A 40,867-nucleotide genomic window follows, 5' to 3' on the forward strand; every position below is an offset into this window, starting at 1 on the left:
TAAGAGAAGAAAGTGCCTTTAAATTCACACGCCTATGTAATTGACATTTCACAATTCTCAGAGCATTGAGGAGATTGTCGCTCAAGCCGGATGTGAGATTTGGTATCTGCCGCCTTATTCTCCAGATTTGAACAAGATTGAACACTGGTGGAGCGTGCTAAAGAATTGGATGCGACAGCGATGGGATGAGTTTGATACCTTTCGAGATTGCGTTGATGCTGCCTTTAAAGAGTGTCCTAACGTATGTGCGTAGCGCTATACAGTGGCTGACATTGGCATTGCAGCGTTTTACAATGCCATTGCAACCGATCGCAATGGCAATGCAGGGAGTGAAGTATCTGCTGTATCTGTCGCTTAGAGACCAAGGTACTCTTGCAACGACTTCACCTCTAGCGGCTGTGATTGCAGCGATCGAATCGCGGCAGCCGTGGCATTGGCTCCGGCGATCGTCGTCACAATCGGGATTTTTTGCAAGAGCGCCGTTTGGCGAATCGAGCGATCGTCGATTTGAGCCGTTGCCCAGATCGGCGTGTTGATAATCAACTGGATCTGCTTGTTCTTGATGGAGTCGGGAATGTTGGGTCTGTCCTCGTGCAATTTCAGCGATCGCTCCTCCCGTCCATGAGCTACTTACTGAGGGCTGAGCAGTGGAATTGGGTGATTACGGTTTTTGCGATAAATCTGAAAATCACTATCCAGAGTGAAAACGAAACTATTGGAGTAAAGCTCAGCCATCCGCACTAATTCTGCATCTGCCAAAGAGACGGGCACTGATTGATAGCAAGTTAGCAGCGCTACTACTGTCGCCAACTCCGCATCCAGATCAAACTGAATCACCACTTGCCGCCGCTCCAGAAGCTGAAGCAGCGCTTCCCAACCATTCTTCACCCGTTGCAACAGAAACCAGGTTTCTGAAACCACAGCTTCACAGGTCAGCAAAGGGGGTGCAATTTGAGTCAACTGCTGTGTTACCCAAGCGTGATGGCGATCGCGTCGGTCAATCAAAGCGACTAAAACACCCGTGTCAGCAATCACTTGGTCGAGCATTACTGACCGTAACTCTGCATATAGTCTGAATTTGTTGAAAGATCTCCCGGACCTTCCCCGGCTCCAATTGCAGCTTGAGCAACCTCAAAGAATGATTGAGGAGTAGTTTCAGGTTCCGTAGTCCTTGGGATTTGGGTAAGAAGTTGCAATAGCTGTTGGCGCTCTGTGGACGAAAGCATTTGGACGGCAGCGATCGCGGCTTCAAATTGCGGAGTCATAGGGCAACCTCGTGGTTATCTGACTCTATGCTATTTGAATTCAGGCACGATCGCCCCTTTCTCTCAGCTATGCGATGGCATTGCCGAGGCTGCAATGCCATCGTAGCGAGTAACCTATGCTTCATCCGTTACATAGCCCGCTGCCTAAAGACCGAGATACTCTTGCAACGACTTCACCTCCAGCGGCTGTGATTGCAGCGATCGAATAGCTGCGGCTGTTGCGTTGGCTCCGGCGATCGTCGTCACAATCGGGATCTTTTGCAAGAGCGCCGTTTGGCGGATGGAGCGATCATCAATTTGGGCGGTGGCCCCGATCGGCGTGTTGATGATGAGCTGAATCTGCTTGTTCTTGATCGAGTCAAGAATGTTGGGTCTGCCTTCGTGCAGCTTTAGCACCAGATCCACCTCTAGCCCCTGCTCTTGCAGCGCCTTACGAGTTCCGGCAGTGGCAACCACGCTGAAACCTAGGCTAATCAGATCTTTGACGACTGGAATAGCAGAGGCTTTATCGCGATCGTTCATCGAGACAAACACGGTGCCCGACTGTGGCAATACCTGCGATGCTCCTAGCTCTGCTTTAGCAAACGCCTTGCCGAAGTCGTTGTCGATGCCCATGACCTCGCCCGTCGATCGCATTTCGGGACCGAGAATGATGTCCGTACCGGGGAATTTGGCGAAGGGCAGAACCGCCTCTTTCACTGAGATGTGGGTAGGAATCACTTCGTGGGTGTAGCTCAAAGACTCTAGCGACTTGCCCGACATGACGCGCACTGCCATTTTTGCCAGCGGCACGCCGATCGCCTTCGAGACAAAGGGAACGGTACGCGAGGCGCGGGGATTTGCCTCCAGAATGTAGACCTGCTCTCCCTGTACGGCAAACTGAATATTCATTAACCCAATCACGTTCAGGGCTTTCGCCAACTCGATCGTCCAGGTGCGGATAGTTTCCAGAACGTTCTCCGACAGGGTAACGGTGGGAATCGAGCAAGCCGAGTCGCCGGAGTGGATACCCGCCTGTTCGATATGCTCCATGATGCCGCCGATGACGACATTGCCGCTCTGGTCAGCGATCGCATCTACATCTACCTCGATCGCGTTTTCCAAAAACTGATCAATCAGAATCGGGTGATCGGGTTCCACCAGCACGGCGTAGGTCATGTAGCGCTCCAAGTCAGTGTCGGAGTAGACAATTTCCATGCCGCGTCCGCCCAAAACGTAGCTGGGTCGCACGACCACGGGGTAGTTGATCCGTTGTGCCACCTGTCGAGATTCCTCGAAGCTGCGGGCAAGACCGTTGGCGGGTTGGCGAATGTCGAGCTGGCGCAGGATTTTCTCAAACCGCTCCCGGTCTTCGGCAACGTCGATCGAGTCGGGCGAAGTGCCCCAGATTTTGGTGATAATTTCAGGGTGGGTGTCAAGATATCTTTGAAGAGGAATCGCCAGCTTCAGCGGAGTCTGACCGCCAAATTGGATGATCACGCCCTCTGGCTGCTCTGCCTCCAGGATATTCAGGACATCCTCTTTGGTCAGCGGCTCAAAGTAGAGGCGATCGCTCGTGTCGTAGTCCGTAGACACCGTTTCAGGATTGGAGTTAACCATGATCGTCTCAAAGCCGTCATCCTGTAAGGCAAAAGAGGCGTGACAGCAGCAGTAGTCAAACTCAATGCCCTGCCCAATTCGGTTAGGCCCCCCGCCCAAAATCATCACCTTACGGCGATCGGAGGGCAGCACTTCCGTTTCCACGGCGGCGCTTTCATCTCCTGCTTCGCTCAGAGACATGACCTCCGATTCGTAGGTGGAGTAATAGTAGGGGGTGAGCGCCTCAAATTCTGCCGCGCAGGTGTCCACGGTTTTGTAGACCGGAGTGATGCCTAGGCTCTTACGATAGGTGCGCACCTCGTCTTCGTGGGTTTTGGTGGCGTAGGCAATCTGGCGATCGCTAAATCCTTGCTGCTTCATGCCATACAGCACCTCCCGCGTCAGCTTATTCAGCGGCGTTTTCTTCAGATATTTCTCGGTTTCCAGCAAATCCCGCAGCTTGTCCAAAAACCACAGATCGATCGCCGTCAGCTCATAGATTTCTTCCACCGTCATGCCCAGCAGCATCGCCTGCCGCACAGTAAAGATCCGTTCCGGGTTGGGGATGCGCAGTCCTGAGCGAATTTGTTCCAGGCTGGGCAGCTTTTCGACGCGATCGCAGCCCCAACCCGCTCGACCTGTTTCTAGGGAGCGTAATGCCTTTTGAAAGGACTCCTGGAAGGTACGACCGATCGCCATCGCTTCGCCCACCGACTTCATTTGGGTGGTCAAGGTTGGCGTAGAGCCAGGGAATTTCTCAAAGGCAAACCGAGGAATCTTTGTCACCACATAATCGATCGTCGGCTCAAAGCTTGCCGGAGTCTTCTTAGTAATGTCGTTAGGAATCTCGTCCAGGGTGTAGCCGACCGCCAGCTTTGCCGCAATTTTGGCGATCGGGAAGCCAGTCGCTTTAGAGGCAAGCGCCGAGCTGCGAGACACCCGCGGATTCATCTCGATCACCACCACTTCGCCCGTTTCGGGATTGACGGCAAACTGAATGTTAGAGCCGCCTGTTTCTACGCCGATCTCGCGAATGATTTTGATCGAGGCATCCCGCAGCCGCTGATATTCTTTATCCGTCAGGGTTTGCGCCGGGGCGACGGTGATCGAGTCGCCCGTGTGAATGCCCATAGGGTCGAGGTTTTCGATCGAGCAAATAATCACGACGTTATCGGCGAGATCGCGCATCACCTCTAGCTCGTATTCCTTCCAGCCCAGCAGAGACTTCTCGATCAGGATTTGCGACACCGGACTGGCATCTAGACCCGACTGGGAAATTTCCTCAAATTCTTCCTGGTTGTAGGCAATGCCGCCGCCCGTGCCGCCCATGGTAAACGCTGGACGGATGATCAGCGGATAAGAGCCAATCTCAATCCCCACTGCCATGGCTTCATCCATAGTTTCGGCAAGACCCGATGGACAAACGCCCACACCGATTCGCGCCATGGCTTCTTTAAATAGCTTGCGGTCTTCCGCCATCTCGATCGCCGGAAGCTTTGCCCCAATCAGCTCCACCTCATATTTTTCTAAGGTGCCGTTTTTCGCCAGAGACACCGCCAAGTTCAGCGCCGTCTGTCCGCCCATGGTGGGCAGCAGAGCGTCGGGGCGCTCTCTCTCAATAATCTTGGCAACAATTTCTGGGGTTAGTGGCTCAATGTAGGTGCGATCGGCGGTTTCGGGATCGGTCATAATCGTCGCAGGGTTGGAGTTGACCAACACCACCTCATAGCCTTCATCTCGTAGGGCTTTGCAGGCTTGGGTGCCTGAATAGTCAAACTCACAGGCTTGCCCAATCACAATCGGGCCAGAGCCAATCAGCAAAATTTTGTGAAGATCATCGCGGCGCGGCATAGGTCAGACCCAACTCACTGATTTAAATCCCACTTATTGTAAAGGCATTGGGGCGATCGTTTTGAATCAACTGATTCAAGTTTGGGGTCAACCTTCTGCAACAATAAAGGGTTTTGAGTGTGAGAGGTTTTGAGTGTGAGAGGTTTTAAGTGTGTAAAGCCAGGAGCGATCGCGCTGGAGAATTCGCTGAGGAATTTGCACCAGAGCATTACAAATTCTGTAGCCCATCATTCACGCTGACGTGGCAAATCCGTAGGTCGGCTTAAGGAATAAATCCTACTCCGTCGAGAAATGTTACACTTCGCAGTGTAACTTTGAATCCTATTGAACATAACGCATTCAGAAGGTATGGCAAGGAGAATCTGATGCTTGACTATCTTCCCTCCCTCAACGATCACAATCTGCCTTACCCGGATACAATTCACCCGATCGTCGTTCACTTTGTGATTGCGATGGTGCTGTTTGCTTTTGTCTGTGATGCGATCGGCTACTTCACCAAAAATGCTCGCCTCCATGAGGTGGCTTGGTGGAATCTATTCTTTGCCACAATTTCTATTTTTATTGCCGTTCTGTTTGGTCAGGTTGAAGCGGGATTGTCAGAACCCTACGATGCCGTTGAGTCGGTGCTGAACTTACATACTTTACTCGGCTGGACGCTGTCGGCGGTGATTACCGCGATCACGGCATGGCGCTATATTCTCCGAGCCAAAGACCCGCTGAAGGTACCGCTGCCTTTCTTGGGTGCAGGACTACTGCTGACCCTTTTGGTTTGCTACCAGGTTTATCTAGGCGATGAACTGGTTTGGGTCTACGGACTGCATACTGTGCCCGTCGTTGAAGCCATTAGAGAGGGCGTTTTGCAATGAACTCTGAACTAATCGATCAGCTAGGATCGCAACTGGGCGCTAACGGTCTGCCCTACGCTATTCCGATTCACCCTAACTTGGTTCATCTGACGCTTGGCTTGTTCATTATCGGCATTGCCTTTGATATTGCTGGGGCGCTGTTTCCGCTAGAGAAGCAGATCCTGAAGTTTCTGTCGCTTACGGTCGTTCGTTCCAACTTTTTTGATGTGGGTTGGTACAACGTGCTGGCTTCGGCGGTCATTACGTTTTTTACGGTGGCGGCAGGCTTCTATGAAATCATGCTGGCATCCCCCCTTACAGATATCAAAAGTGCCTGGGGGTTACAGGCAATGGAAACCATGCTCTGGCATGGAGTCGGTGGCGTTCTGCTGCTGTTTCTGATTGTGGGTATGACCATTTGGCGAGGCTTTCAGCGGTTTGTCTGGCGCAACGACGTGGCGAGACAAGTGCAATGGAGCTATTTGGCAAGCGGCATGGCAATCCTGTTTCTGATGTTTGTGCATGGAACGCTGGGTGCGCACCTGGCTGGCGAATTTGGAGTCCACAATACGGCTGTGGGTTTGCTGCAATATGGCGAAAATCCTAATGCTTTTTTGAAGTAGCCATCAGGACAAAATGTTATGAAACTTCGGACTGTTTTAACGCTGGCTGCGATCGCCATTCCCATTACGCTCATTAGCCTGTGGATGGGTCAGCAAGCCTACTCTTGGATGCCACCCCAGGCTTCCGCCGAATCGAAGCTGATTGATGATCTATTTAGCTTTCTGGTGATATTGGGCACGTTCATCTTTTTGGGCGTGGGCGGCACCATTATCTACTCAATTATCTTCTACCGGGCAGGAAAGTATGACTTTAGCGATGGCCCGCCGATCGAAGGTAATGTGACGTTAGAGGTGGTTTGGACGATAATTCCGGTTTTCCTGGTGATTTGGATTGCTGGCTATAGCTATCACGTCTACAGTCAGATGGCGATTCGAGAACCCATGGAAATCGTGCATTTGCACAATCCGATGGAAATGGAGTCGGCATACGCTGCGCCTGAGAAAAATCTTGACACTCAAGAAAATGTCACTAAGGGCGCGCCCGAAAGCGCGGTTGTCTTGCCGCCTGAGGAAATTGAGGTGCATTCTCGCCAGTGGGTTTGGGAGTTTCGCTACCCTGAACAGAACGTCACGAGTACCGAGCTACATTTACCAGTCGATCGCCGAGTGCGTTTAGCACTCCAGACAGAAGACGTGCTGCATGGATTCTATATTCCCGCATTTCGGCTGAAGCAGGACATTATTCCTAACCGGACGATCGATTTTGAATTTACGCCGATTCGCATCGGTAAATACCGATTAGAAGACTCTCAGTTTAGTGGCACCTACTTTGCCGTCATGCAGGCCGACGTGCTGGTGGAATCGCCAGATGACTACAAGCAGTGGCTGGCTCAAGCCGCAAATCGTGAACCTTCAGCAGCTTACAATCAGGCGGCTTCTGAGTACAGTCGTTTTTCTGACAAAGCAATTAAGCCGGGATGGCCAACGATCGTACCTGCTCCTGCGCCCCTAGTGAATCAGCCGGGTGCCACATCTCTAAAAACCTATAGTCAGTAAGTTCAGTCAGTAAGGTAGCTATTGATGACTAATATCCCGATCGAAAGTATTCCCGTTCTGGGCAAGAACCCGCTCCCCCCTGCGTGGCGAAAATATTTTAGCTTTAGTACTGACCATAAGGTAATTGGCGTTCAATATCTTGTTACCTCCTTTGTTTTCTTTTTGATTGGCGGACTACTGTCTATGGTGATGCGGGCAGAGCTGATCACACCAGAATCTGATCTGGTCGATCGCTCTCTCTACAACAGCATGTTCACCATGCACGGCACGATTATGATCTTTCTGTGGATCTTTCCCTCCCTGCTGGGTTTGGCAAATTTCCTGGTGCCGCTGATGATTGGGGCGCGCGATATGGCGTTTCCTCGGCTGAATGCTGTCGCCTTTTGGATGGTGCCCGTGTTTGGCATTTTGCTAATGTCAAGCTTTTTCCTACCCAGCGGTGCCTCCCAGTCGGGCTGGTGGGCTTATCCTCCAGTGAGTTTACAGAATCCGTCGGGCGATTTGATCAACGGTCAGGTGATGTGGCTGCTGGCAGTAGCGATCTCTGGAGTAGCTTCCATCATGGGTGCCGTCAACTTTGTGACGACGATCTTTAAGATGCGTGCTCCCGGCATGACGTTTTTTCGGATGCCGATTTTTGTCTGGACAGTGCTGAGCGCCCAGTTAATTCAGCTCGTGGGTCTGCCTGCTCTGACGGCAGGAGCCGTGATGCTGTTGCTTGACCTAACTCTAGGAACCAGCTTCTTCAATCCTGAGAAAGGCGGTAATCCGCTGCTCTATCAGCACTTTTTCTGGTTCTATTCCCATCCTGCCGTCTATGTAATGGTGCTACCAATCTTCGGGGTCTTCTCCGAGATTCTGCCCGTATACGCCCGTAAACCACTTTTTGGTTATAGGGTAGTCGCCATTTCTTCCATTACCATTTCGGTGGTGAGTCTCCTGGTCTGGGTTCACCATATGTTCGCTAGCGGTACTCCCGGCTGGATGCGGATGTTCTTCATGGCGACGACGATGTGTGTAGCTGTGCCGACAGGCGTGAAGATCTTTGCCTGGACGGCGACAATCTGGCGAGGGAAACTGCGGATGGATACGCCAATGCTATTTGCATTGGGGGCAATCCTGATGTTCCTGTTTGCGGGGATTACCGGAGTCATGCTGGGTTCTGTTCCCTTTGATATTCACGTCAACAATACTTATTTTGTGGTGGGTCATTTCCACTACATTGTTTACGGCACCATCACAATGGGGATGTTTGCTGCTCTCTATCATTGGTTCCCCAAAATTACGGGACGCATGTATTACGAGGGTTTGGGCAAACTTCATTTCTGGTTAGCCTTCATTGGCACTAACCTCAATTTCTTCCCAATGCACCCCGCTGGATTGATGGGGATGCCGCGCCGCGTATCTTCCTACGACCCGGAATATGCCTTCTGGAATGTCTTGGCAAGTCTAGGCGGGTTTCTGCTGGGGATGTCTACACTGCCCTTTATTTTGAACATGGTGAGTTCCTGGGTGCAGGGTAAGAAAGCGCCCGCGAATCCTTGGAGAGCGATCGGTCTGGAATGGCTGGTGTCTTCACCGCCGCCTGTCGAAAACTTTGAAGAGATTCCAGTCGTGATTGCAGAGCCTTATGGCTACGGCAAATCTGAGCCTCTGGTATCCAATGCCGCTGCTATGACTCAAGAAGCATAGTTTTTGCAGCGCCAGCCGATACTCGTTCTACACAGGTCTTGACCCTCTAGAAAATCTTCAGAGAATTTGCCATGGAAAGTTCTATCTCATCTGAGCTACAGCACAGTGCCACCGAACATGTGCATGATGAAGAAGGCAATAGCATGTTTGGCTTCATCGTATTCCTGCTGTCAGAAAGCATTATCTTTCTCAGCTTTTTTGCAGGCTACATTGCGCTGAAGCTAACTGCCACAGACTGGCTTCCCCCAGGAGTTTCTGGGCTAGAGGTTAGAGAACCTGCGATTAACACAATTGTCCTAGTCTCCAGCAGTTTCGTAATTTACTTTGCTGAGAAAGCGCTCGATCGCCAAAATCTTTGGGGCTTTCGGATTCTGCTGCTGGCGACTGCGGCAATGGGCAGCTATTTCCTCTGGGGTCAGGCGACGGAATGGCGCGGTCTTTCCTTTGGCGTGACCACAGGCACCTACGGCGGTCTGTTCTATTTGCTGACGGGTTTTCATGGTCTGCATGTGCTGACGGGCGTTCTGTTGCAGGGAATTATGCTAGCTCGTTCCTTTATCCCCGGAAATTACGAGGGCGGTCACTTTGGTATCAATGCAACGTCTCTCTTCTGGCACTTTGTGGACGTGATCTGGATTGTTTTGTTTCTTCTAATCTATATCTGGCAGTAAGTTGGACTACAAGCTGGACTACAGCATTCACCTGTAACGAGGCGCGATCGCAAGGAGAACACCAATGATTATTGATGACCAGCAATATGATCTGATTATTGTCGGCACAGGAGCCGGAGGCGGTACCCTGGCGCATAAGCTAGCTCCTACCGGAAAGAGGATTTTGATTCTGGAGCGGGGCGGCTTTCTGCCGCAGGAGGATGAAAACTGGAATGCTACTGAAGTATTTAAGAAAGAGCGTTACCACACCCATGAGCAGTGGTACGACATTTCTGGAGAACCGTTTCGTCCCCAGACTAACTACTGGGTAGGGGGTAATACAAAAGTATACGGTGCGGCTCTGTTGAGAATGCGGGAGAGAGACTTTGAGGAAGTAAAACATCAGGAAGGAATCTCTCCAGAGTGGCCTCTAAAGTACAAAGATTTTGAACCTTACTATACCGAAGCTGAGAAGCTCTACGACGTTCACGGTAAACAGGGTGATGATCCGACTGATCCGCCTCGTAGTGAAGAATTTCCCTATCCTGCGGTCAGCCATGAGGCGCGGATGCAGGAAGTCTGTGATGCCATTTCTGGCAGAGGGTTACACCCGTCGCATTTGCCTCTGGGTCTGAAGCTCACTGAAGGAAAAGATAGCACCTGCATTCGGTGTAACACCTGCGACGGCTTTCCCTGCAAGCTCCACGCTAAAGCGGATGCTGAAGTGGATGCGATCGCCCCAGCGCTCAAGCATCCCAATGTCACTCTGAAGACAGAAGCCAAGGTTTTGTGTCTGCACACTAGCCCGTCAGGACGCGAGGTTAAGGCGGTTGAAGCAGAGATTGGCGGACAGTCCTACCTGTTTTTTGGTCATATCGTGGTGCTATCCTGTGGGGCGGTTAACTCGGCGGCATTATTGCTGCGATCGGTTAACGATCAGCATCCTGCCGGACTCGCTAATAGCTCTGACCAGGTGGGGCGCAACTTCATGAAGCATACCATTACGGCCATGGTGCAGCTTAGCCCCACGCCGAATTCTGCTGTGTTTCAAAAAACTATTGCTGTCAACGACTTTTATTGGGGAGAGCCAGAATTTCCCTATCCAATGGGGCACATTCAAAATACTGGAAACGTGCTTCAGGAGATGATTCCGGCTGAAGCACCGCCGCTGATCTCTCTCCTATCTCGCCTAATTCCCGGATTTGGTCTGCGGCAGTTGGCAACCCATTCGATCGGCTGGTGGCTTCAGTCTGAGGATTTGCCCCATGCTAACAACCGAGTGCGCGTGACTGGAGCCAAGCTGCATTTGGACTATGTATCCAACAATGAGGAGGCACATGATCGCCTCATTTACCGCTGGACTGAAGTGCTGAAGGCAGTCGATCAAGCCGCAGAACATTCTGTCCTGCGTCGCGGCATTTATCCCCGTAGCGATACTCCCATTCAGGTCGTGGCAAACCAGTGTGGCACCTGTCGTTTTGGCGAAGATCCGACAACTTCTGTGCTAGATCTAAATTGCCGTACCCATGATGTGGACAATCTCTATGTCGTAGATGGCAGCTTTTTCCCTGCTAATGCGGCAGTTAGTCCTGCTTTGACCATTATGGCGAATGCTTTACGGGTTGGCGATCATTTAGCTGAGCGACTTAAATAGATGACGGTTACGAACGAGGCAGCATGAAATTTAAGGTATTCAATTCTCGCGTCGATCGATATATTCACATTCTGGCGATCGGGTTGATGGCAATTGCGATCGCCCTCTCATCAGTTGCAGCAAATGCAGAAGCGGCAGAGAGTCTGGACATCACGGTATATCGTGACCCAGACTGTAGCTGCTGCGGGGGCTGGATTGACTATCTGACGACTCAAGGATTCAGTCCTACGATCGTCATGACTGCTGACATGGAAACCCTGAAACAGCAGCAGGGCGTACCTAACGACTTAACCTCATGCCACACGGCGGTCATTGATGACTATGTGATTGAAGGTCATGTCCCAGCTGAGGATATTAAACGTCTATTGGTAGAACATCCCCAGATTAAAGGTATTGCAGTACCCGGTATGCCGATCGGTACACCGGGAATGGAATCTGGCGAGATCCATGATGCCTTCAGCGTCATTTCATTCGACCAACAGGGAAATACCCAAGTTTTTAATCAGTATTGAGCGTATAGCAACCGCCACGGTGATTAGAATAGGGACATTTAGGGTGGGGCTTCGCGCCTCACCCTAAATGTCCTAAGCAAACTGGCGACAGCTACATAAAGATATTAATCTAGACGCTGTTTGCGAATGCTCAGCTTACGGCTGGGTTTACCAAAGAACATTTTCCCTGAAAGGCTCTGAAGATAGACTGAGCCGATCGTAATTAGAAAGAGAAGGTAGGCGATCGCCTGCACCTGATAAAGCTGATGGGTGTAGCCGAACAGCGCACTCAGCAGCAATCCTGGAAACTTATCTTCTGGTAGAACTTTGGATAAATCCCAGACGATAGGCCCTAGGACGCAAGAGTGAACTCTGGTGAAATGCTCGTAATAGAAACACAGCGATTCCGAGGCACGGTTTTGACCTGCCAAAGTTTGCATCACGTTATCAAAGTGCCCTAATGCTGTCACCACTAATCCAGCAACAATCAGCAGTAGCAGGATACCCATGACTTTAAAAAACTGTCGCAGATTAAGCTTTATACCCCACTTAAACAGCAGTACCCCCACCGATGCTGAAACCAGCAAGCCAGCTAGCGCCCCCATTGCGGGAAAAAGCCCTTGCTGAAACTTGGCCGCTACAAAGACAACTGTTTCAAAGCCTTCTCGCAGGACTGCGAAAAAGATTAGGCTAAACACGCCCCAGCCTGCCCCGGTATCGCGCTTCAAGGCTGCTGATAGTTCTCCTTCAACCAAGCCCTTCATCGATCGCGACTGTTGCGTCATCCAAATCAGCATCCAGCTGAGGAGAGCGATCGCCACAACGCTAAAAATGCCTTCCATCAAAAATTCAGCCGCCGGACTCAAAGCGCCCAACGACTGAAGAATCCAGCTAAACAGCACTCCGACTAAAACACTTGCTGCAATTCCGCCGAGCACGCCTAGATAAACCCAGCCATTGAGTTGCGATCGATTGGCTTTTCGCAGACAGGCAAGCACAATGCCGACCACCAGAGCCGCCTCGACTCCTTCGCGTAATGTGATCACAAAGGTGGGTAAAACAGAGCTAAAGTCCATTAATTTTTTGCTTTGGGTAAATGGAAGGCGTGTTTCAGAAAAGTTCAGTCGATCAACAATCAAAGCTTTGACTGAAAATACTTGGGTCGATCCCCCTAAATCCCCGCGCTATCGCGCCGCTGCGCTAGAAAAAAGGGGGACTTTGAATTCTGAAGCCCCCTTTTCAAGCGGGTTGGGGGATCAAGCTGCCGTCTTCTTCAACGAAGCAACTGCTTGTTCAATGGCTTTGACCTGATTGGCAACCTCGTCAGCAGAGACAACTGGTGCTGTGGGTGGCACTGGCTGAGTCCAAGCTTTGGCTAAGTTATCGAGCTTCGATCGCAGGTCTTTGGCAAGCGGGGCATCTTGCTGAGTTAGCTTGGCTTCAATGCTCTTGAACATCGTGTCCTTCACATAGTTCACAAAGCCCATAGAATCTTGGTACTCGATCGCGGCAGTGATTTTGCCCCCGCTAATGGATGCTATGTACTCTGCCGCAGCGGTATCCAGCATCTCGGTCATGGCTTGCAGCACAAACTCAGGCGATTGCATCTGGGTGGCAGGGAGAACGGCGATCGCTTTATCGATTCCGCTCATTGCCGAACTGAATTCCGTTGCAACTTTTGGATCGTTAGGCTTGGACTTGACCAAATCCTGGACGGCTGTCAAAGAAGCGCTAAACTCTGGGACTTTACGTTCTGGGAGCTGCTCCTGAATGTCCACATAGATTTCTTCTACAGGGTGTCCCAAGTGCGGCTCTGCCTGATCGGGTAAGTTCAGCTTCAAGAGCTGATCTGCAATCAGCATATGTCCTTTCATTAATCCCAGCTTAGTCAAATAATCAACATCTTTGGCTTCCCCAGTCAGCACGATGTCTTCTACCGTGACTTGATCTTTAATCTGATCAAACTGATCTTGTTTAAGTACGCCTTTGCTAACCAAGTCGTCAATGCTGCCGTAGGGACGACTCGCCTGAATCTGATTCGATAACGCCGGAATGCCCAGCTGTGCTTCCAGCTTATCTAGTTCTGACAGGATAGAAGTATTGATATTGATTTTGCGATCGCCTGTAGCGCTTGTCATAGCGCTAGTTGCCGCAGGGCTGGCAGAGGGTGCATTAGAAGATGAAGGCGCTTGGGTGCAGTTGTTTAGACCAATCACCAGGCAAGTCATGGCGACTGCCATCAGCAAAGGTCTAAGGATTGAGCGAAGGGTAAACATATTTAAAATCCTGGCTAATGGCTCCTCACAAAAGCTCACAAGGTATAGACCCTTGCGGAGGAGTGTGACGAGCCGTCATAGTTGCTTAAGGCTTAATCTTCACTCCACATAGGAATTACTGTCAACTACTTAATCAAAATATTTTCATCAGTCTGGTAAGGAAACTCAACCGAAAGAAAATCTACATCCAATATTCAGCTAAGCATTAGAACGTGGAATGACGTCGAAAACTCCCATACAGCCTGCTTCAGCGATCGCATCTTGATGCGGGTGAAACATATACTTTCCAGGAAACGGGTAGGCAAATTCCAGAATGTGCCGCTCAGCGGTGCCCATGGTTACAACGTCAGTCTCCATTGTGGGAGCAAGGGTCATGCCTGTGGGAAATAGTTTGAAGAAGTTGGCGTGCAAATGGAAGGTGGCAACCGGGTCGAACTCTATCAGATTCAGCACATACAGGCGAACGAGCTGATTTTGATAGATGGGAATAGGATGCTGCATATAGTAATCAGGCAGTCCGTTGAAGGCATACAGCTCGTTTTCGTTCTTTTCATTTACGTCATAGCCCTGCATCACCAGCACGATTTCGTCAGCCGGAGGTCTACCTTCCTTGGGATCAATGATGAACATGCCATGTAGCCCTTTGCTGATGTGACGAGTCACTGGGGCAATGTGGCAGTGGTAAAGATGCAGACCATAAGGAACCGCATCGAACTCGTAAATGAATGCCGTGTCGTTGCGCACAGGTTTGATACCGTCAACTTCAGAGGGATGAATGCCGTGAAAATGCATCGTGTGGGCATGTCCGCCTTTGTTGAGGAAAACCACCCGAATGCGATCGCCTTCTCTGGCTCTCAGCGTCGGCCCTGGCACTCGTCCGTTGTAGTTCCACGTAACGTAGGAGATAGCTTGATTAAGCTGCAATATGGTGTTTTGAGCCGTGATTTGAAATTCTCGGATGGTGCGCCCATTTTCTTGTTTTAAAGTGCCGTAATCAAATTCTCGGCAGACCTTCATCGGATTGATGCCGTTGCCATAGGTAGGCGTGCCCTCTGGAATAGGCGGAATTTGCACGGCAGCATTTCCAGAGGCTTGCCTAAGCTGTTGCACCGCTAACGTTGCGCCAGCCACGCCCACCCCCGCTAAACCCAGCTTGAGCAACTGCCGTCGATTGAGAGGCTTAATGAATTTATTCGACTCGATCGGCATACTTATTGAGAAAGATTTTAATCCTACCCCTAAAACCTATCACTGGTTTATTGAAAATAGATAGCAGCAGGAAGCTCTTAATGATTTTAATTAATTCAGTTCAACAGAGGGGAGTTCAACAGGACGGGCTGTATACCAAATCGTAACTGCTGCTGACGTGCCATCCAGACTTTGCCGCTGAAGGGTCGGATCAGAGGAGACGTCAGCATCAACGTCTGTCGCAGGAGGGGCGATCGACAAATCTGAGTCGCATGAGCTTGTTCTTGGCGTTGCAGCTCTTGACAGCGAAGGATTTCCGGCTGACGTTCTGATTGAATGTTCGGTAGGATAGCGTCGATCGCTTCTAAACTCACTTCAGTTGCAGTTTGCAAAACGGGCAGCAAATGATTCACCGCTACAATCACGTCCCGCAAAGCCACATTAATGCCCTGAGCGCGAATCGGTGCCATGGGATGTGCCGCATCGCCCAACAGCAAAACGCCGGGTTGGTGCCACTGCGGACATTGTGCCAGCATGACGTTGAGTAAGACAGGCGGATCTAACGTATCGGCATTAGCGCGAATGTGGTGAGCGAAAGCAGGAGGCGCAATTTTGGCAATCCGATCTGCCCAGTCGATCGCCTTCCAGTCTTGTCGCTGCTCTTGGGGAAGGGCTGATTCTTTAGAAACCCGTTCGCGCGGCGGCTGTTCGTGAGATAAAACATACGCCATTTTGAGGCTATTATCCCAGGCGGTGTATGCCCCAAAGCTCTCAGCATCCCGAATGAATCCATAGAAGGTATGGCGATCGCTTTCCGGTAAAGGAGCCGCCATGCGTAGCCAGAGCACATCTGCATCATAGTCCAGCTTTTCCAGGGGCAAGTTTGCCAATCGCCGCACTGCGGATTTGCGACCATCTGCACCAATTACCAAATCGGCAGGGATGGCAACCTCTTGTCCTGCCTGCCGCACCACCACGCCAGAGACTCGCGCATCGGAGCGATCGCCCTCATGGCTCAAACCTTGGACAGTGCCCTGAATGAAGTGAAAGCAGGGGAAAGCCTGCGCCCGTTTTAGCAAAGCTTCCAGAAACAACGGCTGGGAAATGAGGGTGGGGCGATAAACTCCCAAATCCTCTGGCTCATTTGCCTGGAGGAAGGGGCGATCGTTGACGACAAACTTCCAGGTGTGAATCTGCTGCGTGGGCAGCGTTTGCAGCAGCTCTAGCAAGCCCATTTGCTCTAGCGCCTGAATACCTCCCGGCATCAATCCTTCACCGCGAAAGACGCGATCGAATCTAGTTGCTGCCTCAATCAGCGTGACTTCAATGCCGTGCCGTGCCAGTAAGTAAGCCAGCGTTAGCCCTGTGCCTCCTGCTCCAGCGATTACAATATGCACCATTTTGTAGAGTCTCTCGCGAGTTTGCCTATCGGCTGATCGCCAAAGCTCCAGTCTTGCGCCAGATCAGAAATCCATGCAGGGTTGCCAGCGCGATCGTCCAAACGGTCTCTTTGAACAGCAGTAGACCCAGGGTGGTGAGGGTGAAAACATGGGTTCCGGTGAGCAGGAAGCCGCAAAACATGACTAAGCCTTCAAACAGCAGAAAGCCAGTGCCAAGGGCGATCGCCACCCAGGCTATATGTCCTGAAAGACCTTGGCGGCTGAAGCTAGGGCGCAGGGTCGCAATCAGCGCCACAAACAGCGTCCCGAAGCCCATCACCAATCCCCAAATCAGAGATTCTGAGGTGTAGGGATAGTCGCGCAAAACATAGCCATAGAGCTGACTCGCCAGCCAGACCGTCATGGCTGACAGTAGGGCGAGTTTGGGTCTGAGGGTGGCTCCCGCGATCGCGGCAAAGGCAACGAGAGGCGGGTGAGCGTAGGTAACGCTGCTGGCGCTACCCATCACGGTGAGCATCAGAAACCAAAAGCGACTTTGAGCCAGATTTTGCCAAGGGGCTTGCCAATGATCAGATTCGGTAAGCGGGATAGGGGTAGAAGGTTTCATGGTTGCAGGAGGGTAAAAGCCAAGATTGCTGTAGCTCTATCCTATCCTGTGTTCCCTGTTCCCATCCTGAGTTCAGGAGAAGGCGATCGCTTGTCTAAGGTAATCACTAAGCTACCGATGAAACTGGATCTGCGGTAGTCTGCGCTTCTCGGCGTTTGGGGCGTTTGCGATCGCTGCGGCGTGTGCCCCCTGCCATCTGATATTCATCGCTGTTTTTGCCATACTGATAGGCAACCGCGATCAGCATTCGCTCTGTCCATTCGCCAATCATCTTTTCGGCATCGATCGCAGCCGTGTAGGACTGATCGACAACAGATAGTGCGGTGTTGTAATTCTCTAATTTCTGACGGGCATCTTCAATCATCTGGCTGTAAGCCTTCACCGTTAGCCCGTTACCTAGATCGAGTGCAGTGTTAATAGACTTCAGTGCCGCTAAACGGGTCTGAGCTTTTTCGAGGGTGACAGAATTGTACTTCTTTTTGCGAGACATCGATCGGTTTCCTGAGAGTATAATTGGTTTGCTTTAAGGTAATTAAACCGTCCTCTGGGCAGTAACCGTGATCTCCATGAGATTGAAACCAATTTTGAGAAAAGGGGCGATCGATTCAGTATTTGTTCTGAGCGTTTTGGGGTAGGAGTAGGGATATAAAATGGAGCTTTTTGGGGAGCGGGGAAGTCTCTAAGATCCCCCTAAATTCTCCTTTTTAAGGGGGGCTTTGAAATCGGGTTCCCCCGTTTTTCAAGGGGGGCTAAGGGGGATCAACAGATGTCAACCCTCACAGCTAGAAGCTCTCTAAACTTTCTTACAGCTGATCTAAATTTGCCTTTCCTTAACTCAAAAGATCAGAACTCAAAATCAATTCATGCTGAAGGATAATTAGATTTTGCTTGAGCGAAACCAAGCGATCGCCTCACGAAATCAAGCGATCGCGATCGCTAATCTCTGTTGGGGTTCTCACAATTTAGTTTAGAAAATCGCTTTGTTGATCGTCTAAACTGCAAAATTCTCATACAACAAGCCAGCTCGATCGGGATAGTTGGCTAACTCAGTCTGGACTCGCTGAATTTGCGCTTTAAGCTGCTGCATTTTTGTCAATTCTGCCAACAGATCCGCAGTCAAAGCCCTAACTTCTACCGAGCTAATCTTCCGCATCGATGCTTTTCCCGGTTTTAAGGACTTTTTGCAAAAAGTGCGAATCTAGAGATTCTATAGGCTTAAGATCAACCCATTGATGGCTTATCCGGTTGGCTGCTGCCATTGCCGCAAAGAAATCTTCGGGTGAAATGCCTTTAACCGCCAGATCAATATCTGATTCAGCATCAAACCGATCGCCTTGCACCAAAGAACCAAAGACAATGATCTGGGTTGCACCAAACTCAAACCTGAGCAATTGAGCAATTTGCTGAAGATCTGCCCACGCCTGTTTTGCCAGCGCTTCAGATTCAACCGCTTGCTGAGCCTGACGATCGCGCCAGTAGTCAATGTATTTTTGCTCCACCATAAATCGATCGAATGGGTAATTGGATGCCTAGGGCAAGCGTTTCCTCAAGCTTATCCGATCGGCGCGATCGCCCTGCGGGTTCTCTAATCTAAAAGATCAGAACTCAAAATTAACAAAGCCTAACTCAAACTCAATTTGTGCTGAAGGGAAATCAGATTTTGCTTAGGGGGAAGAGGGCGATCGCCTTACGGAATTAAGCAATCGTGACAGCAAATTAATATTGCAGTTCTCAAAATCAATTTCAGAGAGTCGCTCTTCTATTCATTACTGCTAACTAAAGCGTCTCCTATCTGCGTACAAGCTCAAGGGAAACTCCCTGGTTTTCTAAACGGTGGCGTTCTTCATCTGCTTCTAACTTCAGGAGTTCTTGGTGACTTTCACAGTAGTGAATCACCTCTTCAATGGCAGAGATCGGCAAGTCCCAATTTTCTGCGGCTTGCTCTAGAGACATATGATTTGTCATCATGTCTTGCCACACAACAGATGCCAGCAGAGTGCGACCTTTGATGTAAAGTTGTCGCCGCCATGCGTGAGGACGGGCAACCAAGTATTGCCAATCCTGATCGGATGCTGAGGTTTGCAGCGATCGAATAATGGCGCTGACCAGGGTGAGGCGATCGACCGGAGATAACCTGGAAGCTTGCTCTATGAGTTCTTGCAAGGACATAGGACAACTTTTTCTAGGGTTGCTGACCTAGCTTACCTCAAGACTTCCGAGGTTTTGAAAACCTCGGAAGTCTTGTTAAAGGGGATGAACCGGACGGGTCTTCGGCGAACCTACCAAACCATCCGGTTCTGTTTTATTTTCGGAAAGGGTTGCCCCCATCACAGGAACAGACTGGACTCCTGAGTGTACGCCCAATCGAATCCCTTCGACCAGTTCTAACAAGGTAGGAGTACTCACGCTAGAACGCAAACCACCCGAAAACCGAGATTGTTGTTCCGATTGCCAGGATCGTTGTAGTTGCGAAAAGCAGACCGACAGTTCACAGGATTGTTGTTCCACGAACCGCCGCGCATCAGCTACGGGATCTGCCCCAGTTCAGCCTGCCTGTACAAACAAGCATCTGAACACTCAGGTTATACCATAAAACTTCTCCTGCTTGTCCCAGAGGATGCTGGAAACGTATCAAATGTTCTGCATTCGCCCCCCAACCCCCCAATTCTGGGGGACTTCCGAACTCAATCGCCCCCCAACCCCCAATTCTGGGGGACGTTCGCTCCGATTCTGTTTCAAAGTCCCCCAGAATTGGGGGATTTAGGGGGCGGTTCGGGTAACGATTTATACTTTTCAGATATCCTCCTACACTTCGATTCAGCAATGCCTAATCTTGCTTCTTCGCATCCTTTGCAGTGATAAATCCATGCTCATTCTGAAAAAAATTTGATCGCGCTAACGCGCGAAAGAGAGTAAAGGAAATAGTGTAGAGGGCAAAAGAGGAAAAGGGTAAAGGGCAAAGAAGTCCTCACGCTAGAACGCAAACCACCCGAAAACCGAGATCGAGGTCCCGAACGCCAGGATCGTAGTAGTAGCGAAAAGCAGACCGACAGACCACAGGATTGTCGCCCCACGAACCGCCGCGCATCAGCCTTTTAGCATCTTTATTATCCGTTAGCCAAGCACTTCCATCGATCGGCGCTCCTTCATAATTTTTATGCCAATGATCGGCGCACCATTCCCGAACATTGCCGTGCATATCATAAAGCCCGAAGACATTTGCCACATTAAAACTACCCACTGGTGTTGTTTGTTTCCGATACTCACCTTTGACACCTGAGCCATAGGTAAAGTTGCCGTCGTAGTTTGCTAAATCAGTGGCGATCGTCTCACCAAAGTGAAACGGAGTCGTAGTTCCGGCACGGCAAGCATATTCCCATTCGGCTTCGCTGGGCAGACGGTAGGTGTGCTTGGTCTTACGAGTGAGGCGATCGCAAAACTCCATCACATCCCACCAAGAGACAGTTTCAACCGGGCGATCGTTTCCCTCAAAATAAGAAGGCTCAGGATTTAGATCAAGATTGACTTTTGGGAAAGCCGCAACAGCTTCCCACTGTGCTTGAGTGACTGGATATTTACCCAAGAAGAAGGGAGCGATCGTCACTTGATGCACAGGCTGTTCATCACCATATTCAGTTGAACCCATTTGGAAAGAGCCAGCAGGGATAGCAACCAAATCTAGAGAGACATCATTACCCAAGTTTTCTCTATGAAGTTTGTTCTCCCTTGTCTTTCTGGTTCCTGACTGCTGTTGCCCCTCTCGTTCAATATCCTCCACATCTGCATCAGTCAACTTTAAGACAATTTCTCGCCAGACCTTCAAACTGTCGCGGCTCTCCTCTAAAGTTTCTTCTTCTAGGTGTTCACGAAATGCCTGTCTGTAGCTTTTGAGATTCTCTAGGCGTTGTCTAATAGGCTGTAAAAGGCTGTTTACCGTTGTTTCAGCAACATTCGTCGAAAGTTCGCTTTTGCTTAACTGATTAATCTGAATTCGATCTTGTTCTAGTGCTGCTTTGATGTAGCGATCGAATTCTCCAGTCTTGGCAAACCCCCGATCTATATAAGATCTCACCTTCTTGCGATACGCCTGGGCTGGATCGGCGATCGGCACTTTAATCAGAGGCGCATCAAAGAATCCATCTTCTTTAATAAAGATGTTCTAAGGAGTCATCTCTTTTCTTTCGGCTAGAAGTTTTGCCCTCACATAGCTATGCAATTCTTTAATCGAAAGGTATCCATTGAAATCTCGATCGGCTTCTCCGCTCTCAACGCCTTGAACAAAGTAGCGCGTGTAAAAAGACATCTGAGTTGGGTCGCCATAGGAAATCTCGGTGGCACTAGAGGAAGTCAGAATAATGCTGCCTTTGACGGCGGATAGCGACGTTTCCAGCACCTCTAACGAATTATCTCCTTTGGCATTGGGATCGATCGCCCCACTAAAGCAGCAATCCAAAATCATGATCTTTTTCGTGGCTTTGCACTCGGCTAACCAATCGCGCACAGTCTGAGCTGAGAGAGCCGTTGAAGTAAACAGATCGTCTTTAGCATTTTTCCGGGTGCCCTTGGCGGCAAAATGTAGCTTGCGATTCTTATCCTTTGCGCCATGACCCGAAAAGTACAGCAAAACCAGATCATCTTTTTGGCGATCGTCCCCCATCAAGAATTCTTCGATCGCTTCACTCATTTCCTGACGCGTAGGATTAATCCTGTCTTTCACATAGTCAAAAGCCCCTAGCTCAGGGTTTTCCAGAATTCTCCTCATCCCTTCCACATCCAGCTTGGCGCTGGGTAGATTGGTAAAGCCTTGATCGCTCCCTGCTATTTGGTAATCACTAACCCCGACCAAGAGCGCTACTTTTGCCATAGATTTATTTCAGGCTTACTCTATCTCAGCCAGTTTCTGAATGGCGGCGATCGTCTTATCCAAATCTTCAGGTCTGCCGACTTTGAGGCTATACTTGCTGCCATTCTTTTCCACCGTCAGCTCGATCGGCTTGCCGCTAAACCGCTCCTGCAAAACGCCCATGAGCGCCTGAATATTCTTGACGTTGACGATGGCTTTCAAGAACCCCAGCACAAATCCTGCCAGCGCGGGCTTACCTCCCTCCGGAATCTCAGACTCCCGCACCAATTCAGCATCCTCTACAATCTCCGAGATCTCATCCTTGAGGCTGCTGGTCAAAGCCTCCAACTCTTCCGGCTCAAGATCCAGGTCAACCTGACTAATATCAATCAGGATGGATAGCTCAGATGTATCTGCCATTGGATTCAAGCCTGATTAGGAAAGAGATTTACCTTTACCCAAAGTTTACTTCTTCTAAGGCTTACCCTCAAGCCTCGCATTTCCATCAGCTTTTGCATTCCTGTAGCCTTTCAACATTTTGGTATGCTAATAGTAGCTATAGAACTACTTCTGTATGTCAACACAAACTACTCTGCAAGTCCGGCTATTAGCGCGTCATTTGCTTGAATTGATCCTAACAAGCAAGCTTGCAGAGGAAGAGGCTTTGAATCCTGATGACTTCTTCAAAGAATGGATACCCAAAAAGTACGGCATCCCTTACGGACAAAAGACTGCTACCTGGGTACAGGGCGTTGATAGACCTTTGACTTACAGGCAAGCCTGTATCTGGGAAATTAAACTCTATTTTCCCGATCTTAAGGATGTCACCATTGATAAAGGTTGGGGCAAAAGCTTTGAGAAATCTCCCTTCTACATTCCCCCTTTTCTAGCGATTCTCGACAAGTGGTATCGAATTCTAGAAGTGGCAGGAAACTTAAATTCATAAGTCATAGTAGTGAAAAAACTACTTATTTTATTGCCTTCTACTCAAGGAGGCTCTATTGTTTTAGAAACTTCTCTAACAACACAATTTGGAGCAAAACCCCATGATCATCCTCTTAGATGAGCAAATCACCTTACTACTGCGGCTAATGAATGCCGTAGTTCAGGGCGAAAACTACTCAATCCGCGAATTTGAAGAAGCGATCGACTTTCTCGCCAACGCGACCGCCCTACAATGCCCATTCGAGCGGCAATTCAGCTCTCAGCTCGGCACCGCCTTAGCCAAAGAAATTGTTGCCGCTCTCACAGGTCACATTTAGTTGTGCAATGGGTAAGATCGCGCCCGAAGAGAGGCGCAAAAGGTCAAAGGCGATCGTATCTCTAAAGGCAAAGATCTCTTCAAAAGCGATCGCTTAAGAGTAATGCTGTTTGCTGTTCCCAGATCTAAACGATCAGAACTCAAAATCAATTGATGCTGAAGGGAAATCAGATTTTGCTTAAGCGAAAGTCATCGATCGCCTTACGAAATCAGATTATCCTAACCGCTAATCTGTACTGCAATTCTCAAAATCAATTTCAGAGATTCGCTTTTCTATTCAGCAATACCAACGGTGTGCTGTCTGCTAGCAATCTGCTGGCAATAGCAGCGGCTTCTGTTTGAACACCCAATATCCCAACGAGTGCAATTCTGACCATACCCATTCAGAGAATAGCGATTCTGACTGTGCCAAGGGCGATCGCCCCTTCAACTCAGCGATCGCACCCTCACCGATCGCTCTGCCAAATATTGCTTAATTTCGGCAACCGTGAGTTCACCAAAGTGCAGCAGAGAAGCCAACAGCGCTGCTTCGGCTCTGCCCTCCGTTAGCGCCGCATGAATATGCTGACAGTTGCCCGCGCCGCCTGACGCAATCACCGGAATTTGCACCTGTTCAGCGATCGTCCGAGTGAGTTCCAAGTCATAGCCCGCGTAGGTGCCATCTGCATCCATGCTGGTCACTAATAGCTCTCCTGCACCGCGCTGAGCCACCTCTTTTGCCCAAGCGATCGCGTCTAGCCCCGTATTTTCGCGTCCGCCCCGCACATAGACATCCCAGCCCGGATTTGTCGGATCAGGACGACGACGGGCATCGATCGCCACCACAATGCACTGGTTGCCGAAGCGATCGCTCGCACGGTTAATAAAGTCTGGCTCGCGCACAGCAGCAGAGTTGATGCTAATTTTATCTGCTCCAGCCCGCAGGAGCCTTTTGATGGTTTCCAGCGTATTGATTCCGCCACCGACGGTTAGCGGAATAAACACTTGCTCTGCCGTGCGGTAAACCACGTCATAGATCACATCTCGATCTTCGTGGGTGGCAGTAATGTCCAGAAACACCAGCTCATCCGCGCCCGCCTCGTTATAGATCTGCGCTAGCTCCACCGGATCTCCCGCATCCCGCAGATTGACAAAATTAACGCCCTTTACCACCCGTCCTGCTTTGACATCTAAACAGGGCAGAATTCGCTTGGCTAACATAGGTTCTTAAAACTCCGCCGCTAATTGCCCGCCTGACACCGTCAAATTTCCTGAATTTAAGCTTTCAGAATAGCTTAATCGATTGCAACACAGCCGCAATACACTGATAAACTAATTCATGATTAGTCGATCCTGGAGTGGTGATGGAAATAGGTCAAAGAGTACGGGTTCAGCGTTTGCGCGATCGCTCCAGCAAGGAAGTCGTTGCCCATCTGGGAAAAATTGGTCGGGTGCAAGGCTACAAAGTCACCGACGGTCAGGGCGTTGGCGTAGTAGTCAAGTTTGACGATAATTTCACCACCTGGTTTTTTGAAGACGAGATCGAACCAATGGGCTAGGGCCGCAAAAATATCTCAGGCTATGATTGCTAGGTTGACCGGGGTAGGAAATTAGAGCATGGCGCTAGTGTTAACGTTTTTGGGCAAGGGCGGCATTGGTCGCACTACGATGGCGATCGCGGCTGCTAGACAGTTGGCAGCTCAAGGCAAGCGAGTTCTCTTGCTGGGACAAGACTCAAGCCCTGCCTGGAGTCTACAGGTTGGTATTTCGCAAGGTTTAGAGCCACGTTTGGAGCCGCAAGCCCTGGCACCCAACTTGCAGGTAATGCAGCTACAGACAGCTGCGTTGCTGGAGAAAGTTTGGGAAGAACTTAAAAAGCAGGAAGCGCAGTATCTCCGAACTCCTTTTTTCAAGGCGGTCTACGGGCAAGAGTTGGGTCTTTTACCGGGTATGGATCATTCTCTAGCGCTCAACGCCATCCGTGAGTACGATGCCAGCAGCCAATATGATGTCATCATCTATGACGGCGACGGCAATCAGTCCACGCTACGGATGCTAGGGGCACCAGAGATTTTTAGCTGGTATATGCGTCGGTTCCGCCAGGTGTTTGCTGAATCAGATTTGGGAAAAACTCTTTCCCCCTTCCTGCAACCGATCGCTGCTTCTGTGCTCAACGTGAGCTGGACAGGAGGTGACGTGTTTAACCAACCCGCAGCTAACCAAGCAACAAACTTGCTCGATCAGGGTAGAGCTGCTATCGCCAATCCCAGCCGAGTGGCAGCCTACCTAGTGACGAGTGCCAAGCCAGAGGCGATCGCCACCGCCAAATATCTTTGGGGCAGTGCCCAACAGGTCGGTCTAACCGTAGGAGGGGTGTTGGTTAACTCAGTGGCAGTTAACTCAGTGGCAGGAGAGCCGAGTGGGGCGATCGGGACTGAATTTGAACCGCTCAAAATTAGCTTGGTTCCAGGAAAAATTGCTGAAGACTGGCAGCCGCTAATGCAGTCTCTACCGGACTTCAGCCAAGCATCTCAAGCCCCTCAACCTATCCGGATTGACGTTGCAGAACGCAAGGTTTATCTCTTCTTACCGGGATTTGACAAAAAGCAGGTGAAGTTAACTCAGTACGGACCTGAGGTGACGGTAGAGGCTGGCGATCAGCGACGCAACATTTTCCTACCTCCAGAGCTGAGGGGTAGACAAGTGACAGGAGCCAAGTTTCACGAAGGTTATTTGATTGTTTCGCTCTAGCAGATTCAGCTGCGCAAATTGCCCTAAAGACTCTGTAAAGATCCCTCTATACGAACGCAATCTCTCCGTGTCATCAGTAAAATAAGTCATGCGGCTTCTGTGTATTTACATAGGAGCTAATCTGAAACATCTGGCGTAAGATTGCTCAAAAATCTGCACCAGAGAACTCATCCTTTTTCTAGGGTCTATGATATGCTCCGAGCGTGTGATGTGATGGAGTATTAAGTTCAGTATGGGGTTATCTTCTGCACCTTTAAATTCTGCCTCTTCAAGCAAGCCCTCGGTGCCTTTAGAACATTTAGGACATCATGACTGGGGCACTGTGAAGTTGCCTCAGACCCGCCTGTTTGGTACAGATGGCATTCGAGGTAAGGTTGGAGATCTATTGACTGCTCCTCTTGCGATGCAAGTTGGCTTTTGGGCAGGACAGATTCTTCAGTCGGGTCAGAACGCCACGACTTATCCTAATCTGGGTAGGGGCATCGTTGTCATTGGGCAAGACTCACGAAACTCTAGCGATATGCTGGCAATGGCGCTGGCTGCGGGGTTGACTGCCGCTGGACTAGAAGTCTGGAACATTGGGTTGTGTCCGACCCCGACTGTTGCTTACCTGGCTCATACGACAGAGGCGATCGGCGGCGTGATGATCTCTGCCAGCCACAATCCTCCAGAGGATAACGGCATCAAGTTTTTTGGCGCAAATGGCACCAAGCTATCCACAGCTCTACAGAGTCGCATTGAGTCCGCTCTGAGGGGAGAAGCTGATTTTGCCCCCACGCTGCAATGGGGTCACAACCACCACCGCCCTGAGCTAGTTAGCCATTATCTAGAGGCCGTACAGCGTCCTCTGTTGCCTGTTAGTCTTGAGGGCGTCAAGATTGTCCTAGATTTAGCTTGGGGAGCGGCAGTTCACGTGGCTCCCATCGCTTTCACCCAGATGGGCGCAGAGGTAATTTGCTTACATAACCGAGCAGACGGCGATCGCATTAACGTCAACTGCGGCTCGACGCATCTGGAGCCTCTCAGAGCGGCTGTGCTCAATCACAGAGCCGACTTGGGCTTTGCGTTTGATGGTGATGCCGATCGGGTGATGGCGATCGACGCTCAGGGGCGGGTTGTGGATGGCGACTATATTTTGTATCTCTGGGGACAGGCTCTACGCCAAGCGAATCAGCTCCCCGATAGCCTGATTGTTTCTACCGTTATGGCAAACCTTGGCTTCGAGCGGGCTTGGCAGCAGCAGGGGGGCAGCCTGATTCGTACCGATGTCGGCGATCAGCATGTCCATGCCGAAATGGTGAAGCGTGGAGCTAAGCTGGGAGGCGAACAGTCGGGGCATATTCTCTGTCCACACTACGGCGTATCAGGGGATGGCTTGCTGACTGCGCTGCACATTGCGGCATTAGTAAAACAGGCAGACACCTCTCTAGCTGAACTGGTGAGCCACAGCTTCCAGACCTATCCGCAAATTCTGCGCAACATTCGGGTGGAAGACCGCGATCGCCGTCTCAACTGGCAAGAAAGCGATCTGTTACAGCAGGCGATTGCGCAAGCCGAAGCCGCCATGGGCGAACAGGGCAGGATCTTGGTGCGAGCATCGGGGACTGAGCCTGTAATCCGCGTCATGGTGGAAGCTGCTAGCGCTGAGCTAACTCAACACTGGACGGATAGTTTAGTGCTGGCGGTTGAACAGTACGCTGGGTAATTTGTAGCATTCAGCGGCATTCAATTTAGGGTTTGCAACTGGAGTAACGCAAGCCCTGATCCGTTAAAATAGCTTTCCAGGCTAAACTTTTTTGCCGAACTAAAACCTTGTGAATCAGCTCAACAACACCCTGACACTGTTTTTCAGCTTGCTGGTGGAAGCATTCCCTTTTTTAATTTTGGGCGTACTGTTTTCCAGTGCCTTGCTGTTATTTGTCGATGAGCGGCGGCTGATTGCTGCCGTACCGCGCAACCCGCTGCTGGCGGCGCTGATGGGTAGCCTAATCGGCTGTTTGTTTCCCGTATGCGAGTGCGGTAATGTGCCTGTTGCTCGACGGCTGATTGTCCAGGGTGCGCCTTCTGCTATGGCGATCGGTTTTCTGCTGGCGGCTCCGACGGTGAATCCGATCGTCTTTTGGGCAACCTGGACAGCTTTTCGAGATCAGCCAGAAATCGTGTTTCTGCGGGTAGGTCTAACGCTGCTCATTACCACCATTATTGGCTGGGTGTTCAGCACCCAAAAGGATATCCGTCCATTGCTGCAACCTGCCGTGGCTAGGGCTGTCCGTCCAGGGGAGAAGGGCGATCGCGTTTCATTTCAAAATTCTGGGGCTGGAAAACCGACTCTGCTCCAGTCGGGCACATTTATTTTGGGAGAAGTCGGGCAGCCTTTGCGACTTGATGCCTTCTCTGGAACAGCCTCTATGAGTTCGGCGCGACCCCTACCCGAAAAATTGCGGCTCATGTTAGACAACGTGGTGCAAGAGCTACGCGAATTGGGCGGCGTACTGGTGATTGGGACTGCCATTGCGGCGATCGTTCAGACGACTTTCCCGCGCGAGATGATTTTGAGCCTGGGGCAAAGTCCAGTCACATCCGTTGTGGCAATGATGATCTTGGCTTGCGTGGTGTCCATCTGCTCGACGGTAGATGCCTTTTTTGCCCTCTCGTTCGCCAGTAGCTTCACGAGCGGTGCCTTGCTGGCGTTTCTGGTGTTTGGCCCCATGTTTGACCTGAAGAACATTGCGCTTCTGGCCTCTGTTTTTCGTCCTAAGCCGATCATCTATCTTTTTGCTTTGGCGGCTTTACTCACTTTTCTGTTCACGTTGCTAATCAATATCTATTTCAGTTAGGCTCCCTTACCGGATCTTTATGGCTACTGCAACCCAACGTCGTCCCCGAAATTCCATGCGACTCCAGCCGCTTCTAGACATTGCGGCTCTGCTGGTTTGGGGAGTTCTGCTACTGAAATTCTGGCTGACGGGCAAGATGAGAATCTTGCTGCATCCTGACTATATTTGGCTTGCCTATTCAGCAGGTTTTTTTCTGGTGGGACTGGCGATCGTCAAGCTAGTGCAGTTTGTTGTGCAGGTCACTCAGTCAAAAAACCGTGCCAAAACTCCGATTGCCCCACCCCATTTTTCTCTGTTTCCACCGGGCTGGGGTAGCGCTTTGCTGCTGGCAGTCGGGCTGTTTGGGCTGCAATTTACGCCTCAACCTTTCTCTAGCCAGGTGGCGCTCGATCGCGGCGTAACGGATACGCTTGCCCTAACTCGATCGCAACCCCAGGCATTCCGGGCGGCAAGTCTGCCCGAAACGCGATCGTTGGTGGAATGGATTCGGACGCTGAACATTTACCCAGAGCCAGATGCCTATGCGGGACAAAAGGTGAACCTCAGCGGATTTGCAATTCATCCGCCCGAAACGCCTAAGGATTATTTGGCGATCGCCCGATTCGTCATCACCTGTTGCGCCGCAGATGCCTATCCGATAGGATTGCCCGTGAAGTTGCCAGGAGGCGATCGATCCTCCTATCCTCCCGATCAGTGGTTTCAGGTAGAGGGAACCATGGCAACCGAAACGTTGAATGGCAAACGCCAGCTTGTGATTCAGGCAACGAGCCTCAAGGCAATCCCTGAACCCGCAAGCCCTTATGACTATTAAACTTCTTACAAATTGGATTGGGTGAGGCATTGTCCCACCCGGTTCAATCTGAAAATCCCATGCAAGAGAACTATTGGCGATCGATTCGCCCTGCCGCAGTTTCGCGTTTCCCGGTAGCTGGCACATGCTGAGTGGCAGCGGCAAGACCAAAAATTGGCATATTGCCATACACCGCCTCGAATTGCCCGGTTTGCACCAGATAGGTTTCGTGCCAGATTCCCACTGTGCCATCGTTACCGACAAAGCGAGAGAACTTTTGCCAGGATTGTAGATGAGGCTCAGAGGGGTTTCGGGCAAACTGCTCTAGATCTTCAAACGATCGCCAGTAAGACACCATCAATGTGGCGAGGGGAAAGAAGCGGTAAAAAGTTTCTCCCCCCAAAAATCCCTTTTCTGGATGCTGATGCAGCGTCTTCAGCATGGGCTGCATGGCTTGAGCGACAGGCATCCATTTGGAGAAGGCGGTCAGCCGATTGACTCGCATCCCAATTAAGAACACGACAAAGGGATGATTAACTTGAGCGGTGAAGCGTCCTGGAATAACGGTTGTCATAAACTACTCCGGATGATGAGGTATGGCTGTCGCCAGTTTGCTTAGGATATTTTTGGTGGGGCGCTAAGCACCCCACCAAAAATATCTCCGCCCCGCCTTGGCGGTTGCCACACATTAAATTGTGAAATAGACATCGCTCTATTAGACATTGATTCTCAGCTCTTGACGAACCTCGACTAGCGACTTGCTCCAGTTAGCTTCAAAGGGGTAAGCAAAGATAGGACGGCAAATCAGCCCCATCCAAAAGCCCTTGAGCGTTGCAGCCAGCAGCCGGGGCGCTGTCTTGAGGTCAGAGAGTACCGAAAGCGGCAGAAAGGACAACACAAACACGTTTAATAAATTCCAATACTGCACCAGACTAAATGCAGCCAAGCCATACTCTCCCACTGGAGTAGCATCAAATCCCGTGATCAGGTGATGAACATCATGGGCGATCGCGGCACGGCGGTTTACCCAGGTTTCCTGCAAGTCGTCAGTAACAAACTCCTGCGGATCAAAACCTTGACGGATCATGTGCCGAGCATAAGCACCTCCCAGCGTATTTTCAGGCAGTTGCAGCAAATCAGCCAAGTTGATGGTGAGATTGGTTTCTTGGAGAGCGATCGCCTGACGTGCCAATCGAGCATTAACCCAATTTTCCCAACGGCTGCCCCGTCCAGCCGCAATAATATGGTGGATTCCAGCTGCTGGATCGTTAAAGAAGCAGCGGTAGGCTTGGCTGAACTCTGAACCATTCAGCCTCAGCGCCACTAGAGGATTGATTCTTCGCGTCCAAGATAGGCGAGAAATGGAAGGAGTTGTGCTTATCATCAAGATTCTCCTGCAAAATTAATGATTGAATGAGAGCAGTCAGCAAATCAAATAATCAACTTAGCGATCATTCACTTTATTAAATATACAAATAGTTTATATTCAACAAAGTGAATATGTCAAGCGGAAATCTATGGCTTTAGTACATGCAATTTTGACCGTCTTAGTCGAGCAGCCCTGCAGTGGGTATGACTTGAGAAAAAAGTTTGAAGGCTCAGTCGGCTTCTTTTGGAGAGCCAGCTTTCAGCAGATTTATCGGGAGCTGACTAAGCTGGAAGAGCAGGGTTTGCTACAGGCTCAGGCGATTCATCAGGAGAGTCGCCCTGACAAAAAAATTTATTCAGTAACAGAAGCAGGTCAGCAATACTTGAGCCAATGGATTGCTCAACCTTCTGAGGTCAGTCCCTTGAAGGATGATTTGTTGGTCAAATTATTTGCCGGGTATCTAGTGCCACAGGATACAATCCTGGCAGAGCTAGAACAACATCGCCAGCAGCACTTGCAGCAGCTTGCCGTATATCAGGCGATCGAGCAGCAATACTTTCAGAATTCCGACACTTTTTCCCGAAAACAGCAATTTCACTACATAACGCTACGGCAAGGCATCCGCTATGAAACGGAGTGGCTAAACTGGTGCCAAGAGGCGATCGAGTTTTTACAGTAGCCCTAAAAATCTTCTTGTTTGCTTGCCTCATAACAACTGCCAAGGCAGTTAGGACGGGGATATTTAGGGTGGGGCGCAAAGCGCCCCACCCTAAATATCCCCGTCCTAAGCAAACAGCTATAAAGATATTTATGAGACTAAAAAAACCGCTAAAAAATGAGGGCGCGATCGATATCGCGCCCTCACAAAACTAAGCTTGAAGATATCTCAAGACTCTTACTTAATGCTGACCTTACCACCTGCGGCTTCAAGCGCTTTTTGAGCTTCTTCGGCAGGTCCCTTGGCAATGCCTTCTTTAACGGCTTTAGGGGTAGATTCCACCAAATCCTTGGCTTCTTTCAGACCCAGACCCGTCAATTCACGCACTGCCTTAAGAACTGAAATCTTCTTATCAGCAGGCACTTCTTCCAAGACAACGTCAAATTCAGTCTTCTCTTCAACTTCTTCGGCTGGAGCAGCAGCAGCAGCCATCATCATCATGCCACCTGCCGGAGCAGCAGCACTAACGCCAAAGGCTTCTTCAATTTGCTTGACCAGCTCAGAAGCTTCCAGCAAAGATAGTGTCTTTAGCTCTTCGAGAATTGAATCTGTTTTTGCAGACATAGTGAACTCCTAAAATAGATAGATTTGAATTTAAGGTTGAAAACCCTAAACATGTGAACAGTTGAAAACCTAATGCAAAGCCCTCGTTAAGCAGCGGCATCGCCGTCTTTATCGTTGTCTTTATCGACGTAGGCTTGCAGAGCGCGCGCCAAAGAGCTTGGTACTTCTTTAACACCAAGCGCCAATTTAGTGGCAACACCATTGATGGCACCCGCAATTTGCGCCATGAGTTGCTCTTTGGAAGGCAGATCGGCGATCGCCTTAACATCCGCTTCGGTCAGCAAGCGACCTTCCATCGCGCCGCCACGAATCACAGACTTTTTAGAAGCCTTCTGGAACTCTTGATAAGCCTTGAGCGCACCGCCCAGATCTTCTTGAATCAACAGAAACGCAGAAGATTCTTTGCAAATCTCAGCCATAGGCTGCCAGTTGGCATCTTCTTGAATCGCCAGCTTCATCAAGGTGTTTTTGGTGACTTTGCAGTCTCCACCCTTTGGACGCAAGCGATTTCGCAGATCGGTGATTTCAGTAACGGTTAAACCTTTATAGTCAATCACGACTGCTAGCTGAGCCTTACTCAAGCTTTCCTTGAGTTCTGCGACAATTTCTTTCTTGTCCTCTAGCGTTCTACCCATACATTCTCACCTCCTTAAAAAACTGGGAAAGTTGTCAAATCTGGAACCGCGCCTATTGCCTACAAAAAACTGCCCATTAAAAAACTCCGAGCTTTAAAGCCGGAGTTTCACAGTTCTCAACTGTCTGGCTAGCTCGCATAACGCAAGCCGCCGCTAACAGAATCAAACCTCGGCAGGGTATTAAGCACAAGGCTCCTGCTGTCTCCGGCTTGGCTATTTAGTTTGGGAAAGTTTTTAGATCAGCAAATCTCCTCTAAGCTGAAGCAGCGTCTAATTTGACATCCCGCAAAGTGCTGATGTCAATTTCGATCGAAGGACCCATCGTTGCGGCAATGTACATCGATCGCCAGTAGCGACCCTTAGCTCCAGAAGGACGATTGCGATCGATCGTGTCCTGTAGGGCTTTTAGATTAACCAGCAAATCTTCCGCAGAAAAAGTTGCCTTGCCAAACATAACATGCACAATGCCCGTTTTGTCGGCTCGGAACTCAAGCTTACCTGCCTTAAACTCTGAAATGGCTTGAGCCACATCAAAAGTTACGGTACCGCCCTTGGGAGAGGGCATCAAGCCTCGTGGACCTAGCAACCGACCCAGCTTTGCTACCTGGGGCATCATGTCAGGCGTTGCCACCAAGACATCAAACTCCATCATGCCTTTCTGAATTTCTTCAATTAGCTCTTCCGAGCCGGACAGATCTGCTCCAGCACTAGAGGCTTCGTTCACCTTCTCGCCCCGCGCAATCACGGCAACTCGAATCAGCTGCCCCGTCCCTTTAGGCAGTGCCACCGTGGTTCGAAGCTGCTGGTCGGTGTACTTAGGATCAATCCCCAGCCGAATATGCGCTTCAGCAGATTCCTCAAACTTTGCCGTTGCCGTTTCTTTCAACAAGCTCAGGGCTTCTAGCGGCTCATAGGCACGCTGCTCAACTTTCTTTTGTAGCTCTTGCAATCGACGCGATACTTTTGCCATATTCAAACTCCTGGGGTAGTGGCGAAGCTGAGCTTCTCCCCCTGATAAAGAATCTAGAACTTAAAAGCGAATGCGAACATTCGACTATCCTGCAACAGTAATGCCCATGTTTCGAGCAGTGCCTTCCACAATTCTCATTGCTGCATCAATGTCATTTGCATTGAGGTCAGGCAATTTTGTTTGGGCAATTTCCTGAAGCTGAGCTTTGGTAATCGAACCTACCTTCTTTTTGTTGGGTTCACCCGAACCCCGTTCAACCCCGGCCGCCTTACAGATTAAAACAGAGGCGGGCGGCGTTTTAAGAACAAACGTGAAGCTGCGGTCTTCAAAAACCGAGATCTCTACAGGAATCACCAGACCGACTTGATCGGACGTTCTGGCGTTGTACTCCTTGCAAAACATCATGATGTTGACCCCGTGCTGACCCAGCGCTGGACCAATCGGGGGAGCAGGGTTTGCCTTCCCTGCATTAATCGCCAACTTAATAACTGCTACAACCTTCTTTGCCATTGATCTAGCTCTGCTTCTGAACCTGATTAAATTCCAACTCGACGGGCGTGTCTCTTCCAAAAATGGAAAGTAGCGCTTTCAGCTTGCTGCGCTCTGGGCTGACTTCGATCACCTCACCCTCAAAATCCTTGAAGGGACCCGAAAGCACCATAATCTTGTCGCCTGTTGCCATGTCGATCTTGACGATCGCCTTCTGTTCCTGCGCCTGCTTAAAGATCCGCTCAACTTCAGCCATACCTAGAGGCAAAGGCTTTACATGCCCCCGACCTCTACCGTATCGCCGCTTTTGCTCAGCTCCCACGAAGTTGATGACGTTGGGCGTATTCTTGACAACCTGCCAAGTTTCGTCGTCCATCACCATCTTCACAAGCACATAGCCAGGGAACACTTTCTCAGCGCTTTCCTTCTGTTTGCCGCTCTTGCTTGGCTTGATGATCGGCGTTTGAGGGATTTCAATCTGGACAATGCGAGTCGCAACGTCCAGAGTCTCCGTCCGCTGCTCCAGATTCATCTTGACGCGGTTCTCACAGCCTGAAGCTACCTGAACCGCATACCAACGTGCACCCAGCTTTGCAGATTCCTTGCCGTCCTCTGTCGGGGCATAGCCATCCGATTCAACGTAGCTTTCCGATTCATCTGATGCGATCATCTAAACACCTGCGTAGCAGCCCAACTAAAGAAGTTATCTACAAAGTAAATTATCCCTGCGGAAAGAGTGACCATCAAAATTACGGCTAGAGACTCACTAATGAGCTGCTGTCGGCCAGGCCAAACAACTTTTCCAAGCTCTTCCCTAGTGCCTTGGAAAAAAGCGGCTACTTTGTTAGAGCTAGGTGCAGTTTCCGCCTGCTTAGGTTGTCCAGCCTTGGCTTGCCCAGTCTTGGACTCACCAACTTTGGACTCACTTGCATTCTTAGATGCTTTAGCGTCCTTCTGCCCCTTTATTTCCGCTTCGTCTTTCTTTGCCACAGTCTTTAGCCGCCTTGCCAAAAAGCTACCTGATCGATTTACCTAACTAAAATCCATCGAACTATCGAGTTATCGAACTATCAAGTTAAAGAACTGCGAGTTGGACAGGTTAGTTAAGCTAGAGTGCAACTAGCCTGAATGAGTGACCCAGCGCGCCCTGGAGGACTCGAACCCCCGACATCAGGTTTTGGAGACCTGCGTTCTACCAACTGAACTAAGGACGCACAAACTGGCACATTCTGGCTAATGCCTTTCCTAGTCTAACAGGCGAAGGTCAGAGTGAGAATGACACTCTCAACATTCTTCTAGACATCTATCCCGCAACCTAACTAATAAATTGGTAAAGTTGAGGTTTAGCAAGCAGCCATGCCTTAGAGAGGGCGATCGAATCGTTGCTTCAAGCGAGTTGCCTTGCCCACGCGATCGCGGAGGTAATACAGCTTAGCTCGACGGGCTTTTCCTCGGCGCAGCACCTGAATGCTGGCAACGCGAGGAGAGTGCAGCAGGAACACCCGCTCTACTCCAACGCCCTGGAAGATGCGTCGCACGGTAATGGTTTCATTAATGCCACCATTACGCATAGCAATAACAGTCCCCTCATAGGGCTGAACTCGCTCTTTACCGCCTTCCTGAATCCGAACCCCAACCTTAATCGTGTCACCCACATGGATGATCGGCAGATCTGATTTTAGATATTCCTGTTCAATCGAACGGATTATTTCCTGCGCCTTCATGGGATCTTTTAAAACTCACAATCGCTTATGGTAGCTCACTAGAACACAGATAGTCCACTCCAAAACAATATTTTTATGATATGCCCTCTAAATGTTTCGCACCCCTTCTTAAAAATGTCGTCCAAATATCCCCCCCAAGGGGATTGAATTCGACGGGAATACCTGAGATTGTGTCTGAGCGTGAGTTTAAATACCCTCTCTAGCTATGCTCCTGTCTAAAATAGGGCGTCTGAAGCAATATGGAGCAATATGAGTAATTTTGCAGGTTCAATTTTTAGAGGTTCGCTGCATGAGATGCTGTTTCCACAGCTAGCGCTGCATATTCCAGATGGTTTTTTAAGTTTGCCTGTAAGTTTGGTGACATGGGGGATCGCGATCGCCTTGATTGCGACAGCGCTAGATAGAGTCAAAGGCGAACGTCAAGATCAAACTGTTCCTTTGATGGGGGTCTGCGCTGCCTTTATCTTTGCCGCTCAGATGATTAATTTCCCCATTCCAGGAGGTACATCAGGTCACTTGCTAGGCGGCACCCTGGCTGGTGTGTTGTTGGGACCTTGGGCTGGCACACTCGTCATGACAGTGGTATTTATCGTCCAGGCAGCCTTGTTTCAAGATGGAGGACTGACTGTACTGGGAGCCAATGTTTTTAACATGGGACTCATTGGCACCTTCGGCGGCTACTACTTGTATAAAGTCCTGCGTTCATCGCTTGGGTTTAACAGTTGGCGAGGCATGAGCTTTGGAGTGACGATCGCTTCCTGGACAAGTGTAGTGATCGCCTCTGTCGCAACTGCAATTCAGCTTGCCCTCTCCGGCACCGTTCCGCTTGCAGTGGCTTTAACAGCAATGCTGGGTTGGCATATTTTGATTGGCATCGGTGAAGCGATCATTACGCTGATGGCGACAAGCTACGTATGGAAGGTTCGCCCAGATTTGCTGTATGACCCGCCGCAGCGATCGCCCTTGCCTCGCTCTTTGGTGCAGAGATAGAGTGGTGCAGAGATTGAATGGCACAGCGAAAAAGCATCTGGTATGTAGAAAATTAACAGTACGCTAGCAAGGAGTAAAGCTGATGACTGATCATCCTAATCAAGCGCGAAACGGCGCTTTTGTGCTGGTGGGGCTAGGTGCAGCTCTGGCGATCGCCGTGTTTTTCTCACCCTTTGCCAGTAGTGACCCCGATGGACTCGATCGAGTCTCTCAAGATCTCGGATTTGATAACCAGGCACAGACGGACACCCCGGCAAAAAAGCTGCCGTTCTATGGAATCTTTGAAGAGTACGCATTGCGAGGTGTCCCTGAAGCGGTAGCCACACCCCTCGCAGGTTTAATTGGAACATTGGCGGCATTTGGGCTGGCTTGGGGAGCCGGGAAGTTGCTGGTGAAGGGTTCATCCAATAAGGCTGTAGACCCAGATTTTCCCGATCGCCATTCTCACTAATCCTGCTCCACTCATTGGCGAAGTCATTCATGCTGCTACACATCGGGGCGTTCCAGCTTGATGTCAACAGTCAGGGCAATACTCCCTGGCATGGGCTGGCTCCTCGAACGCGAGTACTTTTCGCCCTTCTATTCGTTTTTGCAACGGCTCTCACGCCCAATGAACGTTGGGGAACCTGGCTAATCTATGCTGTAGGGTTGATGGGTTTGATTATCCTCAGTCGCGCCGCGCTGTCAGTTTTGCTGAAACGGGTTGCCGTGGAGTCGAGCTTTATCAGCGTTGTGCTGTTGGGCACTCTGTTTCGCGGCGGCGGAACAGTGCTGTGGCAGTGGGGCTGGCTCCAGATCACCAGTGTAGGGCTGGCAGTTTTGGGCAGCGTGACGACCAAAGCGCTGCTTTGTTTGCTGATGCTGAATTTGCTGGTGCTGACTACCTCAATTCCGGCATTGCTCCATGCCTTAGCAGAATTAAAGATGCCCTCCTTACTGGTTGCCATTCTTGCGTCGATGTATCGTTACATTGGCGTACTGATAGAAGAGTTTGCCACCATGCGTCGGGCGGCGGCTTCCCGCAACCTTCTAAGCACCGCTAGAGGAAAACGGTTGGTGACAGGTAACATGATTGGCTCCCTGTTTATTCGCACCTATGAGCGAGGAGAACGGGTGCATCATGCTATGCTGTCGCGCGGCTACACGGGGCTGCCTCCTACCATCGAATGCCCTCAAGGGCGATTGCAAGACCGTTGGGCGATCGTAACTTGGGTTATATTGCTGCTCTTGGGTCAGGTTGTATACTTTTTATAAGATTTATCGCCAGATTGCCCCATAGATGCATCACAACCCCATTTTCATTCGCCAGCTTAGCTATGCCTACCCTGATGGGCATGAGGCGCTGAGAAACATTCACCTCTCTATTGCCGCAACTGAAAAAGTGGCGATCGTCGGCGCAAACGGCTCTGGAAAGTCAACCTTTTTGCTTCATCTCAACGGAATTTTGCTGCCTCAGATTGGGGAGGTCGTCATTGGCGAATTGCCCGTCGTGCAAAAAAACTTAAGGGATGTGCGCAATTTTGTCGGCATTGTCTTCCAGAATCCAGATGACCAGATTTTCATGCCAACGGTTTGGGAAGACATTACATTCGGGCTGATGAATCAGGGGTTAAGCAAGTCTGATTTAACTCACCGAGCGCGGCACGCCATGTATGCCGTGGGGCTGGAGCCAGAGCTATATGCTGATCGCATTGCCGGAAATCTGTCGGGCGGTGAGAAAAAACGGGTGGCGATCGCCGGGGTCTTGGCAATGCAGCCGCAGGTGCTAGTTTTGGACGAACCCTCAGCCCAGCTCGATCCGCGATCGCGACGGCAGTTGATTAGCCTGCTGGCTAACCTGCCCCTGACTCAACTCATTGCTACTCATGATTTAGATCTGGCGCTAGAGCTGTGCAGCCGCACCATTGTCCTCAGCCACGGGCAAATTGTCTATGATGGCGAGACTTCAGCCGTGATGAATGACTCTGCCTTTTTGGAGAAACACGCTCTAGAGATGCCTTTGAGCTACCGTAAGCCCTATTGTCTGGTGGCAGATCGACCGAGCGATCGCCCCCATCCGGCAACATTAGGAGAGATTAGGTCTAGAGGTTAGGGCAGAGAACTTGAGGCTGTAATATATCCATCTCTTTTACCAACCTCTATTTCTGCACCAATAGACCTCTTGCAGATTAAAGTTTTGGGATCAGGTTTAGCGGGGGCTGCGCCCCCACTAAACCTAGTTTGCAAGAGGTCTAATCTAGATCTAATCTGATAGGTGAGAAGTTTTATGTAGAACTACTATGTTGTGGCGTTGGGCTTGGCTCGGTTTTGTGTTTGTGATGCTAATGGGATTCATGGTCGGTGGAGGAGAGGCGATCGCTGCCCTTGCCCCTAGTCAGCAGCTTCCGATCGAAGTTCAGGTGCATTTGAGCAACGCAAACGATCAGCTTGTGTTTGAGCCAAACCAAATGACTTTTGAGGCAGGCAAACGCTACAAGCTCATTTTGAGTAATCCCAGCTCTATGAAGCACTACTTCACGGCAAAGGATTTCGCCAGCGTCATCTGGAGCCAGAAAGTCGATGCAGGCAATGTTGAAATTAAGGGAGCCATTAGCGAATTGGAGCTAAGGCCGGGAACGACCGCTGAATGGGTGTTTATTCCCATGAAGCCTGGAACCTATCAGCTACGCTGTCCAATTCCCGGACATACTGAGGCGGGCATGGTGGGTGAATTAACGATCGCCAGCTAATTCCTCCTGACTAGATCCCCACACCCAGCATTAAATCCCCACACCCAGCGCTAGGATTGCGGTGAGCAAACTTATTTCTCCCAGCGTTTCAATATGTTTTTCAGTATTGTGATTCCTACTTACAATCGCCAGCCTATTCTGGAAAAGTGTCTAAAGGCACTAGAAAAGCAGGAGTTGGCAAGTCCGATCGACTACGAAATTGTAGTAGTCGATGATGGCTCTACGGACGGCACGGTAGCATGGCTTCAGGATAATCCTGCATTTCCCCATCTCCAGCTTTTCCGGCAAGATCATCAGGGCGCGGCAGCAGCTAGGAACCTGGGTGTGGAAAAAGCCAAGGGCGACCTGATTATTTTTATAGATAGCGATCTGGTGGTGACAGAGGTTTTTCTGCAAGCCCACGCCAATGCGCTGCTTGCTGGCGAGAAAGAATGGGGAAGCGATCGCCTTTTTACCTACGGCAGCGTCATTAACACCTGCAATTTTGACGATCCCACTTCAGAGCCATTCAAAATTACCGACTACTCGCGGGCATATTTTGCCACGGGCAATGTGGCGATCGCCCGTAAGTGGCTAGAGCAAGCCGGGCTGTTTGACACGGGCTTTCAGCTCTACGGCTGGGAAGATCTGGAGCTGGGCGTGCGTCTGAAAAAGCTGGGGCTAAAGCTGATCAAATGCCCTGAAGCGGTTGGCTATCATTGGCATCCGCCGTTTGCTCTGAATCAGATCGATCGCCTGATTGACCAAGAGATCCAGCGAGGTCGGATGGGAGTGCTGTTTTACCAAAAACATCCGACCTGGAACGTGCGCCTGATGATCCAGATGACCTGGCTGCACCGGATTCTGTGGGGCGTATTGTCTCTGGGAGGTCTGCTGAATGAGCGATCGCTAGCGCCCCTGCTGCAATGGCTAATTGACCAAGGCAAGCCTCAGCTGGCACTAGAAATTGCCCGCATTTTTCTCAACTGGTACAACGTCAAGGGCGTGTATGCGGCATATGCTGAGCAGCAGATTAGCTAATATCAGAGATTGCAAAGTCCTCCTAATTTTTTCTAAAAGCTGGATTTCAAAGGCGCAGAGCGCCTTTGAAATCCAGCTTTTA

The 40,867-nt window shown here is 50.3% G+C and carries 48 protein-coding genes, 1 tRNA gene, 2 pseudogenes and 1 other annotated feature; of the genes and pseudogenes, 22 read left to right on the plus strand and 29 right to left on the minus strand.

Annotation, left to right across the window (positions count from 1 at the left end):
• Positions 1 to 43: 43 nt before the first annotated feature.
• A pseudogene (locus AC5JMP_RS14955) lies at positions 44 to 253 on the plus strand (transposase); the annotation flags it as partial.
• A gap of 101 nt (positions 254 to 354) precedes the next feature.
• On the opposite strand, the pseudogene AC5JMP_RS14960 reads toward AC5JMP_RS14955, so the two are convergent.
• The 4 genes and pseudogenes from AC5JMP_RS14960 to carB form a co-directional block, all read right to left on the minus strand.
• A pseudogene (locus AC5JMP_RS14960) lies at positions 355 to 603 on the minus strand (hypothetical protein); the annotation flags it as partial.
• A gap of 27 nt (positions 604 to 630) precedes the next feature.
• Positions 631 to 1,047, minus strand: coding sequence for a type II toxin-antitoxin system VapC family toxin (locus AC5JMP_RS14965; protein WP_495852284.1), 417 nt, complete (start codon positions 1,045 to 1,047; stop codon positions 631 to 633).
• A complete protein-coding gene (locus AC5JMP_RS14970) occupies positions 1,047 to 1,265 on the minus strand; it encodes a hypothetical protein (RefSeq protein WP_495852285.1) in 219 nt (72 codons plus the stop codon). Before AC5JMP_RS14970 ends, AC5JMP_RS14965 begins: the two co-directional genes overlap by 1 nt.
• Before the next feature lie 144 nt (positions 1,266 to 1,409).
• The gene (gene carB / locus AC5JMP_RS14975) at positions 1,410 to 4,694 is read right to left on the minus strand and encodes a carbamoyl-phosphate synthase large subunit (RefSeq protein ID WP_495852286.1); all 3,285 of its coding nucleotides are present in this window, start codon (positions 4,692 to 4,694) and stop codon (positions 1,410 to 1,412) included.
• A 365-nt stretch (positions 4,695 to 5,059) separates the two neighbouring features.
• On the opposite strand from carB, the gene AC5JMP_RS14980 reads away from it, so the two are divergent.
• The 7 genes from AC5JMP_RS14980 (at position 5,060) to AC5JMP_RS15010 (ending at position 11,666) form a co-directional block, all read left to right on the plus strand.
• Positions 5,060 to 5,560, plus strand: a complete 501-nt coding sequence (locus AC5JMP_RS14980; protein ID WP_495852287.1) for a DUF2231 domain-containing protein — start codon at positions 5,060 to 5,062, stop codon at positions 5,558 to 5,560.
• Positions 5,557 to 6,162: a DUF2231 domain-containing protein gene (locus AC5JMP_RS14985; RefSeq protein WP_495852288.1), complete on the plus strand. Its 606-nt coding sequence runs from the start codon at positions 5,557 to 5,559 to the stop codon at positions 6,160 to 6,162. Before AC5JMP_RS14980 ends, AC5JMP_RS14985 begins: the two co-directional genes overlap by 4 nt.
• A gap of 18 nt (positions 6,163 to 6,180) precedes the next feature.
• Positions 6,181 to 7,158 carry a cytochrome c oxidase subunit II gene (locus AC5JMP_RS14990; RefSeq protein WP_495852289.1) on the plus strand — a complete coding sequence of 326 codons (978 nt, stop codon included), beginning with the start codon at positions 6,181 to 6,183 and terminating at the stop codon, positions 7,156 to 7,158.
• Between the two features lie 24 nt (positions 7,159 to 7,182).
• Entirely contained in the window at positions 7,183 to 8,850 is a 1,668-nt protein-coding gene (ctaD, locus tag AC5JMP_RS14995; RefSeq protein WP_495852290.1) for a cytochrome c oxidase subunit I, read from the plus strand.
• Between the two features lie 71 nt (positions 8,851 to 8,921).
• The gene (locus AC5JMP_RS15000; protein ID WP_495852291.1) at positions 8,922 to 9,521 is read left to right on the plus strand and encodes a cytochrome c oxidase subunit 3; all 600 of its coding nucleotides are present in this window, start codon (positions 8,922 to 8,924) and stop codon (positions 9,519 to 9,521) included.
• Between the two features lie 64 nt (positions 9,522 to 9,585).
• A complete protein-coding gene (locus AC5JMP_RS15005; RefSeq protein WP_495852292.1) occupies positions 9,586 to 11,154 on the plus strand; it encodes a GMC oxidoreductase in 1,569 nt (522 codons plus the stop codon).
• A gap of 23 nt (positions 11,155 to 11,177) precedes the next feature.
• Entirely contained in the window at positions 11,178 to 11,666 is a 489-nt protein-coding gene (locus AC5JMP_RS15010; RefSeq protein ID WP_495852293.1) for a DUF411 domain-containing protein, read from the plus strand.
• A 104-nt stretch (positions 11,667 to 11,770) separates the two neighbouring features.
• Here AC5JMP_RS15010 and AC5JMP_RS15015 read toward each other — a convergent pair whose 3' ends face one another.
• The 14 genes from AC5JMP_RS15015 to AC5JMP_RS15080 all read right to left on the minus strand — a co-directional run bounded on the left by AC5JMP_RS15015 (position 11,771) and on the right by AC5JMP_RS15080 (position 22,379).
• The gene (locus AC5JMP_RS15015) at positions 11,771 to 12,721 is read right to left on the minus strand and encodes an FTR1 family iron permease (RefSeq protein ID WP_495852294.1); all 951 of its coding nucleotides are present in this window, start codon (positions 12,719 to 12,721) and stop codon (positions 11,771 to 11,773) included.
• Between the two features lie 180 nt (positions 12,722 to 12,901).
• On the minus strand, positions 12,902 to 13,921 hold the full coding sequence (locus AC5JMP_RS15020; protein WP_495852295.1) for a 4-helix bundle domain-containing protein: 1,020 nt from the start codon (positions 13,919 to 13,921) through the stop codon (positions 12,902 to 12,904).
• Positions 13,922 to 14,119: 198 nt separating this feature from the next.
• Positions 14,120 to 15,130 (minus strand): multicopper oxidase domain-containing protein, encoded by a 1,011-nt coding sequence (locus AC5JMP_RS15025; RefSeq protein WP_495852296.1) that lies wholly within the window; start codon positions 15,128 to 15,130, stop codon positions 14,120 to 14,122.
• 95 nt (positions 15,131 to 15,225) lie between these two features.
• On the minus strand, positions 15,226 to 16,509 hold the full coding sequence (locus AC5JMP_RS15030) for an FAD-dependent monooxygenase (RefSeq protein ID WP_495852297.1): 1,284 nt from the start codon (positions 16,507 to 16,509) through the stop codon (positions 15,226 to 15,228).
• A gap of 25 nt (positions 16,510 to 16,534) precedes the next feature.
• On the minus strand, positions 16,535 to 17,116 hold the full coding sequence (locus tag AC5JMP_RS15035) for a hypothetical protein (RefSeq protein WP_495852298.1): 582 nt from the start codon (positions 17,114 to 17,116) through the stop codon (positions 16,535 to 16,537).
• A gap of 106 nt (positions 17,117 to 17,222) precedes the next feature.
• Positions 17,223 to 17,606, minus strand: a complete 384-nt coding sequence (locus AC5JMP_RS15040; RefSeq protein ID WP_495852299.1) for a hypothetical protein — start codon at positions 17,604 to 17,606, stop codon at positions 17,223 to 17,225.
• 501 nt (positions 17,607 to 18,107) lie between these two features.
• On the minus strand, positions 18,108 to 18,269 hold the full coding sequence (locus AC5JMP_RS15045) for a hypothetical protein (RefSeq protein WP_495852300.1): 162 nt from the start codon (positions 18,267 to 18,269) through the stop codon (positions 18,108 to 18,110).
• The gene (locus AC5JMP_RS15050; RefSeq protein WP_495852301.1) at positions 18,256 to 18,618 is read right to left on the minus strand and encodes a nucleotidyltransferase family protein; all 363 of its coding nucleotides are present in this window, start codon (positions 18,616 to 18,618) and stop codon (positions 18,256 to 18,258) included. The genes AC5JMP_RS15045 and AC5JMP_RS15050 overlap by 14 nt, the downstream gene beginning before the upstream one ends.
• 286 nt (positions 18,619 to 18,904) lie before the next feature.
• Positions 18,905 to 19,285 (minus strand): hypothetical protein, encoded by a 381-nt coding sequence (locus tag AC5JMP_RS15055; protein WP_495852302.1) that lies wholly within the window; start codon positions 19,283 to 19,285, stop codon positions 18,905 to 18,907.
• 75 nt (positions 19,286 to 19,360) lie between these two features.
• Positions 19,361 to 19,522, minus strand: coding sequence for a hypothetical protein (locus tag AC5JMP_RS15060; protein ID WP_495852303.1), 162 nt, complete (start codon positions 19,520 to 19,522; stop codon positions 19,361 to 19,363).
• On the minus strand, positions 19,519 to 19,638 hold the full coding sequence (locus AC5JMP_RS15065) for an SUMF1/EgtB/PvdO family nonheme iron enzyme (protein ID WP_495852304.1): 120 nt from the start codon (positions 19,636 to 19,638) through the stop codon (positions 19,519 to 19,521). Before AC5JMP_RS15065 ends, AC5JMP_RS15060 begins: the two co-directional genes overlap by 4 nt.
• Positions 19,639 to 20,084: 446 nt before the next feature.
• Positions 20,085 to 21,188: a formylglycine-generating enzyme family protein gene (locus tag AC5JMP_RS15070; protein WP_495852305.1), complete on the minus strand. Its 1,104-nt coding sequence runs from the start codon at positions 21,186 to 21,188 to the stop codon at positions 20,085 to 20,087.
• A gap of 87 nt (positions 21,189 to 21,275) precedes the next feature.
• Complete coding sequence (locus AC5JMP_RS15075; RefSeq protein WP_495852306.1) at positions 21,276 to 21,980, minus strand: caspase family protein; 705 nt, start codon at positions 21,978 to 21,980, stop codon at positions 21,276 to 21,278.
• A 15-nt stretch (positions 21,981 to 21,995) separates the two neighbouring features.
• Positions 21,996 to 22,379, minus strand: a complete 384-nt coding sequence (locus AC5JMP_RS15080; RefSeq protein WP_495852307.1) for a hypothetical protein — start codon at positions 22,377 to 22,379, stop codon at positions 21,996 to 21,998.
• A gap of 154 nt (positions 22,380 to 22,533) precedes the next feature.
• On the opposite strand from AC5JMP_RS15080, the gene AC5JMP_RS15085 reads away from it, so the two are divergent.
• Together AC5JMP_RS15085 and AC5JMP_RS15090 are read left to right on the plus strand one after the other, a co-directional pair.
• A complete protein-coding gene (locus AC5JMP_RS15085) occupies positions 22,534 to 22,905 on the plus strand; it encodes a hypothetical protein (RefSeq protein ID WP_495852308.1) in 372 nt (123 codons plus the stop codon).
• 100 nt (positions 22,906 to 23,005) lie between these two features.
• The gene (locus AC5JMP_RS15090) at positions 23,006 to 23,221 is read left to right on the plus strand and encodes a hypothetical protein (RefSeq protein WP_495852309.1); all 216 of its coding nucleotides are present in this window, start codon (positions 23,006 to 23,008) and stop codon (positions 23,219 to 23,221) included.
• Positions 23,222 to 23,646: 425 nt separating this feature from the next.
• Here the strand turns inward: AC5JMP_RS15090 and hisF are convergent, their stop codons facing one another.
• Positions 23,647 to 24,420: an imidazole glycerol phosphate synthase subunit HisF gene (hisF, locus tag AC5JMP_RS15095; protein WP_495852310.1), complete on the minus strand. Its 774-nt coding sequence runs from the start codon at positions 24,418 to 24,420 to the stop codon at positions 23,647 to 23,649.
• A gap of 143 nt (positions 24,421 to 24,563) precedes the next feature.
• Between hisF and petP the strand changes: the two genes are divergently transcribed.
• The 5 genes from petP (at position 24,564) to AC5JMP_RS15120 (ending at position 29,598) form a co-directional block, all read left to right on the plus strand.
• A complete protein-coding gene (gene petP, locus AC5JMP_RS15100; protein ID WP_495852311.1) occupies positions 24,564 to 24,758 on the plus strand; it encodes a cytochrome b6f subunit PetP in 195 nt (64 codons plus the stop codon).
• A 58-nt stretch (positions 24,759 to 24,816) separates the two neighbouring features.
• Entirely contained in the window at positions 24,817 to 25,950 is a 1,134-nt protein-coding gene (locus AC5JMP_RS15105) for a Get3/ArsA fold putative tail anchor-mediating ATPase NosAFP (protein ID WP_495852312.1), read from the plus strand.
• Positions 25,951 to 26,182: 232 nt separating this feature from the next.
• Positions 26,183 to 27,655: a phosphoglucosamine mutase gene (gene glmM, locus AC5JMP_RS15110; RefSeq protein WP_495852313.1), complete on the plus strand. Its 1,473-nt coding sequence runs from the start codon at positions 26,183 to 26,185 to the stop codon at positions 27,653 to 27,655.
• A 109-nt stretch (positions 27,656 to 27,764) separates the two neighbouring features.
• Positions 27,765 to 28,787 (plus strand): permease, encoded by a 1,023-nt coding sequence (locus AC5JMP_RS15115; protein WP_495852314.1) that lies wholly within the window; start codon positions 27,765 to 27,767, stop codon positions 28,785 to 28,787.
• Positions 28,788 to 28,806: 19 nt separating this feature from the next.
• Positions 28,807 to 29,598: a TIGR03943 family putative permease subunit gene (locus tag AC5JMP_RS15120; RefSeq protein WP_495852315.1), complete on the plus strand. Its 792-nt coding sequence runs from the start codon at positions 28,807 to 28,809 to the stop codon at positions 29,596 to 29,598.
• 70 nt (positions 29,599 to 29,668) lie between these two features.
• Here the strand turns inward: AC5JMP_RS15120 and AC5JMP_RS15125 are convergent, their stop codons facing one another.
• Together AC5JMP_RS15125 and AC5JMP_RS15130 are read right to left on the minus strand one after the other, a co-directional pair.
• Positions 29,669 to 30,151, minus strand: a complete 483-nt coding sequence (locus AC5JMP_RS15125) for a DUF4188 domain-containing protein (RefSeq protein WP_495852316.1) — start codon at positions 30,149 to 30,151, stop codon at positions 29,669 to 29,671.
• A gap of 141 nt (positions 30,152 to 30,292) precedes the next feature.
• Positions 30,293 to 30,961, minus strand: coding sequence for a Coq4 family protein (locus AC5JMP_RS15130; RefSeq protein ID WP_495852317.1), 669 nt, complete (start codon positions 30,959 to 30,961; stop codon positions 30,293 to 30,295).
• 133 nt (positions 30,962 to 31,094) lie between these two features.
• Here AC5JMP_RS15130 and AC5JMP_RS15135 point away from each other — a divergent pair, with 133 nt between their 5' ends.
• The gene (locus AC5JMP_RS15135; protein WP_495852318.1) at positions 31,095 to 31,625 is read left to right on the plus strand and encodes a PadR family transcriptional regulator; all 531 of its coding nucleotides are present in this window, start codon (positions 31,095 to 31,097) and stop codon (positions 31,623 to 31,625) included.
• Between the two features lie 216 nt (positions 31,626 to 31,841).
• Here the strand turns inward: AC5JMP_RS15135 and rplL are convergent, their stop codons facing one another.
• From rplL to rplS, 8 genes are all read right to left on the minus strand, one after another.
• Positions 31,842 to 32,228 (minus strand): 50S ribosomal protein L7/L12, encoded by a 387-nt coding sequence (rplL, locus tag AC5JMP_RS15140; RefSeq protein ID WP_495852319.1) that lies wholly within the window; start codon positions 32,226 to 32,228, stop codon positions 31,842 to 31,844.
• Positions 32,229 to 32,314: 86 nt separating this feature from the next.
• Positions 32,315 to 32,863, minus strand: coding sequence for a 50S ribosomal protein L10 (gene rplJ, locus AC5JMP_RS15145; protein WP_495852320.1), 549 nt, complete (start codon positions 32,861 to 32,863; stop codon positions 32,315 to 32,317).
• 69 nt (positions 32,864 to 32,932) lie between these two features.
• Positions 32,933 to 33,089: a sequence feature (ribosomal protein L10 leader region), on the minus strand.
• 27 nt (positions 33,090 to 33,116) lie between these two features.
• Positions 33,117 to 33,833, minus strand: a complete 717-nt coding sequence (gene rplA, locus AC5JMP_RS15150) for a 50S ribosomal protein L1 (protein ID WP_495852321.1) — start codon at positions 33,831 to 33,833, stop codon at positions 33,117 to 33,119.
• 84 nt (positions 33,834 to 33,917) lie between these two features.
• Positions 33,918 to 34,343: a 50S ribosomal protein L11 gene (rplK, locus tag AC5JMP_RS15155; protein WP_495852322.1), complete on the minus strand. Its 426-nt coding sequence runs from the start codon at positions 34,341 to 34,343 to the stop codon at positions 33,918 to 33,920.
• A gap of 4 nt (positions 34,344 to 34,347) precedes the next feature.
• Positions 34,348 to 34,992 carry a transcription termination/antitermination protein NusG gene (nusG, locus tag AC5JMP_RS15160; RefSeq protein ID WP_495852323.1) on the minus strand — a complete coding sequence of 215 codons (645 nt, stop codon included), beginning with the start codon at positions 34,990 to 34,992 and terminating at the stop codon, positions 34,348 to 34,350.
• On the minus strand, positions 34,989 to 35,288 hold the full coding sequence (secE, locus tag AC5JMP_RS15165; RefSeq protein WP_495852329.1) for a preprotein translocase subunit SecE: 300 nt from the start codon (positions 35,286 to 35,288) through the stop codon (positions 34,989 to 34,991). Before secE ends, nusG begins: the two co-directional genes overlap by 4 nt.
• Positions 35,289 to 35,463: 175 nt before the next feature.
• Positions 35,464 to 35,536, minus strand: a tRNA-Trp gene (locus AC5JMP_RS15170).
• Between the two features lie 147 nt (positions 35,537 to 35,683).
• A complete protein-coding gene (gene rplS, locus AC5JMP_RS15175) occupies positions 35,684 to 36,046 on the minus strand; it encodes a 50S ribosomal protein L19 (protein ID WP_495852324.1) in 363 nt (120 codons plus the stop codon).
• A 249-nt stretch (positions 36,047 to 36,295) separates the two neighbouring features.
• Between rplS and AC5JMP_RS15180 the strand changes: the two genes are divergently transcribed.
• The 6 genes from AC5JMP_RS15180 to AC5JMP_RS15205 all read left to right on the plus strand — a co-directional run bounded on the left by AC5JMP_RS15180 (position 36,296) and on the right by AC5JMP_RS15205 (position 40,785).
• Positions 36,296 to 37,036, plus strand: a complete 741-nt coding sequence (locus tag AC5JMP_RS15180; RefSeq protein WP_495852325.1) for an energy-coupling factor ABC transporter permease — start codon at positions 36,296 to 36,298, stop codon at positions 37,034 to 37,036.
• Between the two features lie 82 nt (positions 37,037 to 37,118).
• Positions 37,119 to 37,487: a PDGLE domain-containing protein gene (locus AC5JMP_RS15185; protein ID WP_495852326.1), complete on the plus strand. Its 369-nt coding sequence runs from the start codon at positions 37,119 to 37,121 to the stop codon at positions 37,485 to 37,487.
• Between the two features lie 32 nt (positions 37,488 to 37,519).
• Positions 37,520 to 38,290 carry a cobalt ECF transporter T component CbiQ gene (gene cbiQ, locus AC5JMP_RS15190; protein WP_495852330.1) on the plus strand — a complete coding sequence of 257 codons (771 nt, stop codon included), beginning with the start codon at positions 37,520 to 37,522 and terminating at the stop codon, positions 38,288 to 38,290.
• Positions 38,291 to 38,315: 25 nt separating this feature from the next.
• Positions 38,316 to 39,128, plus strand: a complete 813-nt coding sequence (locus AC5JMP_RS15195) for an energy-coupling factor ABC transporter ATP-binding protein (protein ID WP_495852327.1) — start codon at positions 38,316 to 38,318, stop codon at positions 39,126 to 39,128.
• A gap of 241 nt (positions 39,129 to 39,369) precedes the next feature.
• A complete protein-coding gene (locus AC5JMP_RS15200) occupies positions 39,370 to 39,765 on the plus strand; it encodes a plastocyanin/azurin family copper-binding protein (RefSeq protein ID WP_495852331.1) in 396 nt (131 codons plus the stop codon).
• Between the two features lie 93 nt (positions 39,766 to 39,858).
• Positions 39,859 to 40,785: a glycosyltransferase family 2 protein gene (locus AC5JMP_RS15205; RefSeq protein ID WP_495852328.1), complete on the plus strand. Its 927-nt coding sequence runs from the start codon at positions 39,859 to 39,861 to the stop codon at positions 40,783 to 40,785.
• The last annotated feature ends 82 nt before the right edge of the window (positions 40,786 to 40,867 follow it).

Source organism: Drouetiella sp., from assembly GCF_059504425.1.

What these genes read in the sequence shown, in the direction of transcription:
- AC5JMP_RS14965 (WP_495852284.1), bottom strand. Translation starts at nt 1,047, where the DNA reads ATGCTCGACCAAGTGATTGCTGACACGGGTGTTTTAGTCGCTTTGATT.
- AC5JMP_RS14970 (WP_495852285.1), bottom strand. Translation starts at nt 1,265, where the DNA reads ATGACTCCGCAATTTGAAGCCGCGATCGCTGCCGTCCAAATGCTTTCG.
- carB (WP_495852286.1), bottom strand. Translation starts at nt 4,694, where the DNA reads ATGCCGCGCCGCGATGATCTTCACAAAATTTTGCTGATTGGCTCTGGC.
- AC5JMP_RS14980 (WP_495852287.1), top strand. Translation starts at nt 5,060, where the DNA reads ATGCTTGACTATCTTCCCTCCCTCAACGATCACAATCTGCCTTACCCG.
- AC5JMP_RS14985 (WP_495852288.1), top strand. Translation starts at nt 5,557, where the DNA reads ATGAACTCTGAACTAATCGATCAGCTAGGATCGCAACTGGGCGCTAAC.
- AC5JMP_RS14990 (WP_495852289.1), top strand. Translation starts at nt 6,181, where the DNA reads ATGAAACTTCGGACTGTTTTAACGCTGGCTGCGATCGCCATTCCCATT.
- ctaD (WP_495852290.1), top strand. Translation starts at nt 7,183, where the DNA reads ATGACTAATATCCCGATCGAAAGTATTCCCGTTCTGGGCAAGAACCCG.
- AC5JMP_RS15000 (WP_495852291.1), top strand. Translation starts at nt 8,922, where the DNA reads ATGGAAAGTTCTATCTCATCTGAGCTACAGCACAGTGCCACCGAACAT.
- AC5JMP_RS15005 (WP_495852292.1), top strand. Translation starts at nt 9,586, where the DNA reads ATGATTATTGATGACCAGCAATATGATCTGATTATTGTCGGCACAGGA.
- AC5JMP_RS15010 (WP_495852293.1), top strand. Translation starts at nt 11,178, where the DNA reads ATGAAATTTAAGGTATTCAATTCTCGCGTCGATCGATATATTCACATT.
- AC5JMP_RS15015 (WP_495852294.1), bottom strand. Translation starts at nt 12,721, where the DNA reads ATGGACTTTAGCTCTGTTTTACCCACCTTTGTGATCACATTACGCGAA.
- AC5JMP_RS15020 (WP_495852295.1), bottom strand. Translation starts at nt 13,921, where the DNA reads ATGTTTACCCTTCGCTCAATCCTTAGACCTTTGCTGATGGCAGTCGCC.
- AC5JMP_RS15025 (WP_495852296.1), bottom strand. Translation starts at nt 15,130, where the DNA reads ATGCCGATCGAGTCGAATAAATTCATTAAGCCTCTCAATCGACGGCAG.
- AC5JMP_RS15030 (WP_495852297.1), bottom strand. Translation starts at nt 16,509, where the DNA reads ATGGTGCATATTGTAATCGCTGGAGCAGGAGGCACAGGGCTAACGCTG.
- AC5JMP_RS15035 (WP_495852298.1), bottom strand. Translation starts at nt 17,116, where the DNA reads ATGAAACCTTCTACCCCTATCCCGCTTACCGAATCTGATCATTGGCAA.
- AC5JMP_RS15040 (WP_495852299.1), bottom strand. Translation starts at nt 17,606, where the DNA reads ATGTCTCGCAAAAAGAAGTACAATTCTGTCACCCTCGAAAAAGCTCAG.
- AC5JMP_RS15045 (WP_495852300.1), bottom strand. Translation starts at nt 18,269, where the DNA reads ATGCGGAAGATTAGCTCGGTAGAAGTTAGGGCTTTGACTGCGGATCTG.
- AC5JMP_RS15050 (WP_495852301.1), bottom strand. Translation starts at nt 18,618, where the DNA reads ATGGTGGAGCAAAAATACATTGACTACTGGCGCGATCGTCAGGCTCAG.
- AC5JMP_RS15055 (WP_495852302.1), bottom strand. Translation starts at nt 19,285, where the DNA reads ATGTCCTTGCAAGAACTCATAGAGCAAGCTTCCAGGTTATCTCCGGTC.
- AC5JMP_RS15065 (WP_495852304.1), bottom strand. Translation starts at nt 19,638, where the DNA reads ATGCGCGGCGGTTCGTGGAACAACAATCCTGTGAACTGTCGGTCTGCT.
- AC5JMP_RS15075 (WP_495852306.1), bottom strand. Translation starts at nt 21,980, where the DNA reads ATGGCAAAAGTAGCGCTCTTGGTCGGGGTTAGTGATTACCAAATAGCA.
- AC5JMP_RS15080 (WP_495852307.1), bottom strand. Translation starts at nt 22,379, where the DNA reads ATGGCAGATACATCTGAGCTATCCATCCTGATTGATATTAGTCAGGTT.
- AC5JMP_RS15085 (WP_495852308.1), top strand. Translation starts at nt 22,534, where the DNA reads ATGTCAACACAAACTACTCTGCAAGTCCGGCTATTAGCGCGTCATTTG.
- AC5JMP_RS15090 (WP_495852309.1), top strand. Translation starts at nt 23,006, where the DNA reads ATGATCATCCTCTTAGATGAGCAAATCACCTTACTACTGCGGCTAATG.
- hisF (WP_495852310.1), bottom strand. Translation starts at nt 24,420, where the DNA reads ATGTTAGCCAAGCGAATTCTGCCCTGTTTAGATGTCAAAGCAGGACGG.
- petP (WP_495852311.1), top strand. Translation starts at nt 24,564, where the DNA reads ATGGAAATAGGTCAAAGAGTACGGGTTCAGCGTTTGCGCGATCGCTCC.
- AC5JMP_RS15105 (WP_495852312.1), top strand. Translation starts at nt 24,817, where the DNA reads ATGGCGCTAGTGTTAACGTTTTTGGGCAAGGGCGGCATTGGTCGCACT.
- glmM (WP_495852313.1), top strand. Translation starts at nt 26,183, where the DNA reads ATGGGGTTATCTTCTGCACCTTTAAATTCTGCCTCTTCAAGCAAGCCC.
- AC5JMP_RS15120 (WP_495852315.1), top strand. Translation starts at nt 28,807, where the DNA reads ATGGCTACTGCAACCCAACGTCGTCCCCGAAATTCCATGCGACTCCAG.
- AC5JMP_RS15125 (WP_495852316.1), bottom strand. Translation starts at nt 30,151, where the DNA reads ATGACAACCGTTATTCCAGGACGCTTCACCGCTCAAGTTAATCATCCC.
- AC5JMP_RS15130 (WP_495852317.1), bottom strand. Translation starts at nt 30,961, where the DNA reads ATGATAAGCACAACTCCTTCCATTTCTCGCCTATCTTGGACGCGAAGA.
- AC5JMP_RS15135 (WP_495852318.1), top strand. Translation starts at nt 31,095, where the DNA reads ATGGCTTTAGTACATGCAATTTTGACCGTCTTAGTCGAGCAGCCCTGC.
- rplL (WP_495852319.1), bottom strand. Translation starts at nt 32,228, where the DNA reads ATGTCTGCAAAAACAGATTCAATTCTCGAAGAGCTAAAGACACTATCT.
- rplJ (WP_495852320.1), bottom strand. Translation starts at nt 32,863, where the DNA reads ATGGGTAGAACGCTAGAGGACAAGAAAGAAATTGTCGCAGAACTCAAG.
- rplA (WP_495852321.1), bottom strand. Translation starts at nt 33,833, where the DNA reads ATGGCAAAAGTATCGCGTCGATTGCAAGAGCTACAAAAGAAAGTTGAG.
- rplK (WP_495852322.1), bottom strand. Translation starts at nt 34,343, where the DNA reads ATGGCAAAGAAGGTTGTAGCAGTTATTAAGTTGGCGATTAATGCAGGG.
- nusG (WP_495852323.1), bottom strand. Translation starts at nt 34,992, where the DNA reads ATGATCGCATCAGATGAATCGGAAAGCTACGTTGAATCGGATGGCTAT.
- rplS (WP_495852324.1), bottom strand. Translation starts at nt 36,046, where the DNA reads ATGAAGGCGCAGGAAATAATCCGTTCGATTGAACAGGAATATCTAAAA.
- AC5JMP_RS15180 (WP_495852325.1), top strand. Translation starts at nt 36,296, where the DNA reads ATGAGTAATTTTGCAGGTTCAATTTTTAGAGGTTCGCTGCATGAGATG.
- AC5JMP_RS15185 (WP_495852326.1), top strand. Translation starts at nt 37,119, where the DNA reads ATGACTGATCATCCTAATCAAGCGCGAAACGGCGCTTTTGTGCTGGTG.
- AC5JMP_RS15195 (WP_495852327.1), top strand. Translation starts at nt 38,316, where the DNA reads ATGCATCACAACCCCATTTTCATTCGCCAGCTTAGCTATGCCTACCCT.
- AC5JMP_RS15200 (WP_495852331.1), top strand. Translation starts at nt 39,370, where the DNA reads ATGGTCGGTGGAGGAGAGGCGATCGCTGCCCTTGCCCCTAGTCAGCAG.
- AC5JMP_RS15205 (WP_495852328.1), top strand. Translation starts at nt 39,859, where the DNA reads ATGTTTTTCAGTATTGTGATTCCTACTTACAATCGCCAGCCTATTCTG.